A 57,671-nucleotide genomic window follows, 5' to 3' on the forward strand; every position below is an offset into this window, starting at 1 on the left:
ACCAGTCAGCTCCACCCGTTACCGGGCTTCCACATCTGGCCTATCAACCCAGTCGTCTACTGGGAGCCTTAACCAATCAAGTTGGTGGGAATACTCATCTCGAAGCAGGCTTCCCGCTTAGATGCTTTCAGCGGTTATCCTTTCCGAACGTAGCCAACCAGCCATGCCCTTGGCAGGACAACTGGCACACCAGAGGTTCGTCCGTCCCGGTCCTCTCGTACTAGGGACAGCCCTTCTCAATATTCCTACGCGCACAGCGGATAGGGACCGAACTGTCTCACGACGTTCTAAACCCAGCTCGCGTACCGCTTTAATGGGCGAACAGCCCAACCCTTGGGACCGACTCCAGCCCCAGGATGCGACGAGCCGACATCGAGGTGCCAAACCATCCCGTCGATATGGACTCTTGGGGAAGATCAGCCTGTTATCCCCGGGGTACCTTTTATCCGTTGAGCGACAGCGCTTCCACAAGCCACTGCCGGATCACTAGTCCCGACTTTCGTCCCTGCTCGACCCGTCGGTCTCACAGTCAAGCTCCCTTGTGCACTTACACTCAACACCTGATTGCCAACCAGGCTGAGGGAACCTTTGGGCGCCTCCGTTACTCTTTAGGAGGCAACCGCCCCAGTTAAACTACCCATCAGACACTGTCCCTGATCCGGATCACGGACCCAGGTTAGACATCCAGCACGACCAGAGTGGTATTTCAACGACGACTCCACAACCACTGGCGTGGCCGCTTCAAAGTCTCCCACCTATCCTACACAAGCCGAACCGAACACCAATATCAAACTATAGTAAAGGTCCCGGGGTCTTTCCGTCCTGCTGCGCGAAACGAGCATCTTTACTCGTAGTGCAATTTCACCGGGCCTATGGTTGAGACAGTCGAGAAGTCGTTACGCCATTCGTGCAGGTCGGAACTTACCCGACAAGGAATTTCGCTACCTTAGGATGGTTATAGTTACCACCGCCGTTTACTGGCGCTTAAGTTCTCAGCTTCGCCGACCCGAAAGTCAGCTAACCGGTCCCCTTAACGTTCCAGCACCGGGCAGGCGTCAGTCCGTATACATCGCCTTACGGCTTCGCACGGACCTGTGTTTTTAGTAAACAGTCGCTTCTCGCTGGTCTCTGCGGCCACCCCCAGCTCACCGAGTAAATCGGATCACCAGTGATGGCCCCCCTTCTCCCGAAGTTACGGGGGCATTTTGCCGAGTTCCTTAACCATAGTTCACCCGAACGCCTCGGTATTCTCTACCTGACCACCTGAGTCGGTTTAGGGTACGGGCCGCCATGAAACTCGCTAGAGGCTTTTCTCGACAGCATAGGATCATCCACTTCACCACAATCGGCTCGGCATCAGGTCTCAGCCTTAATGTGTGACGGATTTACCTACCACACGGCCTACACCCTTACCCCGGGACTACCACCGCCCGGGCTGGACTACCTTCCTGCGTCACCCCATCGCTTACCTAATACAAGTCTGGTTCGTCGGCTCCACCACTACCCTCAACTCCGAAGAGATCGGGCCGGCTTCACGGACTTAGCATCGCCTGATTCAGTACTGGGCGTTTCAAAGCGGGTACCGGAATATCAACCGGTTGTCCATCGACTACGCCTGTCGGCCTCGCCTTAGGTCCCGACTTACCCTGGGCAGATCAGCTTGACCCAGGAACCCTTAGTCAATCGGCGCACACGTTTCTCACGTGTGTATCGCTACTCATGCCTGCATTCTCACTCGTGAACCGTCCACAACTCGCTTCCGCGGCTGCTTCACCCGGCACACGACGCTCCCCTACCCATCCCAGCCCCCGTTGGGGGTATGTGCTGGAATGACACGACTTCGGCGGTACGCTTGAGCCCCGCTACATTGTCGGCGCGGAATCACTTGACCAGTGAGCTATTACGCACTCTTTCAAGGGTGGCTGCTTCTAAGCCAACCTCCTGGTTGTCTCTGCGACTCCACATCCTTTCCCACTTAGCGTACGCTTAGGGGCCTTAGTCGATGCTCTGGGCTGTTTCCCTCTCGACCATGGAGCTTATCCCCCACAGTCTCACTGCCGTGCTCTCACTTACCGGCATTCGGAGTTTGGCTAAGGTCAGTAACCCGGTAGGGCCCATCGCCTATCCAGTGCTCTACCTCCGGCAAGAAACACACGACGCTGCACCTAAATGCATTTCGGGGAGAACCAGCTATCACGGAGTTTGATTGGCCTTTCACCCCTAACCACAGGTCATCCCCCAGGTTTTCAACCCTGGTGGGTTCGGTCCTCCACGAAGTCTTACCTCCGCTTCAACCTGCCCATGGCTAGATCACTCCGCTTCGGGTCTTGAGCGCGCTACTAAATCGCCCTATTCGGACTCGCTTTCGCTACGGCTTCCCCACACGGGTTAACCTCGCAACACACCGCAAACTCGCAGGCTCATTCTTCAAAAGGCACGCAGTCACGACGCACCGAGTAAACTCGGCGCGCGACGCTCCCACGGCTTGTAGGCACACGGTTTCAGGTACTATTTCACTCCGCTCCCGCGGTACTTTTCACCATTCCCTCACGGTACTATCCGCTATCGGTCACCAGGGAATATTTAGGCTTAACGGGTGGTCCCGCCAGATTCACACGGGATTTCTCGGGCCCCGTGCTACTTGGGTGTCTCTTAAACGAGCCGTTAATGTTTCAGCTACGGGGGTCTTACCCTCTACGCCGGACCTTTCGCATGTCCTTCGCCTACATCAACGGTTTCTGACTCGTCTCACAGCCGGCAGACCGTGAAAAAGAGATCCCACAACCCCGCATGCGCAACCCCTGCCGGGTATCACACGCATACGGTTTGGCCTGATCCAGTTTCGCTCGCCACTACTCCCGGAATCACGGTTGTTTTCTCTTCCTGAGGGTACTGAGATGTTTCACTTCCCCTCGTTCCCTCCACACTGCCTATGTGTTCAGCAGCGGGTGACAGCCCATGACGACTGCCGGGTTTCCCCATTCGGACACCCCCGGATCAAAGCTTGGTTGACAGCTCCCCGGGGCCTATCGTGGCCTCCCACGTCCTTCATCGGTTCCTGGTGCCAAGGCATCCACCGTGCGCCCTTAAAAACTTGGCCACAGATGCTCGCGTCCACTGTGCAGTTCTCAAACAACGACCAGCCACCCATCACCCCACCCTTAACAGGTGAGTTCACTGGGGCCGGCAACCGAAGGACGACCATGACGGCCGTACCTTCAGATACCCAACAGCGTGCCCGACCCGACCGATCACTTCCCACATTCCACGCCGAAGCAGTACTAGTGAAAAACAACCTGTCGTGCCGAATAGTCAACGTTCCACCCATGAGCTAACCACCGCCGAACATTTGCCGGCGTAGTGGCTCTGGATTCCTTACGGAATCTAGATGCTCCTTAGAAAGGAGGTGATCCAGCCGCACCTTCCGGTACGGCTACCTTGTTACGACTTCGTCCCAATCGCCAGTCCCACCTTCGACAGCTCCCTCCCACAAGGGGTTGGGCCACCGGCTTCGGGTGTTACCGACTTTCGTGACGTGACGGGCGGTGTGTACAAGGCCCGGGAACGTATTCACCGCAGCAATGCTGATCTGCGATTACTAGCAACTCCGACTTCATGGGGTCGAGTTGCAGACCCCAATCCGAACTGAGACCGGCTTTTTGAGATTCGCTCCGCCTCGCGGCATCGCAGCTCATTGTACCGGCCATTGTAGCACGTGTGCAGCCCAAGACATAAGGGGCATGATGACTTGACGTCGTCCCCACCTTCCTCCGAGTTGACCCCGGCAGTCTCCTGTGAGTCCCCATCACCCCGAAGGGCATGCTGGCAACACAGAACAAGGGTTGCGCTCGTTGCGGGACTTAACCCAACATCTCACGACACGAGCTGACGACAGCCATGCACCACCTGTACACCGACCACAAGGGGGGCACCATCTCTGATGCTTTCCGGTGTATGTCAAGCCTTGGTAAGGTTCTTCGCGTTGCGTCGAATTAAGCCACATGCTCCGCTGCTTGTGCGGGCCCCCGTCAATTCCTTTGAGTTTTAGCCTTGCGGCCGTACTCCCCAGGCGGGGAACTTAATGCGTTAGCTGCGGCACCGACGACGTGGAATGTCGCCAACACCTAGTTCCCAACGTTTACGGCGTGGACTACCAGGGTATCTAATCCTGTTCGCTCCCCACGCTTTCGCTCCTCAGCGTCAGTAATGGCCCAGAGATCCGCCTTCGCCACCGGTGTTCCTCCTGATATCTGCGCATTTCACCGCTACACCAGGAATTCCGATCTCCCCTACCACACTCTAGCCTGCCCGTATCGACTGCAGACCCGGGGTTAAGCCCCGGGCTTTCACAACCGACGCAACAAGCCGCCTACGAGCTCTTTACGCCCAATAATTCCGGACAACGCTTGCGCCCTACGTATTACCGCGGCTGCTGGCACGTAGTTAGCCGGCGCTTCTTCTGCAGGTACCGTCACTTTCGCTTCTTCCCTGCTGAAAGAGGTTTACAACCCGAAGGCCGTCATCCCTCACGCGGCGTCGCTGCATCAGGCTTTCGCCCATTGTGCAATATTCCCCACTGCTGCCTCCCGTAGGAGTCTGGGCCGTGTCTCAGTCCCAGTGTGGCCGGTCGCCCTCTCAGGCCGGCTACCCGTCGTCGCCTTGGTAGGCCATTACCCCACCAACTAGCTGATAGGCCGCGGGCTCATCCTTCACCGCCGGAGCTTTTAACCTTCCCCCATGAGAGGGAAAGTGTTATCCGGTATTAGACCCCGTTTCCAGGGCTTGTCCCAGAGTGAAGGGCAGATTGCCCACGTGTTACTCACCCGTTCGCCACTAATCCACCCCGAAGGGCTTCATCGTTCGACTTGCATGTGTTAAGCACGCCGCCAGCGTTCGTCCTGAGCCAGGATCAAACTCTCCGTGAATGTTTTCCCGTAATCGGGATCACAACACGAGAGCGGAACAGTCGAGTCGGAATAAGACCGACTGTTCACTGTGTCCTCGCTATGTGCATTGCCTGGTAGAACCCACAAGTGGGTCTGCCAGGACTTTCAAAGGAACCTCGAACCTGCCGAAGCAGGTCGGGGTATCAACGTATCTGGCGTTGACTTTTGGCACGCTGTTGAGTTCTCAAGGAACGGACGCTTCCTTTGTACTCACCCTCTCGGGCTTTCCTCCGGGCGCTTCCCTTCGGTCTTGCGTTTCCGACTCTATCAGACTCTTTCGTGTCCGATTCCCGGTCGAAGCGGGCCTCGCGTTTTCGCTTTCCAGTTCTTCGCTTTCGCGTTTCCCTTTCCGGCGGTTCCAACCTTACCAGACTCGATTTCGTTCCGTTTCCGGTTCGAATTTGAATTCTGGTGGCCGTTGAAGTGGCCTTGCCTTTCGGCTGATTCGACTTTATCAGAAACAGTTCGGCCAAAATAATCGGCTTCGTGATTCAGAGGGTGGGAATCAATGGCTCCGCAGAAATTGAATTTCCGACGAGAGCGAGATGACACTAACTGCTGGGCCCGAACTTGTCCAGTTCGAGGCAACCGTTCGAATCTACCTCCCCCAGTGCGCCGTGTCAACGGTTTTTTGGGGCGAGGAGGAGACTAGCAGGTCAGGAGAGGCGTATGCACATCAGGCGGCCACCGGGAGTTCGGCGCTCCGCTCGGTGTCCGCAACGTCGCCGGTATCGCCGGCTCGGGCCGCCCGGCCGCCCAGGATGTAGACGTACGCGAGGAAGGCCAGCTCGGCGGCGATCCCGATGGCGATACGGGCCCAGGTCGGGAGGCCGGAGGGGGTGACGAAGCCTTCGATGACACCCGAGACGAACAGGATCAGGGCCAGGCCGATGGCCATGCCGATCGCGGCGCGGCCCTGTTGCGCGAGCGCGGTGCGCCGGGTGTGCGGGCCGGGGTCGATGACCGTCCAGCCCAGTCGGAGCCCGGTTCCTGCCGCGACGAAGACGGCGGTGAGTTCGAGCAGTCCGTGCGGAAGGATCAGACCGAGGAAGGTGTCGAGCCGACCGGCCGAGGACATCAGACCGATGCCTATGCCGAGGTTGAGCACGTTCAGGAAGAGGATCCAGATCACCGGGACGCAGAGGAACGCGCCCAGCACCAGGCACATGGCTGCGGCCTGCGCGTTGTTCGTCCAGACCTGGGCGGCGAACGAGGCCGCGGGGTGGCTGGAGTAGTAGGTCTCGTACTCGCCGCCGGGACTGGTCATGCGGCGCAGGTCTTCCGGGGCGGCGATGGCCGACTGGACTTCCGGATGGGTGGCGATCCACCAGCCGATCAGCGCGGCCAGAAGCGCGGAGAGGACGGCTGTGGGTATCCACCAGTGCCGGGAGCGGTAGACCGCTGCGGGAAAGCCTGCGGTGAGGAATCGCGCGGCGTCCTGCCACGAGGCTCGGCGGGTTCCGGTCACCGTGGCGCGGGCACGGGCCACCAGCTGGGTGAGGCGCGCGATGAGCAACGGGTCGGGGGCGCCGGACTGGATCAGGGAGAGATGGGTCGCCGTGCGCTGGTAGAGGTCGACCAGTTCGTCGGCTTCCGCGCCGGTGAGCTTGCGTCCGCGGTGCAGGAGGTGGTCCAGGCGGTCCCACTCGCTGCGGTGGGCGTTGACGAAGACGTCGAGGTCCATGGTCGGCTGCTGCTCCAGGCATGGGTGCGTACGGGTCCGTACTGCTGCGGCGCGTTTTCGGGTCAGCTTGGCAGACTGTGGCCCGGCGGGGCAGGGATGGACGGCGAAGGGTGGGCGGGGATGAGCGAGCTCGTGACCGGGGACGCGGTCGTGCTGGGGCTGCGGCCGGCGAAACTGCCGAGCCGTGCGCTGGCTCTTTCCATCGATCTGGTCGTGGTCGGGACGGCGTTCGTCCTGGTCTCTGTCGGACTGGCCGTGGCGACCTCCGGACTGGACGCGGCGGCGTTCGCCGCCGTCTCCGTGGCGACGTTCCTGCTGGTACTGGTCGGCGCTCCGATCGCGGTGGAGACGCTCAGCCACGGCCGTTCGCTGGGGAAGCTGGCGTGCGGGCTGCGCGTGGTGCGGGACGACGGGGGGCCGATCCGGTTCCGGCACGCGCTGGTGCGTGGGGCGATGGGCGTCGTGGAGATCCTCATGACGCTCGGGGTGGTCGCTTCCGTCGCGTCGCTGGTCTCGGCGCGCGGGAGGCGGCTCGGTGATGTCTTCGCGGGGACGCTCGTCGTCCGCGAGCGGCTGCCGGCGGGCCGGTCCGCCTCCGTTCCTCCCCCGCCACCCTGGCTGGTGGGACGCTTCGCCGGGCTGGACCTGTCGGCGGTTCCGGACGAGCTGTGGCTGGCGGTACGGCAGTACCTGACGCGGATGCACCAGCTGGACGCGGACGTGGGACGGGCCATGGCCGGTCGGCTGGCCGGGGAGCTTGCCGGGTGGACCGGGGTTCCGGCCCCGGTGGGCGTGCCCGCCGCCGCATACCTCGCAGCCGTGGTGAACGAGCGGCAGGCCCGGGACGCGCACCGGATGTTCGCCGCTTCCCGGTCCTCCTCCGGCGGTCCCGGCGGTCCCGGCGGTCCCGGCGGTACGGGCACGGGGTGGCCCATGGGGGCTCCAGGCCCGGCGGGCGGCGGCAGCGGCAGCGGTGCGAGCGTGGGTAAGGGGCCGTGGGGCTCGGGGGCTGTGCCTGGTGCCCCTGGTGTCCCTGCTGCCCCTGCTGCCCCTGCTGCCCCTGCTGCCCCTGCTGCCGGGGAGGATCCTGCACCACCGGCCGCCACCGGGTTCGCCCCGCCCGCCTGACAGCCCCCGGGCGGGGCGAACCCGGTCACGCTACTGGCGGGCCGAGGGCGGGGATTCCAGCTCTTCCAGCTCGATGCCCGGGGCCGAGAGGACCACGTCGCCGGCCAGGTGGATGGTGTGCTGCTCGCCGGTGTCCAGGGCGTTGACCTGGTATTCGTCCACGATCAGCGGACCGTTGTCAGTGGCGTGCGCTTCACTGTTCACCAGGGCCCAGGACTGGTCGACAGTGCGGGGGGCGAGGACCGGATCCGTGAAGGCGACGACGCGGAGACGGGTCGCGGGGGAATCGGGGGTGAGGCGCAGCAGGCGAGCGGTCGCGATGAGGAAGGCGGGGGAAGTGCCGGTGAAGGTGTGGGCGCGGACATTGCCTTCGGTGGCGTGAGTACCGGTCGGATCGGTGCGGACCCAGGTGACGCCTTCGAGAGCGGCACCGCGGATCTGCCAGCTCGCGGCGTGCAGTTCGAGACGGATCGGGCGGCCGAGTTCGTCCAGTGTGAGATCGATGGATCCGAGGTGGTCGCCGGACGGGGCGGTCGTCTGGGAGACATAGCGCCAGCCGGAGGGGCCTGGTGCGCAGTGGAAGTGCTCTTCACCGAGGGGGGTGTGGTCGTGAAGATCGTGGAGCGAATAACGGCCGCGGGGCATGGGGTCCTTCGGGTTCCTCGGGCTGTGCGGGTGCGGTACGACGCAGGCCCCCGACACGGGGGTGCGGGGGCCTGCGTTCGTAGCTGCTGCGCGGTGCTGCTGAGCCGCTGAGTCAACGGGGCTGCTGACGCTGTCGCGTTCGCAGGCTCCGATCCGCGGGGCATGCCGGTGGCCGGTCGTCGCTGACCGGTGTGACTGTGACCGGTCAGCGGCATGCCGTCGCGGTCAGCGGATCAGTAGCGGTAGTGGTCGGACTTGTACGGGCCGTCGACCTCGACGCCGATGTACGCGGCCTGCTCCGGGCGCAGCGTCGTCAGCCTTACGCCGAGCGCGGCGAGGTGGAGGCGGGCGACCTTCTCGTCCAGGTGCTTGGGCAGCACGTAGACGTCGGTCGGGTACTCCTCGGGCTTCGTGAACAGCTCGATCTGGGCGAGGGTCTGGTCGGCGAAGCTGTTGGACATCACGAAGGACGGGTGGCCCGTGGCGTTGCCCAGGTTGAGCAGGCGGCCCTCGGAGAGCACGATGAGGACCTTGCCGTCGGGGAACGTCCAGGTGTGGACCTGGGGCTTGACCTCGTCCTTGACGATGCCGTCGAGGGCGGCGAGGCCCGCCATGTCGATCTCGTTGTCGAAGTGGCCGATGTTCCCGACGATGGCCTGGTGCTTCATCCGGGCCATGTCCGCGGCCATGATGATGTCCTTGTTGCCCGTCGTGGTGACGAAGATGTCGCCCTGCTCCACCACGTCGTCGAGGGTGGCGACCTGGTAGCCGTCCATGGCCGCCTGGAGTGCGCAGATCGGGTCGATCTCCGTGATGATCACCCGGGCGCCCTGGCCGCGCAGGGATTCGGCGCAGCCCTTGCCCACGTCACCGTAGCCGCAGACGACGGCGGTCTTGCCGCCGATCAGGACGTCGGTGGCGCGGTTGATGCCGTCGATCAGCGAGTGGCGGCAGCCGTACTTGTTGTCGAACTTCGACTTGGTGACCGCGTCGTTGACGTTGATCGCCGGGAACAGGAGGGTGCCGTCACGGTGCATCTCGTACAGCCGGTGCACGCCGGTGGTGGTCTCCTCGGTGACACCGCGGATCTCGGACGCCAGCTGGGTCCACTTCTGCGGGGCCTCAGCGATGGTGCGGTTCAGCGTGGTGAGGATGTTGGCGTACTCCTCGCTGTCCGCGGTCGACGGGTCCGGGGCGGCGCCCGCCTTCTCGAACTCGACGCCCTTGTGGACGAGGAGGGTGGCGTCGCCACCGTCGTCGAGGATCATGTTCGGACCGCCGGTGGGGGTGTTCGGCCAGGTCAGGGCCTGCTCCGTGCACCACCAGTACTCCTCCAGCGACTCGCCCTTCCAGGCGAAGACCGGGACGCCGGCGGGGGCGTCCGGGGTGCCGGTCGGACCGACCGCGATGGCCGCGGCAGCGTGGTCCTGGGTCGAGAAGATGTTGCAGGAGGCCCAGCGGACCTCGGCGCCCAGGGCGACCAGGGTCTCGATCAGCACCGCCGTCTGCACGGTCATGTGCAGCGAACCGGTGACACGGGCACCGGCCAGCGGCTGCGCGGCGGCGTACTCCTTGCGGATCGACATCAGACCCGGCATCTCGTGCTCGGCCAGGTTGATCTCCTTACGGCCGAAGGCCGCGAGGGAGAGGTCGGCGACCTTGAAGTCCTGTCGATTGGCGACCGTCGTCATAACGGGCTGCTCCTCAGTTGGTTCGAGGGTGGATGGGCGCGCTCTGCGGCCTCGGGCACACGAATGCCCGAGCGGCTCGCAGCGCAGTCCGTCGGAGGCCCTCTCTCCCTCGGCCGGTCCGTGGCTACGGACCGATCGACCGCCATCAGCAGCGACGTCTGGCACTGCCGTCGAATCTACACCGAACGGCCCAGCCGCTCCCAGCCCACCGGTCCGGGAGCGGCTGCGAAGGCGAGTACGGCGCGTTCAGTGGCTGGTTTCGGTCGGGTCGGAGGGGCCCTTGGCGTCCGGGGCTTCCTCGGCGGGGCCCTTGGCGTCCTCGGCGGCGTCCTTCGCCGGGTTGGTGCCGGACCGGGCCGCGGCCTCGTTGTAGATGTCCGGTTCCAGGTAGATGACCCGGGCGATCGGGACGGCCTCGCGGATGCGGGACTCGGCGGCGTTGATCGCGTTGGCGACCTCGGTGGCCGTGTCGTCGTGCTGGACCGCGATCTTGGCGGCGACCAGCAGTTCTTCCGGGCCGAGGTGGAGCGTGCGCATGTGGATGATGCCGGTGACGGTGTCGCCGTCCACGACCGCGGCCTTGATCTTCTCGACCTGGTCGGTGCCGGCGGCCTCGCCAAGCAGCAGCGACTTGGTCTCGGCGGCCAGGACGATCGCGATCGCGATCAGCAGGATGCCGATGCACAGGGTGCCGATGCCGTCCCACACACCGTCGCCGGTGCCGATGGCCAGGCCGACGCCGGCGAGGGCGAGGACCAGACCGATGAGCGCGCCGAAGTCCTCCAGGAGGACGACGGGGAGTTCCGGGGCCTTCGCGCGGCGGATGAACTCGGTCCAGGACAGCGCGCCGCGGGTCTCGTTGGACTCCTTGATGGCCGTCCGGAAGGAGAAGCCCTCCGCGATGATCGCGAAGATCAGGACGCCGACCGGCCAGTACCAGGCCTCGATCTGGTGCGGGTGCTTGATCTTCTCGTAGCCCTCGTACACCGCGAACATGCCACCGACCGAGAACAGCACGATGGAGACGAGGAAGGCGTAGATGTAGCGCTCGCGCCCGTACCCGAAGGGGTGCTGGGGGGTGGCCTCGCGCTTGGCCTTCTTGCCGCCGAGCAGCAGCAGCCCCTGATTGCCCGAGTCGGCGAGCGAGTGGACGCTCTCCGCGAGCATCGAAGAGGAGCCGCTGAACAGGAACGCCACGAATTTGGCCACTGCGATCGCGAGGTTGGCGCCGAGCGCCGCGACGATCGCCTTGGTTCCGCCTGACGCACTCATGGGTGCCTGGTGTCCCTTCGTTCGGTGCTGCGGCTCCGGCGGCCGCGGTACGGCCGGACATTGTTGCAGTCCATGGTGCGGACGGTACGTCAGGCCACCACAGTGGCGCGGAACAGCGTGCCCGTACCGGACACTTCGGCCTTCTCGCCGGCCGGTACGAAGACCGAGTCGCCGGGTACGAGACCGAGGTCGCCGGTCCGCGGTGCGCCCGCTGTGCAGAGCAGGATCTGAGGCGTGGCCGCGGTCAGGTCGACGGGGTCGCCGCCCGGTGAGAGGTCGAAGCGGGAGAGCCGGAACTCGTCGACCGGGGTCTCGTACAGCTCCTCGCCGGACGGGGACGCCTCGGGGCGCAGGATCCCGGGATCGGTCGCCTCGAAGCGGACGATGCGCAGGAGTTCGGGTACGTCGATGTGCTTGGGCGTGAGTCCGCAGCGCAGCACGTTGTCCGAGTTGGCCATGATCTCGACGCCGAGGCCGTCGAGGTAGGCGTGCGGGACTCCGGCGCCGAGGAACAGTGCCTCGCCGGGCTGGAGTTGTACGTAGTTCAGCAGCATGGCCGCGATGACGCCCGCGTCGCCCGGGAAGTGGTGGGCGATGCGCGCGTACGGGGCGTACGCGCCGCCGAGCCGTTCCGCGGCGGCGGCCGCTGCGGTCACCGTCTCCGCCATCTGCGCCGGGTCCGCGGTGAGGATCGCCGTGAGGACCTCGCGCAGGGCGGCCTCTTCGGGGTGGGCGCGCAGCAGGTCGGCGTAGGGCTTGAGGGAGTCGACGCCCAGCGCCTCCATCGCCTCGGCCGCCTCGATGGGCCGGCGGAAGCCGCACAGGCCGTCGAAGGGGGTGAGCGCGCAGATCAGTTCCGGCTTGTGGTTGGCGTCCTTGTACGTGCGGTGGGCGGCGTCGATCGGAACGGACCGGCGCTCCTCGTCCGCGTAACCCTGCTGTGCCTGGGCGAGGTCGGGGTGGACCTGGAGGGAGAGCGGTGCTCCGGCGGCGAGCAGCTTCAGGAGGAAGGGGAGCCGGGGGCCGAACTTCTCGACGGCGGCCTGGCCGAGCTCGCCCACCGGGTCGGCGGCGATGACGTCGGTGAGGGGCTGCTCGGTGGGGGGCTGCTCGGTGCCGGGCGTGGCGTCGGGTGCGGTGGCGGGGCCGGTGCGGGTTATCCGGGAGGGGGCTCCGGGGTGGGCGCCCATCCACATCTCGGCCTGGGGCTCGCCGGTGGGGGCGACGCCCAGCAGGGCGGGGATGGCTGTGGTGGAGCCCCAGGCGTACGGGCGCACGGTGTTGGAGAGCCGGTCCATGGAGTTCGTCCTCGTGCTGTGTTGGATGCGTGCGTGGATCTTGGTGCTGTGCGGAGGTGATTGGGGCGGAGGCGTGGGGCGTGATGCGTGGGTGTGATGCGTGGGGCGTGATGCTGCTGCGTGGGCTGGGCTGGGCGCGGTTTGCCGCGTGCTGGTTCAGGCGCGGGCTTCCGAGGCCAGGGCCAGGTAGACGGCGGCGAAGTCGGTGACCGCGAGGAGCTCGGCGAGGGCTTCGAGCCGGCTGCCCTCCTCCGGTTCGAGCTCGCTGATCGGCGTCTCGTGGCCCAGGGCGAGCTCGCGGGCCGCCGGGGCCGCGCTCAGGCCGCCGGTGGGCCGGTCCCTGAGCAGGACGACCCGGGCGCGCAGGGCCTCCGGCTCGTCGACCCGGTCGCGGAAGAACTCGTCCGGGTCCGCTCCGGCGGCGAAGGCCCCGGCCAGCAGGCCCCCGTGGACAGGGAGCGCCTCGGGGAGTTCGGCCGCGAGCGCCGGGCGCCCCGAGAGCTCGGCCAGTACCGCGGCGAAGCGGCGTCCGACCGGGGCCGCGGCCTCGCCCTCGGTCCAGACGAGCGGAAGGCTGTCCGCGAGTTCGGCGGCCAGGGTCTTGGCCGGATTGCTGTACGTGGCGATGGCCGGTCCACAGCGTTCCGCCGTGCGGTCCAGGCGGTCGGCGACGCTCTGCAGGGTCTCCGGGGGCGCGGTGACCAGGCCGACGCGGTCGAGCAGCGCGAGCAGCGGGGTGAACAGCGCCCACAGGGTGCCGGGGCCCGCGGCCGACGTCTCGGCGTCGTACTCGCCGTGCGGGGCGGAGGCCATCGGTACGACGAGGCCGTGCACGCCGTCCACCGCCTCCCGCAGCGGGGACTGCCTGGGGGCGACGGCCACCACGCTGCAGCCGCGGCGGTACGCCTGTTCCGCGACGAGCGCCAGACCGGGCTCCGAGCCGTCCGCGGTGGCGATGAGCAGCAGGTCGAGGGAGCCGGCCCAGCCGGGCAGCGTCCAGCGCATCGCGCCCGCGGCGGGGGCGACGCCGGTCGGCTGGATGCGCGTGACCGGCGCGGAGGCTCCGGCGAGGGCGGCGATCAGGTCCGCGACGCCGGATGCGGCGGTGCCGGAGCCGGCGACCAGGACGGCGCGCGGGCGGCCCTCCGGGTTCAGCTCGGGGATGCCGGCCTCCGTCGCGTGCCGGGCGGCGGTGCGGACCCTGGCCCCGGCCTCGGCGGCGCCGCGCAGCAGACCACGGCGGTCGGCTCGGGCCAGGGCTTCCGGGGCGTCGAGCAACGACTCGTCGAGCATGGGGACGGTCCTCCGATCACACGCTGATCACCCTGCGGGGTGCGGGGCCCGGTTACGCGGGGCGGCGGGCCTCGTCGACGAGGAGAACGGGGATGCCGTCCCGTACCGGGTAGGCCAGTCCGCAGCCCTTGCCGGTGCAGACCAGTTCGGGGCTGTCGGCCACCGATCGGTCGTCCAGGGGGGCGTGACAGGCCGGGCAGGCCAGGATCTCCAGGAGGCCGGCTTCGAGCGGCATGGGGTGGGTCCCTTCGGGCGGGCGCGAGTGCGTGTTCTTGTGTCTTGGTCTTGCTTCTTGGTCTTGCTTCTTGGCTTTGCTTCTTGGCCTTGGATCAGGCGAGGTCAGCCTACCGCTGGGGTGGCGGGGATGCGGCCCGGCCGGGGGTGCTTGTCCGGGGGTGTGGCGGGGGCGGGTGGGGGATGGGTCAGGGGCTGGGGTGGGTGCGCCTGCGGCGGGCCTGTTCCCCTCCCCGCCCCTTCCCGTAACCGGGGCTCCGCCCCGGACCCCGCTCCTCAAACGCCGGAGGGGCTGGATTGGGGGCTGGGGTGGGAGCTCAGCTGGGGTGAGGGGCTGGGGTGGGGTGGGGTGGGGTGGGGTGGGCTGGCGGGCTCCCGCCACCCCACCCGTCGGCGCGGCTGGAATTCAGGGGCGGCGCGGCTGGGGTGGGAGGCTGCTGCCGTCGGGGCAGTGGGTCAGGGCCTGCGGATTACGGTCAGGGCCTCGTCGCGTACCGCTGCCATCGTCTTCTCGTCCCGGGCCTCGACGTTCAGGCGCAGCAGCGGTTCCGTGTTGGAGGCGCGGAGGTTGAACCACCAGTCCGGGGCCGTGACGGTCAGGCCGTCCAGCTCGTCGGTGCTCACGCCCTCGCGGTCCGCGAACGCGGCCCGGACGGCCGCCGTGCGGGCCGGCTGGTCGTCGACCGTGGAGTTGATCTCGCCGGAGCCGGCGTAGCGGTCGTACTGGGCCAGCAGGGCCGAGAGGGGCTCCTCCTGGCCGCCCAGGGCGGCCAGGACGTGGAGGGCGGCGAGCATGCCCGTATCCGCGTTCCAGAAGTCGCGGAAGTAGTAGTGCGCCGAGTGCTCACCGCCGAAGATCGCCCCGTGTGCCGCCATCTCCGCCTTGATGAAGGAGTGGCCGACCCTGGTGCGGACCGGGGTGCCGCCGTTCTCCCGTACGACCTCCGGGACCGAGTGGGAGGTGATCAGGTTGTGGATGACCGTGCCGCTGCCGCCGTTACGGGCCAGTTCGCGGGCGGCGACCAGGGCGGTGATCGCCGACGGGGAGACTCCCTCGCCCCGCTCGTCCACCACGAAGCAGCGGTCCGCGTCGCCGTCGAAGGCCAGGCCCAGATCGGCGCCCTCGGCCACCACGCGGGCCTGGAGGTCGACGATGTTCTTCGGGTCCAGGGGGTTGGCCTCGTGGTTCGGGAACGTGCCGTCCAGCTCGAAGTACATCGGGACGAGCTCGACGGGCAGGTCCGCGAAGACCGTGGGGACCGTGTGGCCGCCCATGCCGTTGCCCGCGTCCACGACCACCTTCAGCGGGCGGATCGCGGACAGGTCCACCAGCGACAGCAGGTACGCGGCGTAGTCGGTGAGCGTGTCCCGTTCGGTGACCGTGCCGGGGGTGGCGGCCGGCTGCGGGGCGCCGGTCGCGGACCACTGCTCGACCAGGGTGCGGATCTCGGCCAGGCCGGTGTCCTGGCCGACCGGGGCGGCTCCCGCGCGGCACATCTTGATGCCGTTGTACTGAGCCGGGTTGTGCGAGGCCGTGAACATCGCGCCCGGCAGGTCCAGTGCCCCCGACGCGTAGTACAGCTGGTCCGTCGAGCACAGGCCGATCAGCGTGACGTCCGCGCCACGGGCGGCCGCACCGCGGGCGAAGGCGCCCGAGAGGCTCGGTGACGTGGGGCGCATGTCGTGGCCGACCACGATCGCGGCCGCGGCCGTCACCTCGACGAACGCCGCTCCGAACCGCTCGGCCAGGGCCTCGTCCCACTGGTCGGGCACGACTCCGCGCACGTCGTACGCCTTCACGAGCTGCGACAGGTCTGCAGTCACGGGACGGTCCTCCTGAGGGTTTCTTCGGACCGCCAAACTACCCGGCGGCCACAGGCCCCCCGCGCGCCGGGCGTACCGGCGACCGCTCAGGACTCGGCGTACCGCGACCGCTCAGGACTCGGGCGAGCGCAGCACCCGGAGGTGGCCCCGGCGGGCGACCTCCGCCGGATCCGCGGTACGACGGCCGCCGCCGCCCCTGGGTCCGTCGCCCCGGTCCTGCGGACGCGCCGCTTCCCGTACGGCGTTGGCAAGCGCTTCGAGGTCGTCACCACTGGGGCGCACGGGCGCGGAGGGGTCGGAGAGCCGGACGACCTCCCAGCCGCGTGGCGCGGTCAGCCGCTCGCTGTGCTCGGCACAGAGGTCGTAACAGTGGGGCTCGGCGTAGGTGGCGAGCGGGCCGAGGACCGCAGTCGAGTCGGCATAGACGTACGTCAGTGTCGCGACGGCAGGGCGGCCGCACGCGGTGCGCGAACAGCGACGTACAGGGCTCACGATGTTGGACGCTACCGCACTCTTGAGCGGGCTGCGACGACTCTCCCCCGGCTCACCCCACCGTGTCGCCCTGTGACCCCCGGTACGGCCACCCCCGGGACGACTCTCCTGACCTGCGCGGCAGCGGAAGGGCACAGGTCGTGACGGCAACGATTCCGGTCGCCGCTCACCGCGAAAGCGGTCATAGGACAAGAGGAGGACGGTCACGGGCGGGGCCGGAATCGGGCTCCCCCGTGGCCGGATTGTTCAAGAGCGGACAGGCCGGTTTCGTCCCCGCGCAGCCGCCGTCCACCCGCCGCGCGGAGCGTTACGCTGCGTCGGTGATGGACAGTCCCGTACCGCCCCACCCGTCCGAGCCGCGACCGCGACGCCGAGACCGACACGGCCGAGGCATGCGCGGGCCCGTCGCACCGCCCCAGGTGCCGCTCTCGGCCAGCCGGGCGGACAGCTTCCGTGACCTCGTCCAGGACTCCGTGGAACGGCTGGAACGGCGCTGGCCGCAGCTGGCCGAGGTCGACTTCGTCGTCCTCGACGTGCCGAGCACCGGGGAGGAGACCGTTCCGCTGGGGAACGCGCTGTCCGCCGAGAAGGGGCGGCCGGCGCAGATCGTCATCTACCGGCGCCCCGTCGAGATCCGTACCAAGAACCGTGACGAGCGCTCACTGCTGGTGCACGAGGTCGTGGTCGAGCAGGTCGCGGAGCTGCTCGGACTCGCCCCGGAGTCGGTCGACCCGCGCTACGGGCAGGAGTAGCGGGCCGGGGGACTGATTCGTCTCCCCCGGCGCCCTCCGCGTTCAGTCGTCCAGGACCGACAGGTCCTGTTCGGCCACCGGTACCTCGACCGTTCCGCCGTCGTCCGGCAGGGTCTGCACCGTGAACATCGGGATGCCGTCCTGCGGGAGTGCGAGCGTACGGGCCGCGTGGACCGGGCCGCCCGACTGCGTCTGAACCGTCAGCGCGTACGTGCCCTTGAGGCCGGACGGGACCGGCGGGGTGACCGCGAGCGTCGTGCCCGCGGCGACCTTGTACGTCTTGCTGACCGGGGTGCCCGCCTTGCTGCCCGCGGACGCCGTGACCTTCACGGTGCCGGCGGCGCCCGGTGCGGTGAGCGAGAGCGTCGAGCCCTTCGACCGGTTGTCGGCGGCGGTCGCCTGCGCGCCCACCGGTCCGGTCGCCGGGATGTAACCGACCTCCTGCTTGTCGCCCTTGCCCCGGACCACCCGCAGGGCGGCCACCACGGGAGTGGCCCTGTCCTTCTGGGTGGGCGTCAGCAGCAGGGATCCCGCCTCGCCCCGAGTGAGGTTCTTCAGGTCGACCCCGGCCGTCATCCGCGACTTGACGTGGAGGTCCTCGTTGCCCACCGGGGCGAACGGCCCGGTCTTGCCGAGCAACCGCACGGTGAGGTCCGCGTCGTCCTCGCCGGGGGCGAAGGCCACCAGCCGGACCGAGGTCGCGTCCGCCGGGATGCCGGGCAGCACCAGGGTGCCGGCCGGGGCGGCGGAGGCGGTGAGCCAGTCGCTGCCGGTCTTGCTGTCCGCCGTCCTGACGACCGCGCCGACCCGCCCGGTGCGGGTGGTGACGTGGACGGTCACATCCTCGGCCGCCTTGCTGGTCAGCGTCGAGATCAGGACCCGGACGCCGGATCCGGCGGGGACCGTGATGCCCTCGCCGACATCGGACTTGAGCGTGCCGTCCGGTCCGTACAGCTCGATGTCGGCCACCGCGGCGGTGTCGTCCGGGTTGGTGAGGTTGACGTAGTCCTCGCGGGTCTTCGCGGTGCTCGCGGCCGGGAACCAGAAGTCGGTGTCGGGTGCCGTGCAGCTGACCCCGAGCACGCCCCGTCCGTCGCCGGCCTCGACGGTGGTGGTCTGCTGGGCGCTCCAGCCGGGCGCGAGGCGGCCGGTGGCGGTGCCGACGAGAGCGGGGGCGTCCGAACCGGACACGTCGGCGGTGACCGGCTTGCCGGGCTCCTTCAGGGCAACGACAGGCTTGTCCGAACCGGCCGCCTTGTCCTTGGACTTGTCCTTGCTCTTGTCCTCGGACTTGGACTTGGACTTGTCATCGGACTTGGACTTGTCCTTCTCCTTGTCGTCCTTCTTCGTGTCGGCCGCGGGTGACTTCAGTTCGGCCGTACCGGCTTCGCCTTCGCCGTTCGCGGGCGGGGTGAAGGACGTGTACGCCGTCTCCGCGAGATCCGAGAGGCCGGGCGCCGGGCAGAGCAGGCTGGACCGCTCCACGGGCAGCCGGGAGGACGCCCCGGCCTCCGTCGCACCGTCGTCCCCGGGCACGGTGAGCGCGGTGAATCCGGTGACTGCGGCGAGGGCGACGGCCCCCGCGATGAGGGACAGGCTGGTGGACTTCACTCGGACTCGCCTCGCGATGCGTTACCGGTCGGCCACGGGTTCTGGCCCGGGGCGGGGTTCTCGTCGGGATTCTGGTTCTGATCCCGGTTCTGGTTCTGGTTCTGGTCGTGGCCCTGTGGGTCGTACGGCTGCTGGTCCCCGTACTGGCCCGTGCCGTACTGGGCGTTGGGGTCGTACGGGGTATTGGGGTCGTACGGGGCGTTGCCGTACTGCTCACCCGTGCCGTACTGGGCGTTGGGGTCGTACTGCGGGTTGGCCGGGTCGTACGGGGCGTTGGTGTACTGCCCCTGGCCGTACGACGTGTAGTCGCCCTGCTGCTGCGGATAGCCGTACTGGTCGTACGCGCCGGGGGCGTTCTGCTGCTGCCCGGCTCCGTACTGGCCGTCCTGGTACTGGCCCTCTTGGTACTGGCCCTCCTGGTACTGCGGGTAGTCGGCGCCCTGGTACTGCTGGGCGTCCCATTCCCCGTACTGCTGCTGCGGCACCGCCGGGTACTGGCCCGTGTCGCCGTCCGCCTGCTGCGGCACGGCCGCGTACTCACCGGTTTCGCCGTCCGCCTGCTGCGGCACGAAGACGTCCTGGCCGTCGGCGGAGTGCGGCTGCGGTTGCGGTTGCGGTTGCGGTTGCGGTTCTGCGGCCGGTTGCTGGGGCGGGGCGTACTCCGCCCGCTCCCCCGCGTCGCCGTCCTCGTCGCCGTCCTCGCCCTCCGCCTGGGCGGCCGCGCGGAGCCTGCGGGCCCGGCGGCCCTCGCCCGCGACCGGCTCCGCGGGGACCGGCACGGTCTCCTCCGGCAGGTCGTCGTCGATCTCCCGGCGGCGGCCCGGAAGGGCCAGGACCAGCAGGACCACGCCGAGCGCGGCCTGGGCCCAGATCCACGCGGAGTGCGTGATCGACGCCTCGTACGTGAGGTTCAGCGAGCCGCCCTCGGTGGGGAGCTCGAAGCCCTGGGCCCAGCCGTCGACGGTCTTGCGGGTCAGCGGCCGGCCGTCGAGCGTGGCCTGCCAGCCGGGGTCCGCGGCATCGGCGATCCGCAGCACCCGGCCCGCGCCGCCCGCCGGGATCTCGGTGTGCGCCTCGACCGGGCTGGAGCCGACCGGCAGCGGCTCGGCACCGGCGGCGGACGGGACGATCATGATCCGGGCGACCTGCCGGTCGACGCGCCAGAGCGCGCTGCCGTCCAGCTGGCTGAGCCGGCTGAGACCGGGCGTCGCGTCGAGCACCCGGCTCATCTGCTTCGGCGCCCCGTCCCGCACGAGGACGTACCGGATCGCGAAGCCGCTGAGCTGGCTGCCCTGGTCGGCGCCGGAGCCCGCGACCAGGTTGGCGACGACCTTGTCGAGGTGGCTGTTGCCACCGCCCGCCGCCGCGAGTTCGGCGTCACCGAGTCGGGCGCCGGAGCCGCGGACCAGGGTGTACGCGACTGAGGAGGGCGATGTGCCGTCGAGGACCAGGGTGCGCGGCTGGTCCCGGGTGCCGCTCTCCTCCGCGACGAACGCGGGCACCTGCACCGGGTCGCGCCGCTCCAGCGGGCCCGCGGCGCCGCCGATCATCCAGCCGGCGGCGGCCAGCACGGGGGCGATGCCCGCGGCGAGCGCGATCAGGACGGCGACCGGCTGGCGCCAGCCGAAGCTGAGTTCCGCGACGCGGATGCGCGCACCGTCCGCGCCGACCAGCGCGGCGGCGATGAGCGCTGCGCCGTAGACGAGGGTGGCCGGTCCCGCCCAGCCGGAGCCGTTGGCGAGCCCGGCGAAGGCCAGGCCGACCAGGGCCACGGCCCAGGCGGTCCGTACCGCGAACTGCCGCTCCCCGCGCAGCAGCGCGGCCAGCGCCGCGAGGACGATGCCGAGCAGCAGGACGCCGCCCGCCGCCTTGGGCCCGCCGGGGCTGATGCCGAGCAGGTCGAGGGCGGAGGCCGATCCCGTACCGGCCTCCAGGCCCGCTTCGTTCAGGAAGGACGAGGGGCTGGTCAGCAGCGAGAGCGACCAGGGCGCCAGGACGAGCAGCGGGGTGCCGACGGCGGCGAGGAAGCGGAGCCCGTAGGCCGTGATGTCGTTGCGGCGCAGCGCGAGGACACCGACGCCGAGAACCACGGCGAGCGGCCACACGATGGGGGTGAACGCCATCGTGAGAGTGAGGAGCAGGGTGTACGCCCAGGTGGCACGCCAGCTGCCCCGGCTGTCACCGCTGCCGCGCATCCCGTGCGCCGATACGGCCGCGCGGGCGATCAGGGGCAGCAGGACGAGCAGGACGGCGGTGCCGAGCCTGCCGGTCGCCAGGGCTCCGGTCGCGGCGGGCAGGAAGGCATACGCGACGCTCGCCCAGGCCCGCAGCAGCCGCGAGGGGATCAGCGGGCGGGAGACGAAGTACGCGGTGAGTCCGGCGAGCGGGACCGAGCAGACCAGCAGCAGGGTGAGCGCGAATCCGGTGGAGCCGAGGAACAGCGCGGACAGCGCGGAGATCATGGCCAGGTAGGGCGGTGCGGTCTGGGTGCCGCCGGTGCCGACGGTGTGCCAGGCGTCCGCGTACCGGCCCCACAGCTCGGAGACGTCGCCGGGTGCGGGCAGCAGGGTGCCGCCGGCCAGTGCGCCGCCGCCGATGAGGCTGCGGCAGGCGACGAGCGAGACCAGGAGCAGGACGGCGAAGAGCACCGGTCCCGGCTTGCGGCCGACCCGCTTCAACTTGGCGAACTGGTCGATCTCCAGGAAGTCCGCGTCGTCGCCGCCGGGTCCGGACTCCACGGCGCCGTGCCGCGAGCCGCCGGACTCGGCCTCCGTGGAGCCGCCGAAGTTCCCGGCGACCTGTTCCACGGTGGCGCGGACGGTGGCGCCGGGTGCGGGGAAGAGCCCGCGCAGCTCCGCCGGGTCGATGACGCCCTTGCCGCGTTGGCGGCGGGCCGCGAGGATCCGGCCGGGCCGCAGCAGGGTGCCGAGGAGTCCGGCGACCTCGTCGAGCGCCTGTCCCGGCACCTTGCCGACGAGGTAGGCGAGCGTACGCAGCAGGGTGCCGAGCACCAGCCGGATCAGCGCCCAGAGCAACAGCTTGCCGCGGGCGTTGACGAGCATCGTGTAGACGGCGCCGGCCTTGTCGACGCGGTGCGGGCTGGAGACGGACCGCCCGGCGCAGTCGATGGGGCGCCGTTCACGGGCGGACGCCTCGGCGTGCCGCAGGACGGCGTCGGGGGCGACCAGCACCCGGTGTCCGGCCATGTGGGCGCGCCAGCACAGGTCGACGTCGTCGCGCATCAGGGGGAGCCTGCGGTCGAAACCGCCGAGCTCCTCCCACACGTCACGGCGGATGAGCATGCCGGCGCTGGAGACGGACAGCACGGTACGGACCTGGTCGTGCTGGCCCTGGTCCTGCTCGCGCCGGTCGAGACCGGTCCAGCGGCGCCCGCTGTTGGCGATGGAGACGCCGACTTCGAGGAGCTGCCTGCGGTCGTACCAGCCGCGGAGCTTGGGGCCGACGATCGCCGCGTGCGGGTCGTTGTCGACGACGCGCAGCATCTCGGCGAGTGCGTCGGGCTCGGGCGCGCAGTCGTCGTGGAGCAGCCAGAGCCACTGCACCGGTTCGCCGTGCGGCAGTTCGGGCAGGTCGTAATTGTCGTCACGCCAGGACCGGGTGACCGGGTCCCAGCCGCTGGGGCGCTTCAGGTACGGCAGGTCGTCCGGGGTGAGTACACCGGCGGTGCGGCTCGCCTCGTCGACTGCGGTGCCGAAGCTCGTACGTCGCGCGAGGTGCAGGACGCGGTCGGCGCCGAGCGCCTCTGTGACCAGCCGCGCGGAGTCGTCGGCGCTGCCGGTGTCGGCGGCGACGACGCTCTGTACGGGGCGTTCCTGCCCGAGCAGCCCGGCGAGTACGTCGGGCAGCCAGCGTGCGCCGTCGTGGGCGACGAGCACGGCGGTGACGACATGCCGGGGGAACTCTGGGGCGGCGGCGGCCGCGTACGGCGCCGTCGAATGGCTGTGCACGGACATCGAGGTACGGGCCCTCCGGCCGGGTCCGGGGGAATGTACCCCCCGGGGGCTGCATCGGTGTACACGCGCGCCCTGTCGGGTCGTTGGCGCGTCTCGGACGGGGCCCCACACTAACGGTACGGATAACCGGGGTGGCGCGGAGCGGTTGAACGAGAGCGACGGTACGGGGCCGGGGGCGGTGCGCCGGGCACGGCGATGGCCCGCCGCCTGCGGGCAGGGTGCAGGCGGCGGGCCATGGGCGGGCCGGGGCGGGTGGCGGGGCCGGGAGCGGTCCGCTCCCCGGAGTCCGGCGTCTTCCGGCCAGGCCCAGGGTCTTCGGTCAGGCGCTTCGGGCCACGCGCTTCGGGCAGCGTCTTCGGAGCGGGCGCCTCGGATCTCGGCCTTAGATCGCGGCCTTCTTCAGACGTCGTCGCTCGCGCTCGGAGAGGCCGCCCCAGATGCCGAACCGCTCGTCCTTGGAGAGCGCGTACTCAAGGCATTCGGACCGGACTTCACAGGCGAGGCAGACCTTCTTCGCCTCGCGGGTGGATCCGCCCTTCTCAGGAAAAAAGGACTCAGGGTCGGTCTGGGCGCACAGTGCGCGCTCCTGCCAGCCGAGTTCCTCGTCCGCGTCCTCGACCAGCAGTTGCTGGAACAGCTCGGTCATGTGCGCCCCTCGTCTGTCTCTTGCGTCCCCGTGATGCGGCCGTTATCGAATCGGCCGAACGACACGAGTGAAATTACAAGTGTGTAGCTTCGTGCCAGTCAAGCGCAGATCTGCTATTGGGCCCGGTATTCACTCTGCGGCACCAAGCCTATGCGGTAAGTGTTCAAATAGCCAAAAACCTGACATATGCCATGGGCCTCTCGCACACCCATCGCGCGATCACCCGTCACAGGGAGGAACTCCCTGGAGGGCGGGCACGTTGCGATTCGATCACCGAAGGGATCAAGATCACAGTCGGATCACGGACTCGCGACCACGTTTACGGCCACCCCTGCTGCGCCATGTCTCCGCCGCGAGCGCTGCACAAACCTTTCTCCGCTCGGAGCAACCGGATGAGGTGAAACATTAGCCTCAAATCGGGCATTGGGTTGACAGCCCGGAGGTTCTCCGGCTCTCCTTGATGTCATGCCAGTGACCTCAGCGATGCGCGTCACCCACACCCGTGGGTTCCGTAGCGCTGTCCAGGCTCGCTGTTGCTGTTCCAGCTGTCTCAGCTGTTGAAGCCCTCGCGCTCCAGCCCGACACAGCTCATCCCGGACCCCCGGACCCTTCCCTGCGGCCTTCACGGCCCGTGGTCACCCGGTCCCCACGGTCCCCGCGACACCCCTGCACCCCCACCGGACCCGCACTCCCGTGCACTCCTGCCGAGGAACCACCGCACCCATGAACAGCGACAGCGACCTCCAGATCGCCGGCGACCTCCTTGAGGTCCAGCACCTCCTGCGCCCCGCCCGTGAGCACCCCGCCACGGTGGCGGAGTTCGCCGGGCTCGCCCGCTCCATCGCCGATGACCGCTCCCGCTGGGCCCCGCTCGTCCAGTACGACGCCACCACCCGCTGGTACCACCGGCTGCTCAGCCGCCCCGGGTACGACGTCTGGCTGCTCAGCTGGATTCCGGGCCAGGGCAGCGGGCTGCACGACCACGGCCCGTCCTCCGGCGTACTGACCGTGCTGGACGGCGAGCTGACGGAGCGTACGGACCGGGGGAAGCGGACGCTGGGCTCCGGCGCCCAGCGCGTCTTCGCCCCCGGCTACGCCCACGAGGTGGTCAACGACTCCCTCGAACCCGCCGTCAGCCTGCACATCTACTACCCGGGCCTGACCGACATGCCCATGCACGCCTCGCAGTGCGCCGCGACGACGGTCACCGCCACTGTCTGAACAGTCCCGCCCGTCGCCCGCCACCACCCCGACAACGATCAGGCTTCGCCTGACAGACTGTTTCCATGCGCATTGTGGTTCTGGCCGGCGGTATCGGTGGTGCTCGTTTTCTGCGTGGCCTCAAGGAGGCCGCGCCCGACGCGGACATCACGGTGATCGGCAACACCGGTGACGACATCCATCTGTTCGGGCTCAAGGTCTGCCCCGACCTCGACACGGTCATGTACACCCTCGGCGGTGGCATCAACGAGGACCAGGGCTGGGGCCGTACCGACGAGAGTTTCCACGTCAAGGAGGAACTCGCGGCCTACGGCGTGGGCCCCGAGTGGTTCGGCCTCGGCGACCGCGACTTCGCGACCCACATCGTCCGCACCCAGATGCTCGGCGCGGGCTATCCGCTGAGCGCCGTCACGGAGGCGCTCTGTGCGCGCTGGAAACCGGGCGTCCGGCTGCTGCCGATGTCCGACGACCGGATCGAGACCCATGTGGCGGTCGACGCCGACGGCGAGAGCAAGGCCATTCACTTCCAGGAGTACTGGGTGAAGCTGCGCGCCTCCGTCCCGGCCCGGGCGATCGTGCCCGTCGGTGCCGAGCAGTCCAAGCCGGCGCCGGGCGTCCTGGAGGCGATCGCCTCGGCCGACGTCATCCTCTTCCCGCCGTCGAACCCCGTCGTGTCCATCGGAACCATCCTCGCCGTGCCCGGTATCCGGGAGGCCATCGCCGAGGCCGGAGTGCCGGTCGTCGGCCTCTCCCCCATCGTCGGTGACGCACCGGTGCGCGGGATGGCCGACAAGGTGCTCGCCGCGGTGGGCGTCGAGTCGACGGCCGCGGCGGTCGCCCAGCACTACGGCTCCGGGCTGCTCGACGGCTGGCTCGTCGACACCGTGGACGCGGGCACGGTCGACGAGGTGGAGTCCGCGGGCATCCGCTGCCGTTCCGTCCCGCTGATGATGACCGATGTCGCCGCCACCGCCGAGATGGCCCGGCAGGCGCTCGTCCTGGCGGAAGAGGTACGGGCATGAGCACGGCTTCGGACGCCGCACCCTCCTACCGGGTGTGGGCGCTGCCCGGGATGCCCGAGGTGCGGGCCGGTGACGATCTCGCGAAGCTGATCGCCGCCACCGGGCCCGGCCTCCTCGACGGTGACGTCCTGCTCGTCACCTCGAAGATCGTCTCCAAGGCGGAGGGCCGGATCGTCGAGGCCACCGACCGGGAGGCGGCGATCGACTCCGAGACGGTACGGGTGGTGGCGCGGCGCGGCACCCTGCGGATCGTCGAGAACCGGCAGGGCCTGGTCATGGCCGCCGCCGGGGTCGACGCCTCCAACACCCCCGCCGGAACGGTCCTGCTGCTGCCCGAGGACGCCGACGCGTCGGCGCGGGCGATCCGGGACGGGCTCCGGGACACGCTCGGCGTCGAGGTCGGCGTCGTCGTCACGGACACCTTCGGGCGCCCGTGGCGCAGCGGGCTGACCGATGTCGCGATCGGCGCGGCCGGGGTGCGGGTGCTGGACGATCTGCGGGGCGGAACCGACGCGTACGGCAATCCGCTGAGCGCGACCGTGGTCGCCACCGCCGACGAGCTGGCCTCTGCCGGCGACCTGGTCAAGGGCAAGGCGAACGGGCTGCCCGTGGCGGTGGTGCGCGGGCTCGGCCACGTCGTGGACCCGGCGTCCGCCGAGGGTGCGCGGGCGATGGTGCGGGGCGCCGCCGACGACATGTTCCGGCTGGGCACGTCAGAGGCGGTACGGGAGGCGATGACCCAGCGGCGCACGGTGCGCGAGTTCACCGAAGACCCGGTGGACCCGGGCGCGGTGCGGCGGGCCGTGGCCGCGGCGGTGACGGCGCCCGCGCCGCATCACACGACGCCGTGGCGGTTCGTGCTGCTGGAGTCGCCCGAGTCGCGGACCCGGCTGCTGGACGCGATGCGGGACGCGTGGATCGCGGATCTGCGGCGGGACGGGAAGAGCGAGGAGTCGGTCGCCAAGCGGGTGCGGCGCGGCGAGGTGCTGCGCCGGGCGCCGTATCTGGTGGTCCCGTGCATGGTGATGGACGGCTCCCACACGTACGGGGACGAGCGGCGGGACACCGCGGAGCGCGAGATGTTCGTGGTCGCCGCCGGGGCCGGGATCCAGAACTTCCTGGTGGCGCTGGCGGGCGAGCGGCTGGGATCCGCGTGGGTGTCCTCGACGATGTTCTGCCGCGAGGTCGTGCGGGAGGTGCTGGCGTTGCCGTCGTCGTGGGATCCGATGGGGGCGGTGGCCGTGGGACGGCCGGTGGAGGCGGCGGCGCCGCGGGTGGGGCGCGATGCGGAGGCGTTTGTCGCGGTGCGGTGAGAGGCGGCGGGCCGGTGGGTGGTTTCGGGGCTCCGCCCCGGGCCCCGGTCCTCAATCGCCGGACGGGCTTGATTTTGCCGGACGGGATTGATTTGGCCGGCCGGGCTTGATCGGGCCGTAGGGGCCGGAAGCGGGCCGGCGGGCTCGGACGAAGACCCCGGCTACAGCCTGGCGATGTCGCCCCGGGTCATCCGGGGCGCGTGGCGGGGCGGGGTGTTGCCCGAGAGCATGATCAGGCGGGTGGCCCGGTGGCGCTGGCCCTCGTACGGGGACAGCAGGGTCAGCATCTCCTCGTCGTCGGCGTTCCGGTTGCCGGCCAGCGCGTGGCCGACGATGCCGGGCAGGTGGAGGTCCCCGACCGTCACCGCGTCCGGGTCGCCGTTGGAGCGCTGCAGGGTCTCGGCGGCCGTCCAGGGGCCGATGCCCGGGATCACCTGGAGGCGGGCCATCGCCTCGGTCAGCTCCATGGTGGCGGCCTCCTCCATACGGCGGGCCACCCGGACCGCGCGCAGGATCGTCGCGGAGCGCTTGCTGTCGACGCCCGCGCGGTGCCACTCCCAGGACGGGATCAGCGACCAGGTGCGGGCGTCCGGCATGACGTACAGGCCGTACTCCTGCGGGCCCGGCGCCGGCTCCCCGTACTTGCGGACCAGGAGGCGCCAGGCGCGGTAGGCCTCGTCCGTGGTGACCTTCTGCTCCAGCACCGACGGGATCAGGGACTCCATCACCAGGCCGGTGCGCAGGAGCCGCAGTCCCGGTCTCCGGTGATGGGTCACGGCGAGCAGCCGGTGGCGCGGGGCGAAGGCCTCCGGTTCGTCGGAGGCGCCCAGCAGCCTGGGCAGCTGGTCCAGCAGCCAGTCCGCGCCGGGCCCCCAGGCGGCTGCCTCGATCCGCCCTTCGCGGGCGACGACATGCAGAGTGCCGGGGCCCGCGGGGGTGCGGCTGGCGCGGCGGACGGAGCCGTCGGCGGACATCCGGAAGGTGGGGTCGGCGGGGCCCCGGCGCAGCGGGCCGAGGACGAGCCGCAGGTCGAACGGGCCCGGCGGGGTCCACTCGCGGGTCAGCGCCGCCGGTTCGGGCGTCGTCACCTGGCGCGGGACGGCCGCGTGCGGGCCGCTGCGGGGTGCGAATCGTCCTGCCACGGGTGAGGTCCTCGGTAGTCGGGGGTGCCTGTCGAGGGTACGGCTGATTCCGGCCATTCGGGGTGTGCTGCGAGGAGCGGCTCGCCCGGTCATTCGTCCGAGGAGAAGCGCACCGATGCGGCGGGCAGATGTGCCCCGCACCAGATCCGGACGCCGTCGAGCAGTTCGTTGTCGGCGCCGACCTTGGCCCCGTCCCCGACGACCGCGCCGGCCAGCACCGTACGGCTGCCGATCCTGGCGCCCGCGCCGACCAGGGAGTCCGTGATCACCGCGCCCGGTTCGACGACCGCGCCCGCCAGCACGGTGGAGCCCTCGATCCTGGCGCCCGCGCCGATGACGGCGTCGGCGCCGATGACCGTACCGCCGCCGAGTTTGGCGTCGGGGGCGACCGAGGCGGTCGGCAGCACGAGCCGGTCGCCGCAGCGGCCGGGGACGGCCGGGGACGGCGCGCGGCCCAGCACCAGGTCGGCGGAGCCGCGTATGAAGGCCTGCGGAGTGCCGAGATCCAGCCAGTACGTGGAGTCGACCATGCCCTGGAGATGGGCGCCGGAGGCGAGGAGTCCGGGGAAGGTCTCGCGCTCCACGGAGACCGGGCGGCCGGTCGGGATGGTGTCGATGACGGAGCGGCGGAAGATGTACGCGCCGGCGTTCACCTGGTCGGTGACGATCTCCTCCGGGGTCTGCGGCTTCTCCAGGAACGCGGTGACCCGGCCGGTGTCGTCCGTCGGTACGAGACCGAAGGCGCGCGGGTCCTCGACCCGGGTGAGGTGGAGCGAGACGTCCGCCCCGGAGTCGTCGTGCGAGGTGACGAGCGCCCGGATGTCGAGGCCGGTGAGGATGTCGCCGTTGAAGATGAGGACCGGTTCGTCCGGGCCGGAGGTGAGCCGTGCGGCGACGTTGCGGATGGCGCCGCCGGTGCCGAGCGGTTCGCGTTCGGTGACGTACTCGATGTGCAGGCCGAGCTCCGAGCCGTCGCCGAAGTACGGCTCGAAGACCTCGGCCAGGTAGGACGTCGCGAGGACGATGTGCTCGACTCCGGCGGCACGGGCACGCGCCAGCTGGTGCGTGAGGAAGGGGACGCCCGCCGCCGGAACCATGGGTTTCGGAGTGTGCACCGTGAGCGGGCGCAGTCGGGTTCCCTTGCCGCCGACCAGGAGGATCGCTTCTTTTGCCTCTGTCACAGCACTGTCTCTGCTTCCTGCTGGGGCCGGGCCTGGTAACGGACAACCGCTTCTTCGGCTGGCCAGTGTATGCAGACCGGAGGGGGTGTCCTCGGTCAGCAGCCCGCAGCAGGACCCGGGGCGGCCGGCGCCCTTCGGCTCCTTCCGGTCAGCGGCCCTGGAGCTTGGCCGAGCTGGTCCGGGTCGTGCCGAGCTTCTTGTAGAGACGCGCTCCGGGGCATTCGGTTGCGAAACCGTCCCGGTGGCCGGAGATGACGTTCAGTTTGACCTTCTTGCCCTTCTTGTACTTGTTGCTTCCGCCCGACACCAGGGTCACCTTGCCCTTCGGGTTGGCCTTGAAGAGGCCGAGCTTCCAGGCGGTGAGCTTGGCAACGGCGTTGACGGAGGCGGCGGGCGGGTTGGTGCCACTGAAGGTCCCGAGCACCACGACGCCCATGGTGTTGGTGTTGAAGCCCAGGGTGTGCGCGCCCATGACGGCCTTCGTCACGCCGCCGGCCCGGCCCTCGTAGATGTTTCCGCACTTGTCGACGGCGAAGTTGTAGCCGATGTCGCGCCAGCCGTTGCTCTTGACGTGGTAGCGGTAGATGCCGCGCAGCACCGAGGGCGCCTGGGAGCAGGTGTAGTTGTTGCCGGTGGCGCTGTGGTGGACGAAGGCCGCCTTGACGGTGCTGGTGTACGCGAAGGCCTTCTCGCGGATCTTCTCGTCGGCGCCCCAGCCCTTGCGGGTGATGATGCGCGGGCGGGGTCCGATGTACGGCTTGGCGCCCGGCGCGTAACCGGCGGCCGCGTCGGTCGCGGACCTGCTCAGGGCGGGGAGTGCGGTGGCGCCCCGGGCCGCGGCGCGGTCGGCGCCGGCCGCGCCGGTGGCGGGCGGCTCCTGCGGGTCCTTGCCGGGGTCGACGAGTTCGAGGTGCAGCCCGCCCGGCAGCGGTACGGGGGTGGCGGACGCGTCACGGGTGCCGGAGGTGTCCGGGGCCTCGGGGTCCACCCGGACCTCGACGCCGTCGGAGGCGCCGACCCAGAGCGGGGCGGTGGAGCCCCGGACGGCGCTCGACTCGCGTTCGGCGGTGCCGGGGTCGGCGGAGTGCTCTGCGTTGTGCGTCTCCAGGTCCTGCCAGCCGGACCAGCGGCCGGTGGAGGTGGAGCGGGTACGGACCTGGGCGGTGCCGTGGAGTTCGGTGTTCACGTCGTCCCAGACGACGCCGACCATGGAGAACGGGTGGACGTCGCGCTCGGTCAGCCCTTGTCCGGCGGCTGCCGAGGAGAGTTCACCGGGGGCCCGCGCGGAGGCGGTGGACAGGGGGGACAGGGCCAGCGACTGCGTCGAACCGGGCAGCGCGGCGGGTTCGGACGCCTCGGCGGGCAGGGAGCCCGCGGTGGCCGGGTGGGCGGGGGTGTCGGAAGCGGCGCCCGCGGGCGCGGCAAGCGGCAGCGCGAGGGCTGCCGCGCAGGTGACACCGATGGAGGATGCAATGAAGGCACGCATACAGATCATCCTGGGCATAAGCGAACAACTCCGGCGACCGGTGATTCTCCCGGCACTTGACGGCCCGTCTGCCGAACCGGTGTACGGGCCACCCGGGGCACCCGGCCCGGCCCGCCACCGCCACGTACCCTTGCGCGGATGAATGCCAGCGACCGCACCCCTGCCGACCTGCTGCGTTCCGCGCTCGCCGCGGACCCGGCCCGACCCATGGTCACTTTCTACGACGACGCCACCGGAGAACGCGTCGAACTGTCGGTGGCCACCTTCGCCAATTGGGTGGCCAAGACCGCCAACCTGCTCCAGGGCGACCTCGCCGCGGAGCCCGGTGACCGGCTCGCCCTGCTGCTCCCCGCGCACTGGCAGTCCGCGGTCTGGCTGCTCGCCTGCTCCTCGGTCGGCGTCGTCGCGGAGGTGGGGGGCGACCCGGCCGCCGCCGATCTGGTCGTCACCGGACCGGACACGCTGGAGGCCGCGCGGGCCTGCCGCGGTGAGCGGATCGCGCTGGCGCTGCGTCCGATGGGCGGCCGGTTCCCGCAGCCGCCGGAGGGCTTCGCGGACTACGCGGTCGAGGTGCCGGGCCAGGGCGACCGGTTCGCCCCGTTCGCGCCGGTGGACCCGGACGCGCCGGCGCTGACCGTGGGCGATGTCGCGCTCAGCTCGGCGGAGCTGGTCGCGCGGGCCCGCGCGGACGGTGCGGCGCTGGACCTGGACACCGGATCGCGGCTGCTCTCGGGGCGTTCGTACGACACCTGGGACGGCCTCAGCGCCGGGCTGTTCGCGCCGCTGGCGACCGGGGGTTCCGTGGTGCTGTGCCGGCACCTCGGGGAGCTGGGCGAGGACGGGCTGGCGCAGCGCGTCGAGAGCGAGCGGGTCACCCTGACCGTGTGACAGCGGGCGACGCGGCGGCGCTCCGGGCGAGGGCGGAGCGCCGCGGTACGACAAGCGGCCCGAGAACCACCCGTCCGGCCCATAGTGGGCCGAGCCCTCCGGGCGATTCGTCAACTCCGGTACATGATCTGCGGTACAGACCACTCAAGGCACAACCAAGCGTGAGGTTCAGCCGTCTACTTCTGCAACCGGCGGCCCATCGCGCCGCCGAACGTGAAGGATGGACGCAGACGTGACCGAAAGTGCCGGCACTCCGGCCGACCCCGACGACTCGGCCGCGGGCGAGGACCAGACGCCGGACGGGTCGCCCGGCGCGGCGCCCGGCGAGAAGCCCGCGCCGGAGAACGCCTCTGAGGACATCCCCGCGAGCACCCCGGGCGGCGAGACCCGCAGCGGATCGGGCAACGGGCCGGGCGGCGGATCGGACAGCGGGTCCGGCGGCGGATCGGACAGCGGGCCCTCGGACGGACCGTCGCCCGAGGGCCCTCGATCCGGTCCGACCCTCGACATCACCGTCAAGCGCAAGCGGCACTGGCTGCGCTGGACCGCACTCGGGGCCTCGTTCGTCGTCCTCGTCGCGGCGGGCGCCGGCTGGTGGCTGTACAAGAAACTCGACGGCAACATCAAGACGGACACCTCCGCGGCCGCCGAGCTCAAGGCGTACGAGAAGGAGCGCCCGCCCTCCGTCGTCCACAACGCGGAGAACATCCTGCTCATCGGCTCCGACAGTCGGGCCGGGGACAACCGCAAGTACGGCCGCGACGACGGCGGCAGCCAGCGCTCGGACACCACGATCCTGCTGCACCTGGCCGCGAACCGGAAAAGCGCCACCGCGATGTCCATCCCGCGCGACCTGATGGCGAACATCCCGGCCTGCCACAAGGCGGACAAAACTGCCAGCAGACCGCAATTCGCCCAGTTCAACGGGGCTTTCGAGTTCGGTGGAACCGCCTGCACCATCCGTACCGTCGAAAAGATGACGGGTGTCCGCATCGACCACTACATGGTCGTCGACTTCAACGGCTTCAAGGACATGGTCGACGCGGTGGACGGCGTGGAGATCTGCCTCAAGGAACCGATCGACGACAGCGCCGCCCACCTCAAGCTCAAGGCGGGCCGCCAGAAGCTCAACGGCGAGCAGGCGCTCGGGTACGTACGGGTCCGCAAGTCGATCGGCAACGGCAGCGACACCGAACGGATGGACCGCCAGCAGCAGTTCCTGGGCGCGCTCGTCAACAAGGTGCAGAGCAACGGCGTACTCCTCAACCCGACCAGGCTCTATCCGGTCCTGGACGCGGCGACGAAGGCGCTGACCACGGACCCGGGCCTCGACACCCTGAAGGACCTGTACGACCTGGTACGCGGCATGCGCAACGTACCGACCGACAAGGTTCAGTTCCTGACCGTTCCCCGGCAGCCGTACTCCGCCAACCGAAATCGGGACGAACTGGTACAACCCGATGCGGACAGGCTCTTCAAACAACTGCGCGACGACAAGCCGCTCACGGTGGTTCCCGCAGATCAGCTCAACGGTGACGACGGCAAGAACACCGATCACGGGGAGAGTTCGGAACATTCACAGGATGAAGACAGCAACGGCCGGTCCGGCGAGCCCACGGACGGGGAATCGGGCGCGACAGGCGCCCCGGGACCCAGCCCCACGCCCACCTATTCGGGTAACAACGCCGCGACCGACCTGTGCAAGCAGTAAAGCAATTGCCAAGCAGCCATCAACGTTCGGCGTGCAATGGGAAGAATGCCCGGTTGTAAGGGCCGTGGAATATGTCACGCCCATCGCTCGGCGCCGAACCGGACGGATAGTGTGACGCGATCCGGTCGCTCCGGGCCCTCGGGCCGAGCACTTCCGGAGCGAAAGATTGAGCGCCTTTCGGGGGAGGCGCCTCGCGTGGCACCGACGGAGGACTCAAGCAACCGTGGATGCACAAGGCCGTGGGCGGGCGGAAGACATCGATCCCGCAGACCAATGGGTCCTCAACCCGGACACCGGCGATTACGAACTGCGACTGAACCAATCCGGAGGGGATTCGGGCGGCGGCCAGGCCCCTTCGGCGCCTCGCGGCGCCCGGCGCCCGGACGCCGGCCGTGAGAACACCGGCCGGCGACGGGAGTCCCCGCGCGACGCCGGGGGACGTGGCGCAGGACCCGGCCGCGAGGTGCCCAGGCAGGGCGGTCGCCGCTCTGCCCGCGGCCAGGAGGCCCGCGCCAAGGAGGGTCCGGGTTCGTCCTCGAACGAGAACGGCGCCGGCCGCCGCAAGCGCAAGGCCCCCAAGGCCCGCCGCAAGAAGGCACTGATCTGGACGGGCGGCGTGGTGGCCTTCCTGCTCGTCGGGGTCTCGGTCGGCGGTTACGCGCTGTACCAGCACTTCAACGGCAACCTGAACTCCGTGGACATCGGCGACGCCGGCAACAAGGACGTCGTCACCGCCGACGCGCCCCTCAACATATTGGTCATCGGCACGGACAAGCGGACCGGCAAGGGCAACGAGGGCTACGGCGACAAGGGCAGTACCGGCCATGCCGACACCAACATCCTGTTCCACGTCTCCGAGGACCGCACCAACGCCACCGCACTGAGCATCCCGCGCGACCTCATCACCAACATCCCGGAGTGCAAGTCGAGGCAGCCGGACGGCTCCGACAAGGTCATCCCGGGCACGGAGAACATCCGGTTCAACGTCAGCCTCGGCCAGTCCGGCCGCGACCCGGGCTGCACGATGGAGACGGTCAAGGAGCTCACCGGCCTCAAGGTCGACCACTTCATGATGGTCGACTTCAACGCGGTCAAGGAGCTGTCCACGGCGGTCGGCGGCGTCAACGTCTGCCTCGCGAGGCCGATCAAGGACGCGGACTCCCATCTCGACCTGTCGGCGGGCCCGCACAAAATCCAGGGCGAGGACGCGCTGGCGTTCGTACGGACCCGGCACGCCTTCGCCAACGGGAGCGACCTGGACCGGATCAAGGTCCAGCAGCAGTTCATCGGCTCGATGATCCGGCAGATGAAGTCGGACGACACCCTGACCAGTCCGACGAAGCTCTTCAAGCTGGCGGACTCGGCGACGAAGGCGCTGACCGTCGACAAGGCCATCGGCTCTGTGCCGAAGCTGACCACGCTCGCCAAGGAACTCACCAAGATCGACACGAAGAACATCTCGTTCGTGACGCTTCCGGTGATCGACAACCCGGCGGAGCCGAAGCCGATCACGGTCGTCGTGGACCCCGTGAAGGCGCCCCAGCTGTTCTCGATGATGCAGGCGGACACCTCGCTGACCGAGGTGGCCGCGCAGAAGAAGGCGGCCAAGGGCAAGCAGGACGCCCTCCTCAAGGGCACCAAGGCGGCGGCGGGCGACGTGCGCGTCGACGTCTACAACGGCGGCGAGATCGCCGGAGCCGCTCAGCAGACCGTGACCTGGCTGCAGAACGAGAAGGGCGTCCTCAAGTCCACCAACAAGGCCAACGCCCCGGCGAAGGCAGCCAAGACGACGCTTGAGTACGCCCCGAACCAGGCGGACCAGGCAAGGGCGCTCGCCGCGATGATGGGGCTCCCCGCATCGGCGCTCAAGAAGGGCACCACCGATGCCGAAGGGCTCCAGGCGATGGTCCTGACGCTGGGCAGGGACTTCAAGGGCGCGGGCACCCCGATCACCGGGCCGGCCAAGATCGACATTCCGAAGGCCAGTGCCGACAAGGCAGAGTGCGCCAAGTGACACCGGGTCACTGCGCGATATCGCGAGACTGAGCAGCAGGGGGGTCCCGGTGGGACGGAGCAGTACGCCAGGGGAGGGAACGCGACCACGGGTCCGGCATGCCGGTCAACTCGGCTGGGACGACGGTCTCTACGAGGACGGAAAGGGCGACGCCCCGACCTCCGACGACAGCGGGGACGATGCAGGCAGCGGTCGCTCCGAGGGGGGCGGGGGCGGCGGCCGCCGCGCCGCGGGCCGGGGCGGGAGCCGGGGCCGGCCCCACCGCGCCGGCAGGACGAAGAAGCGGCGCATACTCCGCTGGATCGCGTTCTCCCTCGCCTTCGTCATACTCGGCACCGGCGCGGCCGGTTACCTCTGGTACGAGCACCTCAACGGCAAGATCCGCAAAAGTGCGCGCAGCGCGGGCAACAGCGCGGCGGAGAAGACCGCGCCGAACGCCGCGGGCCAGACCCCGCTGAACATCCTGATGATCGGCTCCGACAGCCGCAACAGCAAGGAGAACCTCAAGCTCGGCGGCTCGAAGGAGAGCGTGGGCGGGACGCCGCTGGCCGACGTGCAGATGCTGCTCCACGTCTCGGCCGACCGGAAGAACGCCTCGGTCGTCAGCATCCCCCGCGACACCCGCGTCGACATCCCGGCGTGCAAGAACCCCGACACCGGCGAGAAGTTCGCCGCCACCAACGGCATCATCAACGAGACGCTGCGCGGCGGCGCCGGCTGCACCCTGGACACCTGGGAGAAGCTCACCGGGGTCTACATCGACCACTGGATGATGGTCGACTTCGCGGGTGTGGTGGACATGGCGGACGCCGTGGGCGGCGCCTGGGTGTGCGTCAAGCAGAACGTCAACGACGTGCCCAAGCCCGGTGTGCCCGGTGGCTCCCATCTGCGGCTGACGGCGGGCAAGCACAAGATCAAGGGCGAGGACGCGCTGAAGTGGCTGCGCACCCGGCACGCCTTCGCGAGCGACATCGGCCGGTCCCAGGCGCAGCACATGTACCTGAACTCGGTCCTGCGTGAGCTGAAGAGCCAGAACGCGTTCACGGACTCCGGCAAGCTGTTGAACCTCGCGGAGACCGCCGTCGACTCGCTCCAGGTCTCCGACGAGATCGGCACGGTGAAGAAGCTGTTCGACCTCGGCATGCAGCTGAAGAACGTGCCGCTGGACAAGATGAACATGCTGACGATGCCGCGGATCCAGGACCCAGAGGACCCCGACGCCCACGTGCTGCCGAAGCCGGGTTCCGCGGACAAGCTCTGGGCGCTGATCCGGGACGACGAGTCGCTCGACCCCAAGGACCGCGCCAAGGCGAAGAAGAAGACGCCGGCCGGACCGAAGGCCGGCGCTCCCGCCTCCCTCGGGGTGACGGTCGTCAACGGCACCTCAGGCGACGGCCAGGCTCCCACCCAGGGCCGTGCCGGGCAAGTCCAGGAACTGCTGAAGGCCAAGGGCTTCACCGAGGCGGACACCTCGACCGATCCCGGCTCCGCGCGGACGACCGAGGTGACCTACCCGAAGAGCTCCGGTGCCCAGGGCAGGTCGGACGCGCTGTCGGTCGCCAAGGCGCTGTCGATGCCGACGAGCGCCGTGAAGGAGACCCCGGACGGGGCCGGCCTGACGCTCACGGTCGGCTCGGACTGGCGGACGGGTTCCACGTTCCCGAAGGCCGCGGCGGACGACAGCGATCCGCTGGCGGACACCGAGTCGGTCAACGGCGCCAAGTCGAACGAGTGCATGGACGTGTACTGGCCGTACCGCCAGATGTGACGGACGCGCGGGACACGAATGGGGGGGCGCCCGGAGTACCGGGCGCCCCCCCACCACGACCGGATGGCCGGAAGCTTCGGCAGTATTCGGCCGTCTCGTTACCGCGAATGGGGGAACCCGGAGCGCGCCGCCGGGTTGCGGGCCGGGATGCAGATCGTATGGGCCTACCGTGCGACAGGTCCCCCTTGCACCGCGGAGGTGTCCCCCCGTGCCCACGCCGCACCGCTCCCCCCGTCCGCCCCGGCCCCGCGCCGCTCCCCCGCAGCGCCGACGGCCCAGAAAGCAGGACGAGAGACCACGCTGGGGCATGCGGATGGCGACCGGTCTCTCCGTGCTGGTCCTCGGGGCCGGCGGCATCGGCCATGCCGTCGTGACCAACCTGGAGAACGGGATCGACCGGATCGACCCGTTCAAGGACATGAAGAACCGGCCCTCGGGCGGTCACGGCATGAACCTGCTGCTGGTCGGCACCGACGGACGCGACAAGATCACCAAGGAGGAGAAGGCGAAGTACCGGCTGGGCGGTGCGCCCTGCCACTGCACCGACACGATCATGCTGGTGCATCTGTCGGCGGACAAGAAGCGGGCCAGCATCGTCAGCCTGCCGCGCGACAGCTACGCCGAGATCCCCGAGCACCGGGACCAGACCACCGGCGAGGAGCACGCGGCCCATCCGGTGAAACTGAACGCCGCCTACGCAGAGGGCGGGCCCAGTCTGACCGTGCGGACCGTCGAGCACATGACGGGCGTCAAGGTCGACCACTATCTGGAGGTCGACTTCACCAGCTTCATGACGACGGTCGACACCCTGGGCGGGGTGCGGATCTGCACCACCCGGCCGATGAAGGACTCCTACACGGGTCTCGATCTCGCGGCGGGCACCCATGAGCTGGACGGTGGCCAGGCGCTCCAGTACGTACGCTCCCGGCACATCGACGGCGCCGCCGACCTGGGCCGGATGCAGCGCCAGCAGAAGTTCATGGCCTCGCTGATCAAGCAGGCGACCAGCAGCGGGGTACTGCTGAACCCGGTGAAGTTCCGCGAGGTCGCCTCGACGATGCTGAAGTCGGTACGGGCCGACAGGGGATTCGGTACGCAGCAGATGCTGGACCTCGGCCAGGCGATGCGGGGCTTCTCCGCCGCCTCGTCGGAGTTCACCTCGGTGCCGATGAGCAATGTCGCCTTCCCGGTCAAGGGCATCGGCTCGACGGTGAAATGGGACCCGAAGAAGTCGAAGCAGCTCTTCCAGGCACTGCGCGAGGACAAGCCGCTCACCGTGAAGCGGCCCGAGCAGGCACCGGCGAAGAAGGTGGACGTGCCGCCGCAGCAGATCCGGGTGCAGGTCTACAACGGGACCCCGAAGGACGGCCTCGGCTCCACGGTCGACGCCGCGCTGCACGGCACCGGCTTCGACACCACCCGGGCCCCGCTCAACGGGGAGCAGCGCGATCTCAAGCACACCCTGGTCACCTACGACCCGCGCTGGGACCGGTCCGCGAAGTCCCTGGCGGCGGCGCTGCCGGGGGCGGAGCTGAAGCCGGTGACGGGCCAGGGCCCCACGATGAAGGTGACCGCGGGCACGGACTACGCCAAGGTGGAGCGGGTCCGGGCCGAGGAGCCCGATCCGAGCAGGTTCGGGGCCGTCACGGGCGACGAGGTGACGTGCCCGTGAGGGCCCGTACGTAACAAGCTTGCGAGCCCCGGTCCTCAGTCCTCGATGCCGTCGGCGGCGCGCTTCTCGCGCAGTTCCCTGATCGCGCGGCGCCGGGCCAGCCGGTGCGTACGGCGGATCTGCGCCTCCTGGTAGCGCCGGTTGTCGCGCTCGGTCTCCGGGATGACCTGCGGTACGGCGCGGGGGCGGCCGTCCGCGTCGACCGCCGCGAACACCAGGTAGGCGCTGCCGACCTGCTGCGCCGGGGTCGACTCGTTCCACCGCTCGGCCATGACGCGGACGCCGACCTCCATCGAGGAGCGGCCGGTCCAGTTCACCTGGGCGCGGACGTGAACAAGGTCACCCACGCGGACCGGCTCCAGGAAGACCATCTCGTCCATCGAGGCCGTCACGGCGGGGCCGCCGGAGTGCCGGCCCGCCACGGCGCCCGCCGCGTCGTCGACCAGCTTCATGATCACGCCGCCGTGCACCGTCCCCAGCAGGTTCGTGTCGCTGCCGGTCATGATGTGGCTGAGGGTGGTCCGGGAGGCCGCGGTCGGCTTGCCCGGAATGTCGCCCTCCGGGCGCGGGGCCTGATCTGTCATGCCCTCCACCTTATGCGGGGGCTTCGGGCCCGTCGCAATGCATCAGCTTCGCAACAGCCCTGGTCCGATTTCCCTTACACCCTGTAATAGCAGTGGGCCCGGCCTGCACACTGGACGGCATGAACGATTGGCCCGAGGGCTGGAACGACGACAACCGCGGCGGCAACCGCTACGGGCAGGGAAGCGCGAGCGACCGGCCCGAGAGCGCCCGCGCGATGCCGCACGTCCAGCGCCCCGTCCCGCCCCAGCAGCCCGCTCCCTCGCAGCGGCGCCCCGCGCCGCCGAGACAGCGGCAGGTACCGCAGCAGCCCGGCGGCTACGACGAAGGGCCGCAGTACGACAGCGGCTACAACACGGGCCAGGTCTACGGCGGTGGCGGCCAGGGCGGCGGGCACGGCGGCCAGGGCGGCGGACCGGGCGACGGCGGATACGTCCAGGGCCGGCCGGCGGCCGCGCCGGACTGGCGGCGCCGGATCAAGATCGGCGCGCTGGTCCTGGTGGTCGTGGTGCTCGGTGTGTCCATCGGCACGTACTTCTGGGCCGACTCCAAGCTGAAGCGCGACGTCGACCTCTCCAAGGTCATCGAGCGGCCGAAGGCGGGCGACGGCACGAACTACCTGATCGTCGGCTCCGACAGCCGCGAGGGCATGACGGCCGAGGACAAGAAGAAGCTCCACACCGGCTCCGCCGAGGGCAAGCGGACCGACTCGATGATGATCCTGCACGACGGCGGCGACGGCCCGACGCTGGTCTCGCTGCCGCGTGACTCGAACGTCGAGATCCCGTCGTTCGTCGGTTCCGAGTCCGGCAAGAAGTACGAGGGCAAGGGCCGCACGACCAAGCTGAACGCCGCGTACGCCGAGGACGGGCCCGAACTGCTCGTCCGTACCGTCGAGTTCAACACCGGTCTGCACATCGACCACTACGTCGAGATCGGCTTCGGCGGCTTCGCCCAGATCGTGGACGCGATCGGCGGGGTCGAGCTCGACATCCCCAAGGCCTTCAAGGACAAGAACTCCGGCGCCGACTTCAAGGCGGGCAAGCAGACGCTGAACGGCGAGCAGTCCCTCGCCTTCGTCCGCACCCGGTACGCCTTCGCGGCCAGCGACCTGGACCGTACGAAGAACCAGCAGAAGTTCCTCGCGGCGCTGGCGAACCAGACGGCGACGCCGTCCACGATCCTCAACCCGTTCAAGCTGTACCCGACGATGGGCGCCGGCCTGGACACCCTGGTCGTCGACAAGGACATGTCCCTCTGGGACCTGGGCCAGATGTTCTTCGCCATGAAGGGCGTCACGGGCGGCGACGGCAAGTCGATGAACATGCCGATCTCCGGCTCCACGGGCGGCAACCTGGTCTGGGACAAGGCCAAGGTCAAGCAGCTGGTCGAGCAGCTCAACAACGACGAGAAGGTCACGGTCTCGGACAACTGAGACGGTCACACCCCGACGGCCACACCCGACGGTCCCGCCCTGCCCGGCGGGACCGTTCGGCGTTCCGCCGGACAGCCTCTAGGGTGAACCGATGCCAGCGATAAAGCAGTTCCAGGTCACCTTCGACTGCGCGGACCCCGAGCGCGTCGCCCGTTTCTGGTGCGAGGTGCTGGGGTACGTCGCCCCTTCGCCGCCGGAGGGGTTCGCCACGTGGGACGAGTTCAACAGCACGCAGCCGGCCGAGAGCAGGGGCGCGTGGTTCGCGTGTTCCGACCCCTCTGGGGTGGGCCCGCGACTCTTCTTCCAGCGCGTCCCCGAGGGCAAGGCCGTCAAGAACCGGGTGCATCTCGATGTACGGGTCGGCACCGGGCTGGTGGGGGAAGAGCGCCTCGCCGCACTTGAGTCCGAGTGCGTACGCCTGGTCGCGCTCGGCGCGGTCCGCGGGCAACTCCTGCGGGCCGACGGCGAGAACGAGTCGTGCCAGCCGATGCAGGACGTCGAGGGCAACGAGTTCTGCCTCGACTGAACCGGCCGTACTCAGCCCGTCCGGCGATCGAGGACAAGCGGCCACCGGGCGCAACCCGCCCCCTTCCGCACCGGCCACCACGCCACCGGTTCCGTCCTCAAACGCCGGACGGGCTGACGCGGCTCGGCGCTACACCTTCCCCTGGGCCAGCAGGGCGATATGCGGCAGGGCCAACTCGCCGTCCTCCGAGGCGAATTCCTTGCACAGCACGTCGTACTCGCGCTTCGCAGCCGCCGCCCCCTCCGGGCCCCGGCTGTTGACCAGCTGCCCGACCGCGGCGACTCCGGCGGCGGGGCCGGCCCACCAGTCCTCCGCGTCCGTGCGGTGGTCCCAGGACAGCGGCTCGCTCCGTACGTCCCCGAGCCCGGCCGCCGTGAGCAGGGCCGCGAGGCCCGGGGCGGTGCGCGGGAAGTTGTGCTCCTCGTCGACCGTGGCCAGCCAGTCGGGCCGCACCAGTCCGGCCGCCTCCGCGGCCCGTCCGACCAGCCGCTGGCCGGAGCCCCCCGGCACCTGCCAGATGGTGGCGGCGACCCTGCCCCCGGAGCGGGTGATCCGGCGGAGCTCGACGAGCGCGTCCAGCGGCCGGCCCACGTGGTTGAGCACGAAGTTCGCCACGACCGCGTCGAACTCGCCGTCGGGGTAAGGGAGCTGGGGCAGCGACCCGTTGCGCACCTCCACCCCGGGCGCCGCCTTCCGGGTGATCGCGACCATGCCGGGTTCGGCGTCCACGGCCCGTACGACCGCGCCCCGGCCGACGGCGGCGACCGTCACGGTGCCGCTGCCGCACCCCACATCGAGCAGCCGGGTCCCGGATCCCACGGCGGCGGCGTCCAGCAGGGCGGGCACCGTACGGGCGCAGAGCCGGGCGAAGGTCCGGGCGTAGCTCTCGGCCCGCCCGTCCCAGATCCGGCGCTCACTCACGTCGAACGCGGTCATGCGATACCTCCGGTCGGGCCTTGCGGCTCCACTTCGTCCAGATCCTCGTGGAGCGCGTCCAGAACCCGCCCCGTGCGCCGCCCCTCCGGCGACAGTTCGGCCAGGCACCAGCCGGGCAGCCGGGCCTCTGTCCCGGGCGGCAGATCGCCGTCCGCCGGTCCGGCCAGTCCCTGGAGCAGACCGAACGCGGTGTCCTTCGCGATCTCCCGGGCTATCTCGCCCAGTTCGTCCTGGGTCAGCCCGAGCCGCAGGGCCCGGCCGACGGCCGCGGCCGCGGGCCCGTCCTCCCGGTAGGCCCCGACCCAGCCGGGCGCCGCCGCACTCCAGGCGTCGATGTCCTGCCAGACCATGCGCAGGAACCGGAACCGGGCCAGCTGAGGAAGGTTCTCCTCGGCCTCCGACTCCGCCCAGCCCGCCGCGTCGTCGGCACCCAGCGCCTCGAACAGGCCGATCAGCTCCGGCAGCTCGGGCAGCTCGTCGATGTCCGTCATGGGTAGGGAAGGTACGCCACCGGCCCCGGGGCGGCGGAACCGCACCCGCCCCGGGTCTTACGTTCGGACCGGGCGGCGTTCGCCTTGTCTGGCACACTGTTCGAGTGATCGTCGAGCTCGCCGGAAGGCAGCGAGGGCCGGCGGTGCTCGCCGCACTGATGCTGGCCGCGTTCACGTTCAACACGGCGGAGAACCTGCCGGTCGGCCTCCTGGAGCTCATCGCCGAGGGCCTGCACGTGTCCCTGCCGTCGGTCGGCTACCTGGTCACCGGTTACGGCGTGACGGTCGCCGTCGCGTCCTTGCCGCTGGCCCACTTCACCCGGACGCTGCCCAGGCGCCATGTGCTCACGGGGCTGCTGGCCGCGCTCGTGGCGTCCAGCCTGGTAGCGGCCATGGCCGGTTCGTACGGGACTCTGCTCGCGGCCCGGCTGTTCACGGCACTCGCCCAGGCGCTGTTCTGGGCGGTGATGGGGCCGGTCGCGGTGGGCCTGTTCCGGCCCGGGGTCCGGGGGCGGGTGGTCGGGGCACTGTCCGTGGCCGGTTCGCTCGCCCTGGTGCTCGGGGTGCCCGCCGGTACGTGGCTGGGCCGGCAGAGCGGCTGGCAGGTGCCGGTCGCGGTGCCGGCGGCCCTGGGGTCCGTCTCCCTGGTGACGATCGCCGTGCTGCTGCCGACCTCCCGCCCGGAGGAGGGGCACGCGGCGTACGGGAGCGCGCCCGACGCGCGCCGGTTCGGCACGGTGCTGGCGGCCGGGGTCCTCTCCGCCACCGGGGCGTTCGCGGGGTACACGTACGTCGTGAAGTTCCTGGGCGACGTGGGCGGGTTCTCCGGGAGCGCGGTCAACGTCCTGCTCGTGGCGTTCGGCGTCGCGTGCCTGGCCGGGGTGAGCGTCACCGGAGTGCTGCTGGACCGCTTCCCGCAGTCCGTGCTGGCCGGTGCCGTCGCCACGCAGGCGGTGGGCATGCTCGGCCTGTACGCGACCGGCGGCAGCCCGGTGGCGGCGGTGGTGTTCCTGGCCCTGACGGGCGCCGCGCTCGGGCCGGTGTTCATGGCCACCCAGAACGAGATGCTGCACTGCGCCCCCGGCCGTACGGACATGGCTCTGGCGGCCAACTCCGGTGGCTACAACGCCGGTATCGCGTCGGGCGCCGCGCTCGGCGGACTGGTCCTGACGCACGCCGACGTACGGGGCACCTTCCTCATGGGCGGCCTGCTGACGGTCGCGTCCTGCGCGGTCCTGCTGGGCGAACGGCTGCTGCCCAGGGGCGCTGCCGGGAAGTCGCGCCCCGGGGCAGGGGCGACGCGCGGCTGACAGGCCCTACGGCCGCCAGCCGGTCGCCGCCGCCCAGGGCTCCGCCACGGTGACCACCAGGTCCACCACCGGGTCCTTGACGTCCGCGTACGTCCCCGTGTCCGCGACCGCACCGGCCAGGGTCCGCTTGAAGGCCGCGTAGGCGGGCACCGCCTCCGGGTGGGCCCGGAACCAGTCGCGGAAGAGCAGCGCCAGCCGCTCGTTGGGCGAACCGGCCACCCTCACATGGAGGTTGACGTCCTCGCCCCCAGCGCCCGAGCCGCCCCGGCGTACCCACAGCCGCTTGCCCCAGCGCGCCGGGTCGTCGAAGGAACCGGCGGGCACGTGGTCGCGCTCGTACGGCGAACGCCCGAAACCGAGCCCGGTCAGCGGCCGCTCGAAGGCGAGGGCCGCCGCCGCGAGATCCTCGACGCTCGCCTGGAGGTCGAAGACGGGTTTGGCGGCCATGCCGGGGATGGCGGTGGAGCCGATGTGCTCGATACGCAGGGCCAACGGGCCCATGACGGAGCGCAGTTCGTCGGACAGGGCGCGGCCCCGGTGCTCCCAGGCAGGGTCGGCGGGGGCGAGTACGGGGCGTTCTGAGGCCGTGTCGGGGGTCATCCGGCCGAGTCTAGGAGACCGCCGGGAGGCCCCGCCTCAGCCGCGCGTGCTGCGGACGAGCCAGGGGCTGAGCATGGTGCGGGCGATGAGCTCCTTGTACGTCTCGTCCCCGGGCAGCGCCACGACGAGCCAGCGGCCGGCCGGGAAGCGCTTGGCCTTCACGTGGGCCGTCCCGCCGTACACGGAGCGCAGGAACGCGGGTACGGAGTCGCGGGGGATGTCGTTGAACTCCACCCCCTCGACGGTGATCTTCGCGTCGTCCTCGGGAAACACCTGAACGGTGACCACGGGCGTACCGCCCAGTTCGACGAACGCCTCGTGCGGCAGCGCCCCGCCCGCGTCGAGCACGGCGAAGGCGCCCGCGGAGGCACGCCGGGAGGTCTGGTCCGCACCGATGTCGTCGGTGACCGTCATCTCCAGCTCGTACGCGCGCGCGACCTCGCGGACGGCGGCGACGGCGGCCTCTGTGGTCGGCAGGTGTGGGTGTCCCATGCCGTCGATCATGCCTCAGCGGGAACGTACGACGCGAGGTCCGCCCGCGCCCCGCGGCGCCTCAGGGGCAGGAGCCGTCGAAGTTGTCCTCGTAGGTGCGGTAGACCCGGTCGGGCTTCTTGTCCTTGCCGTCCTTGCCGGCGGGGGCTGCGGCCGGGGGGTACTCGATGACGGGCACGGGCTTGCAGACGGCCCACTTCCGGGTGTCGGGGGAATCGTCGAAACCGAAGGTGCCGCTGGCTCCGCGCATACAGTTCACGCAGCTCGCGCCCTTGTCGGTCCCCAGGATGTTCATGTTGACGACGGTGTTGTACACGTCGTCGTGGCTGGGCAGCTCGACGGCCCCCGGCTTCTTCTTGCGGTCTCCGCCCTTCCCCTCTCCCTCTTTGCCGTTGATGTCGTCGTACGCCCGGTCGGTGGCCTGGGCGAGCACGGTGAAGGCGTCGTGGTACATCACCGCATAGCCGTCGTCCAGGGGCTTCGCACCCCATGCCGGGTGCGAAGTCGGCATGGTCTTGCGGAGCTTCTCGAACTGCTCCAGGAAGCCCTGGGGCCCGGCCGGGAGCTGCGCGGGGTCCTTCCAGGACAGGGTGTCGACCGAGGCCGCGCCGACGAGGGTGATCCGGGCGGCACGCAGGTGCGCGGTGATCTCCGTCCCGGTCGACTCGGGGTCCATGCCGATCCCCACCTTGAGGATGCGGGTGGGCATGGTGTGGCTGCAGGAGGGCTCGCTCGCCAGCTGGTTCACCAGATGCGGCAGGTCGTGATCGCGGCCCGCGAAGAAGACCGTGTCCGCCTTGGTCAGGCAGATGCTCCGGGCCACGTCGGCGAAGCGCTGGGGGACGCCCTTGTCGTCACCGATGAGCCCCAGGTAGGACGCCTGGCGCTGCTTCAGCCCGTACTTCTTGCCGAAGTGCTTGAGGAAGACGTCCCGCAGGTCGGTGGAGTAGCTGTCCTGCTCCCGCCGGTCGGAGACCAGGAAGCCGGTGGCGCCCCCCGGGTTCTTCTCCAGGTACGACCCCAGCGCCCGCACCAGGAGGTCGTTGGAGGGTGAGGTCTTGAAGAAGTACCCGGCCTGCATCGTGGTCGACGTGAGTATCGGGCCGATCGTCGGAATCCGGTGCGCGGAAAGGGCCTTGGCCGCCGCGAGGGTGTCCGGGGTGCTGTTGGGCATACCGAAGACGCCGACCAGCGGTGACTCCTTGTCGGCGGCCATCGGCGCGAGCCGCTCGACGACGGGCCCCCAGTGGTCGAGGTCCTTCCCGTCGTTGGCCAGCAGCAGCTGGTACCGGGGCCCGGCCTGCGCGTTGGCCCGGAGCTGTGCCACATGGGCACCGGCCAGCGCACGGGCGATCTGCGCCGCACTCATGGAGCTGGTGGCGTCCGTGGTGAACGGCATCATCAGGGCGACGCGCACGTAGGGGATGTGCGCCTCGCCGTTCTCCGGGTCCTTCCAGCCCTTCTCGACGCGGGCGTTCTCGTCCGCCACATCGCGTATCAGGCCGTCCAGTTCGGGGTCGCCGTCCAAGGCCCCCGCGGTGACGCCGACACATTCCTTCGCCGCTTCCTCGAAGCCGTCACCGCATTTCTCCGGCAGCGCCCGTACGACCACGAAGGCGGCTGCCGCAAGCAGCACGACGACCACGACCAGGGCGATGGCCCTGTCTCCCGGGCCCATGGCCCGGATTCTGAAACGCTCCAGCACCGTTCTCACTCCTCGCCGCGGAGAGGGCCGCGTCCGTAGTCGGGTCCGTGCGTCGGGCAGGGCCGCCGCTCGCGTACGGCGGCCGGCCAGGAGCGGGCCGCCTCGTTGAGCAGCGCCCGGCCCGACGGATGACGCATCGACAGGAAAGCCAGCTCGGAGCCGATGTCCTGGCACAGGTCGTCCATCGGTTCCGCGTACGTCTCGGACAGGTACCAGAGGGCGTGCAGCAGCCGGTTGACGGACCGGTGGATGTCGTCGGCCTCCGCGTACAGGTGGTCGTGGGCGCCCCGGGCGATCTCGGCACGGTGGTCGGTCCACAGGGCCCGGGGCGGGTGCGGGGCCGAGGCGATACGGGGCAGGGCGTCGAGCCAGCGGCCGGCCGGCCAGCTCCCGAAGTACTCCGTCAGCCTGCTCACCACCGGTTCCGCGTCCCCGACGGCGAGCACGTGCCGCAGGACGTCCTCCTCGTGGCCGGCTCCGCGCTCCTCGTGGTGCTGCCGCAACAGGCCGTGCAGGTCCGCCCAGCGCCGTCCCGGCCCGGCCTCCGCGCACGCCCGGCGGGCCTCGTGGACCAGGAGGGCCCGCAGGAAGGGGTCGGCCACGAATCCCGCCTGCGCACCGGGCCCGTCCCCGCCCGCTGCCTCCTCCCCGTCCCGCGGACCGTCGGTCCAGTGCTCCTCCTCCAGGTACCGGGCCGCGGTGGGGAGCCCCGCGCCGGGGAGTCCGCCGTCGGCGAGCACCGCCGCCGTGCTCAGGACCTGTGCGGCGGCCCGGTCACGCGCCAGGGCGAGCGGCGCCAGATGGGCGCGCAGCTGGGGCTGGGGGACGAGCCGCTCCAGGAGCACCTCACCCGCGGGCCTGCCCTCCCCGACGGGCAGGTCGAGCAGGGTCTCGGGGTCGACGGCCTGCCCGGCGCGGACGACCGCCTCGCACAGCACCCGGCTGCCCTGGGGGTGCCCACGGGTGAGGGAGTACAGGGCGGACGGCAGATGGCGGGGCAGCGGCACCTGGGCCGCGTCGAGCATCAGCAGCAGGTCCGCGCGGCCCAGCGGGGACAGCGCGACCGTGAGCAGTCCGGCCGAGGGCGAAGAGGCCACGGCGCGCTCCCAGCCGGACTCGTGGGTGAGCTCGGGCAGTACCCGGGCCGTCGCGTCCGGGTAGCGGGCCGCGTCGTCGCCCAGCCGGGTCGCCACCACGACCAGGGGGTCCGGGACCTCGGATCCGGGCGCGGCCCGGTGGTCGAGCACCAGACCGAGGAAGCGCCGCCCGGCCTCGGTGTGCGCGTTGTCCAACAGGACCAGCGGCCGGGGCGCCCGGTTGACCCGCTGCCACCGCCCGTAGGCGTCGGCGAGGTCTTCGAGGAAGGCCGCGATCAGCGTGCGCTCGACGGCGTCCTGGAAGTCGCCGCCCTGGTGGAAGCGCAGGCTCAGCCGGATCAGGGCGGCCTCCCCGTCCTCCGAGCCGTTGGACCGGCTCCGGTACCACTGTTGCACCGACTTTCCGGCGCGGGCCCGCGCGTGCCGCCCGAAGTACTGCTGGACGACCGCCTCGGTGACGGGCGCCAGATCGTGCTGGCGCCGGTCCGGGTCCGCGAGGCGCTCACTGACGTCGTACGTCCAGTCCGTACCGTCCCCCTCGGCTCCCTCCGCCCCCTTCGCCAGGCCGCAGGCGACGAGCAGCCGCGCGATCCGGTCACGGGCCAGCGCCTGCTGCTCCTCGTCGCCCCGGTGCCAGCTGGATACGGCGAACAGCCCCGGCAGCAGCCGCGAGAAGCGGAGCCGCACGGCTCCCGGTACCGGCGGCGCGAGTCCGCAGGCCAGTTGCTCCAGGATCTCGACCACCGCGGAGGTGTTGGCCGTCGCCGGGCCGGGCCGGTGGGCCTGTTCGACCTGCGCGGCATCCACCCTTCCGAGCGGAATCCGCCCTCGGTAGGACGCGTCCAGGGCGTCGAGGACCGCGGTCCTGCCCATTCCGTGGCTGCCGGAGAGCAGCGTCAGGGGAAGGTCGCCCCGGTGCTCCTGGGGCACCAGTTCCCGCCGGTCCGGCGCCATGCCGACCAGGCGGGGAACCAGCCCCCGCACGATCGGATCCCGTGCGTACAAAGGCGTCCGCATCGCCCATCCCCCCGTTCCGCCGTCCTGCTCCGTCCTGCTCCGTCCGGTGCGGACCCCGCCCGCGTGTCCGCTGCCCCCGCCCGTGTCAGCCGCCGAGCATCCTGCCCAGTGCCTGGCCGACCGCGTCCATGAGGAGCTGCCGGCCGACCGTGTCGGGAGCGGAAGTCAGGCAGCCCCGAATCCGTTCCATCAGGCCGCGCTGCCGGTCCGGGGGCGGCTCGTCGTCGGGGACACCGCCGCCCGCCAGCGCGTTCGCGCTCCTCAGCAGGTCCGCGAGTGCCTCCGGATCGAGATCGAGTGCCGGCGCCAGCTCCGTGATGAGGCTGGCCAGACCGGCGGGCTGGAGCGCGGTGTGCATCTCGATGGAGGTGTGCACGCTGTGGTCGGAGTCGCCCTGGGTGAGGTTCTCGATCGTCCCGGCCTCTATGTGGGTGTGCTGGGCGGGCCGACGGTACTCACGCTGCTGTGCCACGTACGCCCCGATGTCCGTGACGCCGGCGAGCACGACCGCGACGCCCTGCGAGGTGAGCGCCACGTGTGAGCCGACATCGTGGTGGAACGGCGGCCCCTCGCAGGTGATCAGCTCTTCGTCGGCCAGGTAGGTGAGGGCTCGGGCGACCTCGCTCCGGGAGAGGGCGTCGCCGAGGAAGAAGACGTCCGGCGAATCGAGGAAGCCGCTGATCCGCAACGGCTGCCGGTGCGTGTTGGCGTGGATCCAGTGCAGTACGGCCCGCGCCGCGTGGCGGGTCCGCTCGGCGGCGTTCGCCCGCAGGGCCTGGAGCCAACGGGCTCGCTCCGCCCCGGCGGCCCGCAGAGTGACCACGGGAGCCCCGGTCACCGCCCCCGGCCCGCCGACCGTCTCGATCAGCTCCTCGGCACACAGGTGGTCGACGAGAAGCCTCACCGCGCTCATGGGGATGCTCTGGAGAGCGCCGAACCCCGCACAGGAGACGTGCCGGTGCAGCGCACCCTCCGCCCTGTCCCAGACCCACAGCAGAAGGCGGGGACCGTACCTGTCGACGTATGCGTCAAGGACGTCGTGGCCGGGTAACGCCGGTATGGGATCTGACACAGACAAGGTCCTGTTCCTACTTGTTCTTCAACGGCTCAGCTGCCGCACCTACCCCAGCTTCATCCCCTCAATCAGCTTCGGCCCATGTGAGTGCGCGTCAACTTCGTTACAAAAAAAGGAATTGACGGCTCACACGCCGGTCCCGAGCAGAACGGTCCGGGCGGAACCCGGCCTCGTACCGTGCCCGATTCCACCGGGTCGTGGCCGCCCACGACCTACGCGGCCACGACCCGGTGAGCCGCGACGCGGCGACCCACGACGTCTAAAGGCTTTTAAAGAACCAAGGGAAATAAACCCACCAAACCCAACCCCACCCCCGCCCGAAGTCCCGTCACTCGCGCGGGTGACAAATGGCAACCTAGCTGGATTTGGGACGGGTTGGCTGGCATATGCTCGCCGCGACAACCACAGACATGAGACGGCCCCCGGCGAGACGACAATCTCGACCGAGGGCCTGACCAACGAGGAAGAAGCAACCTTCCCGATGGATACCCCGCAGATTACCGCGCCCTCGTACGCCCAGCCCGGCGGTCCCCCCGGCCCCAACGACGGGCCGCGCGGCGTCACACCGACATCCGGTGTCATTCACGTCAACACCCGCCACGTCTCCGGCTTCACGGTCATCGGCAACCACCTCGCCCAGCACCACGAGCTCTCCCTCGTCGCGATCGGGCTGGCCGCGCACATCCAGTCGCTGCCCGCCGGGGCGAAGGTCGGCATCAAGGTGCTCACCGACCGCTTCCCGGAGAGCGAGGCCCGTATCGCCGCCGCCTTACGGGAGTTGGAGGCGAAGGGCTACCTGCACCGCAGCCGCGTACGCCTTCCCGAGGGCCGAGTGGTGACCCGGACGGTCTCGTACAACCAGCCGGGCAGCACCGACGTCTCGAAAACCCCCGCACCACGGCCCCGACCCGCTGCCCCACCGCAAGCGGCACCCCCGAACCCCGTACAGCCGCCCGCTCCCGCTCCCGCCCCCGCACCCGCACCCGCACCCGCTCCCACCGCAGCGCCGTCCTCGCCCCTCCCCCATCCCCACGCGCCCACCGAGGGTCTGCACCGGACGGCTGCCACCCTGCTGGCCGACCTGCGCCGCCGCGCACCCGAGCTCACGCTCTCCGAGGGTGACATCCGCGCACTCACCCCGGGGGTCGCCACCTGGCTCGAACGCGACGCCCACCCCGACACCATCCGGCACGCCCTCACCGCCGACCTCCCCGTCCCCCTGAAACACCCGGCGAAGCTGCTCCGGCACCGGATCACCACCCGCCTCCCGGCACCGCTCCCCGGCACCGCGGACCTCACCGCGCCCCGCCGCAAGGTCGTCGTCATCCCGCTCCAGAACTGCGAGACCTGCGAGCGCGCCTTCCGGGCCACGGAACCGGGGCACTGCCGCGACTGCCGGACCGATCTCCCGGAGGCCGCCTAGCAGGAACGGGACGCCCCTTGCCTCCGGGCACAGACGAGGAGCGCATGCCGGTTATCGCGGCCGGCATCTCGCTGCCGTCCTGGTGGGCCTGCGAGGAGGCACTTCCGTACCGTCAGAAGCGGTCGATCTCGTAGATCTTCTGGCCCGTGGACGAGTAGACCTGTGCATGGTCGGCGGTGTCGAAAGCGACCTTGTACGTGGCTTCGTTCGGACTCTGGGTCACTACGAGTGTGTAGCGGTCATCGGCGTCCGGGGTACTGGACATGGTGCAGGTCATCGGGCCGCCGATGTCCAGCGGGGCACCGTTGTCGTAGTAGAAGCCCGAACATCTACCGTCCTCGCCGAAGACCTTGGGGCTGGAGGAGCCGGAGGTCTTCCAGTTGCCGACCATGGCCGCCGAGCCGGACTTTTCTTCGCCGCCGGACGAAGCGGTGAGCGCCCGGATGCCGAAAAAGGCTGCGCCGAGCACCACGACGATCGTGATGACTGAGATCAGCGGGTTCTGCACGACCTTGTTGATGATCTTGGTATTGGCTTTGATGTTGCCAAAGGTGGGGCCCGTAATGGCGGCTCCACCAGCCTGAACGCTACTTGACGGTCCATTGGTTGCCGCGGTGGTGCCGTCGCCGCCCGCCTGCGACGAGACAATGGCCTCCAGGGCCGCCGCGAACCGGGGGTCATGGTCTGCCGCGTCCTGGAGAGCGGTCTCGGCACGCGTACGCGCCGAAGGGGTGGGGTCACCGTTCTGCTGCGACTCGGACACCAGCCGCTGGATTGCCGGGTCCGTGCCCAACTTGGCTTCCACGACATCCCACAGCCGCTGCGTGGTCAGCTCCAGCGCGCGGTCCGTGACCCCGTTGAGCTCCCTCCCCGCTCTTCGCGCCTTTCCCGCTGCCCACGCGATCAGCATTCCGACCACGACTTCCATGCCCATGTGTTGTCCTTCTGCCAGTGATCAAGATGACGCCGGTGGCACGTTGAAGCCCTGGGCTGCTACTTCGCTTCGACGGTGTAGGCGCAGTCCTCGTCGTACAGGGTCGAGGCCGGCACGAAGGCGGAGTCCTTGCTGACGACATCGCACCCGACGTTGTCCACCGTCACGCTGATGGACTTCCACGGCCCGGAGTCGCCGAATCCGTCGGGGCTGTTCGGAGTGATCTCTGTTTCGAACAGGCCCTGCGCGGTGATCGGTCCCTTCGCGTCGCTGTGCACGTACGTGGTAACGGACTCCTGGTTTCCGTCGCAAAGGCTCATGTCGTCCGCGTCGACGGAAACGGTCTGTTGGGAGGCCTCCGGCCAGGTGAAGCCCTTGACCGTTCTGGGGGTCAGCTCAGTGGTGATCGCCACCAGGGCACGTTGCACACTGTCACCCGGTATGTAGGCGGCGCACTGCTCCTCCATGCCCGGCGGAGTGACACCGGCCTCGTAGATGACGTGCGGCGCGATGGTCACCTTGAGCGTCGCCTGGTAGCCGTCGTGGTTCGTGATGTTCAGGACCAGCTTCCGCCCGGCGGCCGGGACCGGTGACTCGGACGACGTCGAGGGCGAAGGTGACACCGGTGGAGCGGCGGGCGTGGACCCGGCCGCGGTGGACGACGACTCCGGCGTGCTGTTTGCGCTGTCGGCCGGCTCCTGCGTCGAGCCGCAGGCCGCGACGGGTAACAGGCAGGTGAACAGAGCTCCGGCAGCCAGCCAAGTTCTGGGCATGTGAGATCCCCATATCTGAGTCATCGGAGGAGGAGCATGAAATGCGCAGCCAAGGCCGTAAACGATGCTTGTTTTGCCTGGAGTTCAGTACTTCATACGGTCTGTGGAAGCTGAAAGCTAGCACCTGGACGCAGCAATAGATGTGGTTCCGGGTTCTTTGCCGGGAACCGGAACGCCCGGCATCTCAGCCCTGGTTCGCCGCCGCCATCCGGCGGATCCCCTCACTGGGGTCGTTTCGTCCTGAAGCCGCTGGTCAGGGGTCGGCGTGGCGGGCGCAGGACAGCCACGCCGGGATCACCTCAGGGGTCCGGGCTCCAGCCCCATGACGCCACATGACGTAGCGGCGGACCCCGTCCTCAGAAGCGTCGTGACGGACGGCGACCCATCCCAACGCCCCTACTGGGGATCGGCTCAGCCGCTGCAGGGTGCGGAAGGCGTGGCACCAAGCGCTTCGTCCACCTTCGTGGCTCCTTTGGTGGCCAGCCAGTGCGCGGGTCCAGAAGCCGGGCCGGTGGTGTCGTCCGGAGCTAACGGACCAGAAGTTCAACGGCATGGACCATCCGACGGAACGACCTGCTCCGCGCCGCCGCCACTCGCAGATCCATCACGCCGGAGAACTTCGCCTGATGCAGGGTCTCCTTGTACGACTCCTGCATCAGACCCTCCAACTGACTCTTGGCTCCCCGCTTTGCCTCGGGGTCGCCCGGAAGCGGATCGCCTTGCCCAGTTCGTCGGGCTTGCGCATCTTCCCTGAGTCGAGGCGGAACGGCTGTGCGACCTCCGCATAGGCGCCGTTGAACTCTGCGGCGATCCGCGTGATGAGTTCGCGTACCGCTGTCACTTCTCCGTGGCCCTCCACGATCGGGGCCACCACAGGCACGGTCACTGGACAGCCTCCGGCAGCAACTGGTCCGTACGCAGCAACTCCCCTGGCGTGTACAGCTGTTCCCGCATGGCCAGCGCCCCGGCTGCATCAAGCGGTCCGATCCTTGTCTCGCCGCCGATCGAACGGACCGCGCGCAGCTGGGAGAGTTCGAAATCATGGCGGTCCAGCAGATCGGGACTGTGACTCGTCACGATCACCTGACGCCGCTCGCTCGCGTCGCGCAGAGCGTCCAGCAGAACACCGGCCGCTGCCGGGTGCAGGGCACTCTCGGGCTCCTCGATCCCGACTGTGCTGAGCGTGGAGCCCGTCCCCGCGAACAACGCCACCAGCACCCCGAGTGCGCGCAGTGTGCCGTCGGAAACCGACTGGGCCTGGAATCGCCAGGGATTCTTCGCTCCGGGAACGTCCTGGGCGAACTCCAGCGTTTCCCAGTTGCCCAGGTCGGAGCGGGACACCTCGTGCATGCCGGGCACGATCTGCTGGAGGTACGCCTCGATCCTGGCCTTGTCGGCCGCCTCCAGCCGATGGAGGACACTCGCGATATTGGCACCGTCGCGGTGCAGGAACTCGCCTGTGTCCGGCGTCTGCGGCTGACGCATGATGTCGGGGTTCAGGCTGAACACACTGATTCCCGCAAGACCGTCGAAGACAGGCCGGAAGGCCTCCAGCCCGGCTGCGGACACGAGGTACAGGCGCTGCTCGCTCACCGGCGGCATCACCGGCTCCGACGAATCCTTCAGTACGCCCTTCTCGATGCGGAACCTGGCGTCCGCGTGTCGGTTTCCCTCCTGATCCCTTGCGTCGAGCCACACTCGGCAGTCCTCACGGCTGACCCGGAATCCGCCGCCCTTGACCGCGGCGACTTCGAACCCGTACCCCCCTGTGTATCCCGGTCCCCGGAATTCCAGATCGATGGAGAAGTGCGTCGGATGCCCGGTGGATCGTCTCCGGACCTCCGCCACCCCTCCACGGCTTCGCAGCGCCTGGTCGAGCGAGGTCTGCAGCGCCTCGGAGAGCAGACGCAGCGCGTCCAGGAAGTTGCTCTTGCCCGAACCGTTGGGCCCCACGAGCAGCAGCAGCTGCCCCAGATCGACATCGGCCTCCGCGATGCTGCGGTAATGCCGGAGCCGCACTCTGGTCAGCGAGAAATGGTTGTTGTCCTGCATCCGGTCAGTCTGACAGCAGGCGCTCTCGACCGGGACGTACGCGATGCGGGGGCCGGGGCGGACCTGCGGAACCGCGAAGCGCCCCGCACCCGGGACGATCGGGTTGCGGGGCGCCGTGCTCTGCGTCTGCTGCCGGTCGCGCGTCGGCTACGGCAGGTTCCGCGCCATCACGATCCGCTGGACCTGGTTCGTGCCCTCGTAGATCTGGGTGATCTTGGCGTCGCGCATCATCCGCTCCACCGGGTAGTCCCGCGTGTAGCCGTAGCCGCCCAGGAGCTGGACCGCGTCCGTGGTGACCTCCATCGCGACGTCGGAGGCGAAGCACTTGGCCGCGGCGCCGAAGAAGGTGAGGTCGGAGTCGAGGCGCTCGGACTTGGCGGCGGCCGAGTAGGTGAGCTGGCGGGCCGCCTCCAGCTTCATGGCCATGTCGGCGAGCATGAACTGGATGCCCTGGAAGTCGCCGATCGGCTTGCCGAACTGCTTGCGCTCCTGGACGTAGCCCTTGGCGTAGTCCAGCGCGCCCTGGGCGACGCCGAGGGCCTGGGCGGCGATCGTGATGCGGGTGTGGTCGAGGGTCTTCATCGCGGTGGCGAAGCCGGTGCCCTCCTCGCCGATCATGCGGTCGGCGGGGATGCGGACGTTGTCGAAGTAGACCTCGCGGGTCGGGGAGCCCTTGATGCCGAGCTTCTTCTCAGGGGCGCCGAAGGAGACGCCCTCGTCCGACTTCTCGACGACGAACGCCGAGATGCCCTTGGAGCGCTTGGTCGGGTCGGTGACCGCCATGACCGTGTAGTACTCGGAGACGCCCGCGTTGGTGATCCAGCGCTTCACGCCGTTGAGGACCCAGAAGTCGCCGTCGCGGACGGCCTTGGTCTTCATCCCGGCGGCGTCGGAGCCCGCGTCCGGCTCGGAGAGGGCGTACGAGAACATCGCGTCGCCCTTGGCGAGCGGGCCCAGGTACTTCTTCTTCAGGTCCTCGGAGCCGGACAGGATCACCGGGAGCGAGCCGAGCTTGTTCACGGCCGGGATGAGGGAGGAGGAGACGCAGGCGCGGGCCACCTCCTCGATCACGATGACCGTGGCGAGCGCGTCGGCGCCGGCGCCGCCGTACTCCTCGGGGACGTGGACGGCGTGCAGGTCGGCGGCGGTGAGGGCGTCCAGCGCCTCCTGCGGGAAGCGGGCCTCCTCGTCGACCGCGGCCGCGTGCGGGGCGATCTTCGCCTCGGCGAGCGCACGCACCGTCTCACGGAGCATCTCGTGCTCCTCGGCCGGACGGTACAGGTCGAAATCGGTCGAACCCGCCAAGACTCTCACTCCCCAGGATGCAGCTAACTACCGTTAAGTAACCTAATTTTAGGTGCCCGCCCCCGCAATGGCATACGAGCTGGGGCCGTGAGCTTCGCGACAGCCGGAATGGAGCGTTTCAGGGGCACGACTATGCTCGTTCACCGCACGTCTGTCCGCATCTCCCAGGAGCACTACATGGCCCTCAGGATCACTGTGATCGGCACCGGCTACCTCGGCGCCACCCACGCCGCGGCCATGGCGGAGCTGGGCTTCGAAGTGCTGGGGCTCGATGTCGTGCCCGAGAAGGTCGAGCTGCTCTCGGCCGGCCGGGTCCCGATGTACGAGCCGGGGCTGGAAGAGATCCTGAAGAAGCACGTCGCGGGCATCGAGGGCGCCAGCGGCCGGCTGCGCTTCACCACCTCGTGGGAAGAGGTGGCGGAATTCGGCGACGTCCACTTCGTCTGCGTGAACACCCCGCAGAAGCACGGCGAGTACGCCTGCGACATGAGCTACGTGGACAGCGCCTTCGAATCCCTCGCACCGCTTCTGACCAGGCCCGCCCTGGTCGTCGGCAAGTCCACCGTGCCGGTCGGCTCCGCGGCCCGGCTCGCCGCCCGGCTCACCGAGCTGGCACCCGCGGGCGACGCCGCCGAGCTGGCGTGGAACCCGGAGTTCCTCCGCGAGGGCTTCGCTGTCAACGACACGCTGCACCCGGACCGGATCGTCGTCGGCGTGGAGAGCGAGCGGGCCGAGAAACTGCTCCGCGAGGTGTACGCCACACCGGTCGCGGAGGGGTCGCCGTTCGTGGTGACGGACTTCCCGACCGCCGAACTGGTGAAGACCTCGGCCAACTCCTTCCTCGCCACCAAGATCTCCTTCATCAACGCCATGGCCGAGGTCTGCGAGGCCGCCGACGGCGACGTCGTGAAGCTGGCGGAGGCCATCGGCCACGACGACCGGATCGGGAAGAAGTTCCTGCGGGCCGGGATCGGGTTCGGCGGCGGCTGCCTGCCCAAGGACATCCGGGC

The 57,671-nt window shown here is 69.7% G+C and carries 43 protein-coding genes and 2 rRNA genes (2 of these 45 cut by a window edge); 15 read left to right on the top strand and 30 right to left on the bottom strand.

The annotated features are described in order from the left end of the window. The 3 genes from OG892_RS14800 to OG892_RS14810 all read right to left on the bottom strand — a co-directional run. Nucleotides 1-3,100 (bottom strand): 23S ribosomal RNA (locus OG892_RS14800); it reaches 25 nt to the left of the window's first position. 299 nt (nt 3,101-3,399) lie between these two features. After that, nucleotides 3,400-4,925, bottom strand: a 16S ribosomal RNA gene (locus OG892_RS14805). The 16S and 23S rRNA genes sit together here, the layout of an rRNA operon. Before the next feature lie 697 nt (nt 4,926-5,622). Next, nucleotides 5,623-6,630 carry a stage II sporulation protein M gene (locus tag OG892_RS14810; protein WP_371629394.1) on the bottom strand — a complete coding sequence of 336 codons (1,008 nt, stop codon included), beginning with the start codon at nt 6,628-6,630 and terminating at the stop codon, nt 5,623-5,625. A gap of 120 nt (nt 6,631-6,750) precedes the next feature. Here OG892_RS14810 and OG892_RS14815 point away from each other — a divergent pair, with 120 nt between their 5' ends. After that, nucleotides 6,751-7,758: an RDD family protein gene (locus OG892_RS14815; RefSeq protein ID WP_371629395.1), complete on the top strand. Its 1,008-nt coding sequence runs from the start codon at nt 6,751-6,753 to the stop codon at nt 7,756-7,758. Nucleotides 7,759-7,788: 30 nt separating this feature from the next. Here OG892_RS14815 and OG892_RS14820 read toward each other — a convergent pair whose 3' ends face one another. The 8 genes from OG892_RS14820 to OG892_RS14855 all read right to left on the bottom strand — a co-directional run bounded on the left by OG892_RS14820 (nt 7,789) and on the right by OG892_RS14855 (nt 16,507). Then, nucleotides 7,789-8,403 carry a hypothetical protein gene (locus OG892_RS14820; RefSeq protein WP_073738564.1) on the bottom strand — a complete coding sequence of 205 codons (615 nt, stop codon included), beginning with the start codon at nt 8,401-8,403 and terminating at the stop codon, nt 7,789-7,791. A 233-nt stretch (nt 8,404-8,636) separates the two neighbouring features. After that, nucleotides 8,637-10,094 (bottom strand): adenosylhomocysteinase, encoded by a 1,458-nt coding sequence (ahcY, locus tag OG892_RS14825; RefSeq protein WP_328866854.1) that lies wholly within the window; start codon nt 10,092-10,094, stop codon nt 8,637-8,639. Between the two features lie 246 nt (nt 10,095-10,340). Continuing rightward, nucleotides 10,341-11,366, bottom strand: a complete 1,026-nt coding sequence (locus OG892_RS14830; protein WP_073738562.1) for a cation diffusion facilitator family transporter — start codon at nt 11,364-11,366, stop codon at nt 10,341-10,343. An 89-nt stretch (nt 11,367-11,455) separates the two neighbouring features. Beyond that, nucleotides 11,456-12,664, bottom strand: a complete 1,209-nt coding sequence (gene manA / locus OG892_RS14835) for a mannose-6-phosphate isomerase, class I (protein WP_371629396.1) — start codon at nt 12,662-12,664, stop codon at nt 11,456-11,458. 156 nt (nt 12,665-12,820) lie between these two features. Continuing rightward, nucleotides 12,821-13,957, bottom strand: a complete 1,137-nt coding sequence (locus OG892_RS14840) for an SIS domain-containing protein (protein WP_328866852.1) — start codon at nt 13,955-13,957, stop codon at nt 12,821-12,823. 52 nt (nt 13,958-14,009) lie between these two features. Next, nucleotides 14,010-14,192 carry a Trm112 family protein gene (locus OG892_RS14845; protein WP_371629397.1) on the bottom strand — a complete coding sequence of 61 codons (183 nt, stop codon included), beginning with the start codon at nt 14,190-14,192 and terminating at the stop codon, nt 14,010-14,012. A 455-nt stretch (nt 14,193-14,647) separates the two neighbouring features. Beyond that, a complete protein-coding gene (locus OG892_RS14850; RefSeq protein ID WP_328866851.1) occupies nt 14,648-16,015 on the bottom strand; it encodes a phosphomannomutase/phosphoglucomutase in 1,368 nt (455 codons plus the stop codon). A gap of 111 nt (nt 16,016-16,126) precedes the next feature. Beyond that, complete coding sequence (locus OG892_RS14855; protein ID WP_311305363.1) at nt 16,127-16,507, bottom strand: DUF3499 domain-containing protein; 381 nt, start codon at nt 16,505-16,507, stop codon at nt 16,127-16,129. A 323-nt stretch (nt 16,508-16,830) separates the two neighbouring features. Here OG892_RS14855 and OG892_RS14860 point away from each other — a divergent pair, with 323 nt between their 5' ends. Then, a complete protein-coding gene (locus OG892_RS14860; protein WP_073738556.1) occupies nt 16,831-17,259 on the top strand; it encodes a metallopeptidase family protein in 429 nt (142 codons plus the stop codon). 42 nt (nt 17,260-17,301) lie between these two features. Here OG892_RS14860 and OG892_RS14865 read toward each other — a convergent pair whose 3' ends face one another. From OG892_RS14865 to OG892_RS14875, 3 genes are all read right to left on the bottom strand, one after another. Further along, nucleotides 17,302-18,870, bottom strand: a complete 1,569-nt coding sequence (locus OG892_RS14865) for a DUF5719 family protein (RefSeq protein ID WP_371629398.1) — start codon at nt 18,868-18,870, stop codon at nt 17,302-17,304. Continuing rightward, nucleotides 18,867-22,844 (bottom strand): glycosyltransferase, encoded by a 3,978-nt coding sequence (locus OG892_RS14870; RefSeq protein WP_371629399.1) that lies wholly within the window; start codon nt 22,842-22,844, stop codon nt 18,867-18,869. The genes OG892_RS14865 and OG892_RS14870 overlap by 4 nt, the downstream gene beginning before the upstream one ends. 382 nt (nt 22,845-23,226) lie before the next feature. Next, nucleotides 23,227-23,490: a WhiB family transcriptional regulator gene (locus OG892_RS14875; RefSeq protein ID WP_024494319.1), complete on the bottom strand. Its 264-nt coding sequence runs from the start codon at nt 23,488-23,490 to the stop codon at nt 23,227-23,229. A gap of 723 nt (nt 23,491-24,213) precedes the next feature. Between OG892_RS14875 and OG892_RS14880 the strand changes: the two genes are divergently transcribed. The 3 genes from OG892_RS14880 (at nt 24,214) to OG892_RS14890 (ending at nt 27,046) form a co-directional block, all read left to right on the top strand. Then, a complete protein-coding gene (locus tag OG892_RS14880) occupies nt 24,214-24,711 on the top strand; it encodes a cysteine dioxygenase family protein (protein ID WP_073738553.1) in 498 nt (165 codons plus the stop codon). A gap of 65 nt (nt 24,712-24,776) precedes the next feature. Further along, nucleotides 24,777-25,733 carry a 2-phospho-L-lactate transferase gene (gene cofD, locus OG892_RS14885; RefSeq protein ID WP_073738552.1) on the top strand — a complete coding sequence of 319 codons (957 nt, stop codon included), beginning with the start codon at nt 24,777-24,779 and terminating at the stop codon, nt 25,731-25,733. Further along, nucleotides 25,730-27,046, top strand: coding sequence for a coenzyme F420-0:L-glutamate ligase (locus tag OG892_RS14890; RefSeq protein WP_371629400.1), 1,317 nt, complete (start codon nt 25,730-25,732; stop codon nt 27,044-27,046). Before cofD ends, OG892_RS14890 begins: the two co-directional genes overlap by 4 nt. A gap of 161 nt (nt 27,047-27,207) precedes the next feature. Here OG892_RS14890 and OG892_RS14895 read toward each other — a convergent pair whose 3' ends face one another. The 3 genes from OG892_RS14895 to OG892_RS14905 form a co-directional block, all read right to left on the bottom strand. Beyond that, entirely contained in the window at nt 27,208-28,188 is a 981-nt protein-coding gene (locus OG892_RS14895; RefSeq protein ID WP_371629401.1) for a DNA-3-methyladenine glycosylase, read from the bottom strand. A gap of 89 nt (nt 28,189-28,277) precedes the next feature. After that, nucleotides 28,278-29,369: an NDP-sugar synthase gene (locus OG892_RS14900; protein ID WP_073738549.1), complete on the bottom strand. Its 1,092-nt coding sequence runs from the start codon at nt 29,367-29,369 to the stop codon at nt 28,278-28,280. Nucleotides 29,370-29,517: 148 nt separating this feature from the next. Beyond that, a complete protein-coding gene (locus OG892_RS14905; protein WP_371629402.1) occupies nt 29,518-30,855 on the bottom strand; it encodes a peptidoglycan recognition protein in 1,338 nt (445 codons plus the stop codon). Nucleotides 30,856-30,993: 138 nt separating this feature from the next. Here OG892_RS14905 and OG892_RS14910 point away from each other — a divergent pair, with 138 nt between their 5' ends. The 5 genes from OG892_RS14910 to OG892_RS14930 all read left to right on the top strand — a co-directional run bounded on the left by OG892_RS14910 (nt 30,994) and on the right by OG892_RS14930 (nt 38,908). Next, nucleotides 30,994-31,743, top strand: a complete 750-nt coding sequence (locus OG892_RS14910; RefSeq protein ID WP_371629403.1) for a TIGR03089 family protein — start codon at nt 30,994-30,996, stop codon at nt 31,741-31,743. A 220-nt stretch (nt 31,744-31,963) separates the two neighbouring features. Then, nucleotides 31,964-33,454 carry an LCP family protein gene (locus OG892_RS14915; RefSeq protein ID WP_199884527.1) on the top strand — a complete coding sequence of 497 codons (1,491 nt, stop codon included), beginning with the start codon at nt 31,964-31,966 and terminating at the stop codon, nt 33,452-33,454. A gap of 223 nt (nt 33,455-33,677) precedes the next feature. Continuing rightward, nucleotides 33,678-35,468, top strand: a complete 1,791-nt coding sequence (locus OG892_RS14920; protein ID WP_328866843.1) for an LCP family protein — start codon at nt 33,678-33,680, stop codon at nt 35,466-35,468. A 49-nt stretch (nt 35,469-35,517) separates the two neighbouring features. Next, complete coding sequence (locus tag OG892_RS14925; protein WP_371629404.1) at nt 35,518-37,236, top strand: LCP family protein; 1,719 nt, start codon at nt 35,518-35,520, stop codon at nt 37,234-37,236. 307 nt (nt 37,237-37,543) lie between these two features. Next, nucleotides 37,544-38,908 carry an LCP family protein gene (locus OG892_RS14930; protein ID WP_073738543.1) on the top strand — a complete coding sequence of 455 codons (1,365 nt, stop codon included), beginning with the start codon at nt 37,544-37,546 and terminating at the stop codon, nt 38,906-38,908. Nucleotides 38,909-38,943: 35 nt separating this feature from the next. Here OG892_RS14930 and OG892_RS14935 read toward each other — a convergent pair whose 3' ends face one another. Then, nucleotides 38,944-39,492 carry an acyl-CoA thioesterase gene (locus OG892_RS14935; RefSeq protein WP_073738542.1) on the bottom strand — a complete coding sequence of 183 codons (549 nt, stop codon included), beginning with the start codon at nt 39,490-39,492 and terminating at the stop codon, nt 38,944-38,946. Between the two features lie 119 nt (nt 39,493-39,611). Here OG892_RS14935 and OG892_RS14940 point away from each other — a divergent pair, with 119 nt between their 5' ends. Then, nucleotides 39,612-40,925: an LCP family protein gene (locus tag OG892_RS14940; protein ID WP_328866841.1), complete on the top strand. Its 1,314-nt coding sequence runs from the start codon at nt 39,612-39,614 to the stop codon at nt 40,923-40,925. Between the two features lie 91 nt (nt 40,926-41,016). Continuing rightward, nucleotides 41,017-41,451, top strand: a complete 435-nt coding sequence (locus OG892_RS14945; RefSeq protein WP_371629405.1) for a VOC family protein — start codon at nt 41,017-41,019, stop codon at nt 41,449-41,451. Nucleotides 41,452-41,580: 129 nt separating this feature from the next. On the opposite strand, the gene OG892_RS14950 is transcribed toward OG892_RS14945, so the two are convergent. Together OG892_RS14950 and OG892_RS14955 are read right to left on the bottom strand one after the other, a co-directional pair. After that, entirely contained in the window at nt 41,581-42,387 is an 807-nt protein-coding gene (locus OG892_RS14950) for a class I SAM-dependent methyltransferase (RefSeq protein WP_371629406.1), read from the bottom strand. After that, nucleotides 42,384-42,860 carry a hypothetical protein gene (locus tag OG892_RS14955; RefSeq protein WP_371631636.1) on the bottom strand — a complete coding sequence of 159 codons (477 nt, stop codon included), beginning with the start codon at nt 42,858-42,860 and terminating at the stop codon, nt 42,384-42,386. Before OG892_RS14955 ends, OG892_RS14950 begins: the two co-directional genes overlap by 4 nt. A gap of 176 nt (nt 42,861-43,036) precedes the next feature. Between OG892_RS14955 and OG892_RS14960 the strand changes: the two genes are divergently transcribed. Next, nucleotides 43,037-44,188: an MFS transporter gene (locus OG892_RS14960; RefSeq protein ID WP_371631637.1), complete on the top strand. Its 1,152-nt coding sequence runs from the start codon at nt 43,037-43,039 to the stop codon at nt 44,186-44,188. Between the two features lie 6 nt (nt 44,189-44,194). Here the strand turns inward: OG892_RS14960 and OG892_RS14965 are convergent, their stop codons facing one another. From OG892_RS14965 to OG892_RS14985, 5 genes are all read right to left on the bottom strand, one after another. Then, the gene (locus OG892_RS14965) at nt 44,195-44,788 is read right to left on the bottom strand and encodes a GrpB family protein (protein ID WP_371629407.1); all 594 of its coding nucleotides are present in this window, start codon (nt 44,786-44,788) and stop codon (nt 44,195-44,197) included. 36 nt (nt 44,789-44,824) lie between these two features. Further along, nucleotides 44,825-45,280 carry a hypothetical protein gene (locus OG892_RS14970; RefSeq protein WP_328866836.1) on the bottom strand — a complete coding sequence of 152 codons (456 nt, stop codon included), beginning with the start codon at nt 45,278-45,280 and terminating at the stop codon, nt 44,825-44,827. 61 nt (nt 45,281-45,341) lie between these two features. Beyond that, the gene (locus tag OG892_RS14975) at nt 45,342-46,958 is read right to left on the bottom strand and encodes an ABC transporter substrate-binding protein (RefSeq protein WP_371629408.1); all 1,617 of its coding nucleotides are present in this window, start codon (nt 46,956-46,958) and stop codon (nt 45,342-45,344) included. Nucleotides 46,959-46,990: 32 nt separating this feature from the next. Then, nucleotides 46,991-49,099 carry an ATP-binding protein gene (locus tag OG892_RS14980; protein ID WP_371629409.1) on the bottom strand — a complete coding sequence of 703 codons (2,109 nt, stop codon included), beginning with the start codon at nt 49,097-49,099 and terminating at the stop codon, nt 46,991-46,993. Nucleotides 49,100-49,184: 85 nt separating this feature from the next. Then, the gene (locus tag OG892_RS14985) at nt 49,185-50,012 is read right to left on the bottom strand and encodes a hypothetical protein (protein ID WP_143195117.1); all 828 of its coding nucleotides are present in this window, start codon (nt 50,010-50,012) and stop codon (nt 49,185-49,187) included. A gap of 643 nt (nt 50,013-50,655) precedes the next feature. Here OG892_RS14985 and OG892_RS14990 point away from each other — a divergent pair. Further along, the gene (locus OG892_RS14990; protein ID WP_328866833.1) at nt 50,656-51,597 is read left to right on the top strand and encodes a helix-turn-helix domain-containing protein; all 942 of its coding nucleotides are present in this window, start codon (nt 50,656-50,658) and stop codon (nt 51,595-51,597) included. A gap of 112 nt (nt 51,598-51,709) precedes the next feature. Here the strand turns inward: OG892_RS14990 and OG892_RS14995 are convergent, their stop codons facing one another. The 5 genes from OG892_RS14995 to OG892_RS15015 all read right to left on the bottom strand — a co-directional run bounded on the left by OG892_RS14995 (nt 51,710) and on the right by OG892_RS15015 (nt 56,661). Beyond that, nucleotides 51,710-52,531, bottom strand: a complete 822-nt coding sequence (locus tag OG892_RS14995) for a hypothetical protein (RefSeq protein ID WP_371629410.1) — start codon at nt 52,529-52,531, stop codon at nt 51,710-51,712. Nucleotides 52,532-52,590: 59 nt separating this feature from the next. Next, complete coding sequence (locus tag OG892_RS15000; RefSeq protein ID WP_371629411.1) at nt 52,591-53,304, bottom strand: hypothetical protein; 714 nt, start codon at nt 53,302-53,304, stop codon at nt 52,591-52,593. A 655-nt stretch (nt 53,305-53,959) separates the two neighbouring features. After that, nucleotides 53,960-54,190, bottom strand: a complete 231-nt coding sequence (locus OG892_RS15005; RefSeq protein WP_371629412.1) for a hypothetical protein — start codon at nt 54,188-54,190, stop codon at nt 53,960-53,962. Continuing rightward, nucleotides 54,187-55,356 (bottom strand): AAA family ATPase, encoded by a 1,170-nt coding sequence (locus OG892_RS15010; protein WP_371629413.1) that lies wholly within the window; start codon nt 55,354-55,356, stop codon nt 54,187-54,189. The genes OG892_RS15005 and OG892_RS15010 overlap by 4 nt, the downstream gene beginning before the upstream one ends. A 147-nt stretch (nt 55,357-55,503) precedes the next feature. After that, on the bottom strand, nt 55,504-56,661 hold the full coding sequence (locus OG892_RS15015; RefSeq protein WP_073738528.1) for an acyl-CoA dehydrogenase: 1,158 nt from the start codon (nt 56,659-56,661) through the stop codon (nt 55,504-55,506). 177 nt (nt 56,662-56,838) lie between these two features. On the opposite strand from OG892_RS15015, the gene OG892_RS15020 reads away from it, so the two are divergent. Next, a protein-coding gene (locus OG892_RS15020; protein WP_073738581.1) for a UDP-glucose/GDP-mannose dehydrogenase family protein crosses the window boundary here: on the top strand, nt 56,839-57,671 show its 5' portion. It continues 511 nt past the right edge of the window; 833 of the gene's 1,344 nt are visible here — the first part of the coding sequence; its start codon is at nt 56,839-56,841; its stop codon lies off the right edge, out of view.

Origin of the sequence: Streptomyces sp. NBC_00341, assembly GCF_041435055.1 — a bacterium.
Taxonomy (GTDB): domain Bacteria; phylum Actinomycetota; class Actinomycetes; order Streptomycetales; family Streptomycetaceae; genus Streptomyces.

Coding starts and splice junctions, on each gene's coding strand:
- OG892_RS14810 (WP_371629394.1), bottom strand. CDS start 6,630: ATGGACCTCGACGTCTTCGTCAACGCCCACCGCAGCGAGTGGGACCGC.
- OG892_RS14815 (WP_371629395.1), top strand. CDS start 6,751: ATGAGCGAGCTCGTGACCGGGGACGCGGTCGTGCTGGGGCTGCGGCCG.
- OG892_RS14820 (WP_073738564.1), bottom strand. CDS start 8,403: ATGCCCCGCGGCCGTTATTCGCTCCACGATCTTCACGACCACACCCCC.
- ahcY (WP_328866854.1), bottom strand. CDS start 10,094: ATGACGACGGTCGCCAATCGACAGGACTTCAAGGTCGCCGACCTCTCC.
- OG892_RS14830 (WP_073738562.1), bottom strand. CDS start 11,366: ATGAGTGCGTCAGGCGGAACCAAGGCGATCGTCGCGGCGCTCGGCGCC.
- manA (WP_371629396.1), bottom strand. CDS start 12,664: ATGGACCGGCTCTCCAACACCGTGCGCCCGTACGCCTGGGGCTCCACC.
- OG892_RS14840 (WP_328866852.1), bottom strand. CDS start 13,957: ATGCTCGACGAGTCGTTGCTCGACGCCCCGGAAGCCCTGGCCCGAGCC.
- OG892_RS14845 (WP_371629397.1), bottom strand. CDS start 14,192: ATGCCGCTCGAAGCCGGCCTCCTGGAGATCCTGGCCTGCCCGGCCTGT.
- OG892_RS14860 (WP_073738556.1), top strand. CDS start 16,831: ATGGACAGTCCCGTACCGCCCCACCCGTCCGAGCCGCGACCGCGACGC.
- OG892_RS14870 (WP_371629399.1), bottom strand. CDS start 22,844: ATGTCCGTGCACAGCCATTCGACGGCGCCGTACGCGGCCGCCGCCGCC.
- OG892_RS14875 (WP_024494319.1), bottom strand. CDS start 23,490: ATGACCGAGCTGTTCCAGCAACTGCTGGTCGAGGACGCGGACGAGGAA.
- OG892_RS14880 (WP_073738553.1), top strand. CDS start 24,214: ATGAACAGCGACAGCGACCTCCAGATCGCCGGCGACCTCCTTGAGGTC.
- cofD (WP_073738552.1), top strand. CDS start 24,777: ATGCGCATTGTGGTTCTGGCCGGCGGTATCGGTGGTGCTCGTTTTCTG.
- OG892_RS14890 (WP_371629400.1), top strand. CDS start 25,730: ATGAGCACGGCTTCGGACGCCGCACCCTCCTACCGGGTGTGGGCGCTG.
- OG892_RS14905 (WP_371629402.1), bottom strand. CDS start 30,855: ATGCGTGCCTTCATTGCATCCTCCATCGGTGTCACCTGCGCGGCAGCC.
- OG892_RS14910 (WP_371629403.1), top strand. CDS start 30,994: ATGAATGCCAGCGACCGCACCCCTGCCGACCTGCTGCGTTCCGCGCTC.
- OG892_RS14915 (WP_199884527.1), top strand. CDS start 31,964: ATGGACGCAGACGTGACCGAAAGTGCCGGCACTCCGGCCGACCCCGAC.
- OG892_RS14930 (WP_073738543.1), top strand. CDS start 37,544: ATGCGGATGGCGACCGGTCTCTCCGTGCTGGTCCTCGGGGCCGGCGGC.
- OG892_RS14935 (WP_073738542.1), bottom strand. CDS start 39,492: ATGACAGATCAGGCCCCGCGCCCGGAGGGCGACATTCCGGGCAAGCCG.
- OG892_RS14940 (WP_328866841.1), top strand. CDS start 39,612: ATGAACGATTGGCCCGAGGGCTGGAACGACGACAACCGCGGCGGCAAC.
- OG892_RS14945 (WP_371629405.1), top strand. CDS start 41,017: ATGCCAGCGATAAAGCAGTTCCAGGTCACCTTCGACTGCGCGGACCCC.
- OG892_RS14950 (WP_371629406.1), bottom strand. CDS start 42,387: ATGACCGCGTTCGACGTGAGTGAGCGCCGGATCTGGGACGGGCGGGCC.
- OG892_RS14960 (WP_371631637.1), top strand. CDS start 43,037: ATGCTGGCCGCGTTCACGTTCAACACGGCGGAGAACCTGCCGGTCGGC.
- OG892_RS14965 (WP_371629407.1), bottom strand. CDS start 44,788: ATGACCCCCGACACGGCCTCAGAACGCCCCGTACTCGCCCCCGCCGAC.
- OG892_RS14970 (WP_328866836.1), bottom strand. CDS start 45,280: ATGGGACACCCACACCTGCCGACCACAGAGGCCGCCGTCGCCGCCGTC.
- OG892_RS14975 (WP_371629408.1), bottom strand. CDS start 46,958: ATGGGCCCGGGAGACAGGGCCATCGCCCTGGTCGTGGTCGTCGTGCTG.
- OG892_RS14980 (WP_371629409.1), bottom strand. CDS start 49,099: ATGCGGACGCCTTTGTACGCACGGGATCCGATCGTGCGGGGGCTGGTT.
- OG892_RS14985 (WP_143195117.1), bottom strand. CDS start 50,012: ATGAGCGCGGTGAGGCTTCTCGTCGACCACCTGTGTGCCGAGGAGCTG.
- OG892_RS14990 (WP_328866833.1), top strand. CDS start 50,656: ATGGATACCCCGCAGATTACCGCGCCCTCGTACGCCCAGCCCGGCGGT.
- OG892_RS14995 (WP_371629410.1), bottom strand. CDS start 52,531: ATGGGCATGGAAGTCGTGGTCGGAATGCTGATCGCGTGGGCAGCGGGA.
- OG892_RS15000 (WP_371629411.1), bottom strand. CDS start 53,304: ATGCCCAGAACTTGGCTGGCTGCCGGAGCTCTGTTCACCTGCCTGTTA.
- OG892_RS15010 (WP_371629413.1), bottom strand. CDS start 55,356: ATGCAGGACAACAACCATTTCTCGCTGACCAGAGTGCGGCTCCGGCAT.